At 64.7% G+C, this 57,671-nt stretch carries 51 protein-coding genes (1 of these 51 running past the window's edge); 14 read left to right on the top strand and 37 right to left on the bottom strand.

Going from position 1 to position 57,671, the window contains the following annotated elements:
- The first annotated feature begins 230 nt into the window (after window positions 1-230).
- On the top strand, window positions 231-1,079 hold the full coding sequence (locus Q7U29_RS15550; protein ID WP_304742916.1) for a phytanoyl-CoA dioxygenase family protein: 849 nt from the start codon (window positions 231-233) through the stop codon (window positions 1,077-1,079).
- Between the two features lie 25 nt (window positions 1,080-1,104).
- Here the strand turns inward: Q7U29_RS15550 and Q7U29_RS15555 are convergent, their stop codons facing one another.
- From Q7U29_RS15555 to murJ, 16 genes are all read right to left on the bottom strand, one after another.
- Window positions 1,105-1,851, bottom strand: a complete 747-nt coding sequence (locus Q7U29_RS15555; protein ID WP_304742917.1) for a tRNA (guanine(46)-N(7))-methyltransferase TrmB — start codon at window positions 1,849-1,851, stop codon at window positions 1,105-1,107.
- On the bottom strand, window positions 1,848-2,978 hold the full coding sequence (locus Q7U29_RS15560) for a M20 family metallopeptidase (RefSeq protein WP_304742919.1): 1,131 nt from the start codon (window positions 2,976-2,978) through the stop codon (window positions 1,848-1,850). Before Q7U29_RS15560 ends, Q7U29_RS15555 begins: the two co-directional genes overlap by 4 nt.
- A 121-nt stretch (window positions 2,979-3,099) precedes the next feature.
- Window positions 3,100-3,516 carry a helix-turn-helix domain-containing protein gene (locus Q7U29_RS15565; protein WP_304743072.1) on the bottom strand — a complete coding sequence of 139 codons (417 nt, stop codon included), beginning with the start codon at window positions 3,514-3,516 and terminating at the stop codon, window positions 3,100-3,102.
- A 244-nt stretch (window positions 3,517-3,760) separates the two neighbouring features.
- Window positions 3,761-5,368 (bottom strand): apolipoprotein N-acyltransferase, encoded by a 1,608-nt coding sequence (gene lnt, locus Q7U29_RS15570; RefSeq protein ID WP_304742920.1) that lies wholly within the window; start codon window positions 5,366-5,368, stop codon window positions 3,761-3,763.
- Window positions 5,365-6,483, bottom strand: coding sequence for a hemolysin family protein (locus Q7U29_RS15575; protein ID WP_304742922.1), 1,119 nt, complete (start codon window positions 6,481-6,483; stop codon window positions 5,365-5,367). Before Q7U29_RS15575 ends, lnt begins: the two co-directional genes overlap by 4 nt.
- 1 nt (window position 6,484) lies before the next feature.
- Window positions 6,485-7,012 carry an rRNA maturation RNase YbeY gene (gene ybeY, locus Q7U29_RS15580; protein WP_304742924.1) on the bottom strand — a complete coding sequence of 176 codons (528 nt, stop codon included), beginning with the start codon at window positions 7,010-7,012 and terminating at the stop codon, window positions 6,485-6,487.
- Between the two features lie 65 nt (window positions 7,013-7,077).
- A complete protein-coding gene (locus Q7U29_RS15585) occupies window positions 7,078-8,133 on the bottom strand; it encodes a PhoH family protein (RefSeq protein WP_304742926.1) in 1,056 nt (351 codons plus the stop codon).
- 4 nt (window positions 8,134-8,137) lie between these two features.
- Window positions 8,138-9,550 carry a tRNA (N6-isopentenyl adenosine(37)-C2)-methylthiotransferase MiaB gene (gene miaB, locus Q7U29_RS15590; RefSeq protein ID WP_304742928.1) on the bottom strand — a complete coding sequence of 471 codons (1,413 nt, stop codon included), beginning with the start codon at window positions 9,548-9,550 and terminating at the stop codon, window positions 8,138-8,140.
- Between the two features lie 66 nt (window positions 9,551-9,616).
- Window positions 9,617-10,339, bottom strand: a complete 723-nt coding sequence (locus Q7U29_RS15595; protein WP_304742929.1) for an HAD-IA family hydrolase — start codon at window positions 10,337-10,339, stop codon at window positions 9,617-9,619.
- A 4-nt stretch (window positions 10,340-10,343) separates the two neighbouring features.
- Window positions 10,344-10,793, bottom strand: coding sequence for a Fur family transcriptional regulator (locus Q7U29_RS15600; RefSeq protein ID WP_304742931.1), 450 nt, complete (start codon window positions 10,791-10,793; stop codon window positions 10,344-10,346).
- Window positions 10,794-10,874: 81 nt separating this feature from the next.
- Window positions 10,875-11,372: a ribosomal protein S18-alanine N-acetyltransferase gene (rimI, locus tag Q7U29_RS15605; RefSeq protein ID WP_370691766.1), complete on the bottom strand. Its 498-nt coding sequence runs from the start codon at window positions 11,370-11,372 to the stop codon at window positions 10,875-10,877.
- A complete protein-coding gene (tsaB, locus tag Q7U29_RS15610) occupies window positions 11,369-12,067 on the bottom strand; it encodes a tRNA (adenosine(37)-N6)-threonylcarbamoyltransferase complex dimerization subunit type 1 TsaB (RefSeq protein ID WP_304742933.1) in 699 nt (232 codons plus the stop codon). Before tsaB ends, rimI begins: the two co-directional genes overlap by 4 nt.
- A 159-nt stretch (window positions 12,068-12,226) precedes the next feature.
- A complete protein-coding gene (locus tag Q7U29_RS15615; RefSeq protein WP_304742935.1) occupies window positions 12,227-12,796 on the bottom strand; it encodes a NifU family protein in 570 nt (189 codons plus the stop codon).
- Between the two features lie 265 nt (window positions 12,797-13,061).
- Window positions 13,062-13,556 (bottom strand): universal stress protein, encoded by a 495-nt coding sequence (locus Q7U29_RS15620; RefSeq protein WP_304742937.1) that lies wholly within the window; start codon window positions 13,554-13,556, stop codon window positions 13,062-13,064.
- A gap of 112 nt (window positions 13,557-13,668) precedes the next feature.
- Window positions 13,669-14,721 (bottom strand): tryptophan--tRNA ligase, encoded by a 1,053-nt coding sequence (gene trpS, locus Q7U29_RS15625; protein ID WP_304742939.1) that lies wholly within the window; start codon window positions 14,719-14,721, stop codon window positions 13,669-13,671.
- A gap of 42 nt (window positions 14,722-14,763) precedes the next feature.
- The gene (gene murJ, locus Q7U29_RS15630) at window positions 14,764-16,320 is read right to left on the bottom strand and encodes a murein biosynthesis integral membrane protein MurJ (protein ID WP_304742941.1); all 1,557 of its coding nucleotides are present in this window, start codon (window positions 16,318-16,320) and stop codon (window positions 14,764-14,766) included.
- Between the two features lie 92 nt (window positions 16,321-16,412).
- On the opposite strand from murJ, the gene Q7U29_RS15635 reads away from it, so the two are divergent.
- Window positions 16,413-17,414, top strand: coding sequence for an adenosine kinase (locus Q7U29_RS15635; RefSeq protein ID WP_304742943.1), 1,002 nt, complete (start codon window positions 16,413-16,415; stop codon window positions 17,412-17,414).
- 263 nt (window positions 17,415-17,677) lie between these two features.
- Here Q7U29_RS15635 and Q7U29_RS15640 read toward each other — a convergent pair whose 3' ends face one another.
- Window positions 17,678-19,372 carry an AMP-binding protein gene (locus Q7U29_RS15640; RefSeq protein ID WP_304742945.1) on the bottom strand — a complete coding sequence of 565 codons (1,695 nt, stop codon included), beginning with the start codon at window positions 19,370-19,372 and terminating at the stop codon, window positions 17,678-17,680.
- Window positions 19,373-19,567: 195 nt separating this feature from the next.
- Window positions 19,568-20,767, bottom strand: coding sequence for a serine hydrolase (locus Q7U29_RS15645; protein WP_304742947.1), 1,200 nt, complete (start codon window positions 20,765-20,767; stop codon window positions 19,568-19,570).
- 365 nt (window positions 20,768-21,132) lie between these two features.
- Here Q7U29_RS15645 and Q7U29_RS15650 point away from each other — a divergent pair, with 365 nt between their 5' ends.
- On the top strand, window positions 21,133-21,453 hold the full coding sequence (locus Q7U29_RS15650) for a hypothetical protein (RefSeq protein WP_304742949.1): 321 nt from the start codon (window positions 21,133-21,135) through the stop codon (window positions 21,451-21,453).
- Between the two features lie 86 nt (window positions 21,454-21,539).
- The gene (locus tag Q7U29_RS15655) at window positions 21,540-23,036 is read left to right on the top strand and encodes an NAD-dependent succinate-semialdehyde dehydrogenase (protein WP_304742951.1); all 1,497 of its coding nucleotides are present in this window, start codon (window positions 21,540-21,542) and stop codon (window positions 23,034-23,036) included.
- Window positions 23,037-23,175: 139 nt separating this feature from the next.
- Here Q7U29_RS15655 and Q7U29_RS15660 read toward each other — a convergent pair whose 3' ends face one another.
- The 4 genes from Q7U29_RS15660 to Q7U29_RS15675 form a co-directional block, all read right to left on the bottom strand.
- On the bottom strand, window positions 23,176-25,374 hold the full coding sequence (locus Q7U29_RS15660; RefSeq protein WP_304742953.1) for an SLC26A/SulP transporter family protein: 2,199 nt from the start codon (window positions 25,372-25,374) through the stop codon (window positions 23,176-23,178).
- A gap of 149 nt (window positions 25,375-25,523) precedes the next feature.
- Entirely contained in the window at window positions 25,524-26,327 is an 804-nt protein-coding gene (locus tag Q7U29_RS15665) for a crotonase/enoyl-CoA hydratase family protein (protein WP_304742955.1), read from the bottom strand.
- Window positions 26,328-26,498: 171 nt separating this feature from the next.
- Window positions 26,499-27,413 carry a phosphoribosylaminoimidazolesuccinocarboxamide synthase gene (locus Q7U29_RS15670; RefSeq protein WP_304742957.1) on the bottom strand — a complete coding sequence of 305 codons (915 nt, stop codon included), beginning with the start codon at window positions 27,411-27,413 and terminating at the stop codon, window positions 26,499-26,501.
- A gap of 62 nt (window positions 27,414-27,475) precedes the next feature.
- Complete coding sequence (locus tag Q7U29_RS15675; protein ID WP_304742958.1) at window positions 27,476-28,393, bottom strand: pirin family protein; 918 nt, start codon at window positions 28,391-28,393, stop codon at window positions 27,476-27,478.
- 317 nt (window positions 28,394-28,710) lie between these two features.
- Between Q7U29_RS15675 and Q7U29_RS15680 the strand changes: the two genes are divergently transcribed.
- From Q7U29_RS15680 to Q7U29_RS15695, 4 genes are all read left to right on the top strand, one after another.
- Entirely contained in the window at window positions 28,711-30,459 is a 1,749-nt protein-coding gene (locus tag Q7U29_RS15680; RefSeq protein WP_304742960.1) for an ATP-binding protein, read from the top strand.
- A gap of 23 nt (window positions 30,460-30,482) precedes the next feature.
- Window positions 30,483-31,073 carry a GNAT family N-acetyltransferase gene (locus tag Q7U29_RS15685; RefSeq protein ID WP_304742962.1) on the top strand — a complete coding sequence of 197 codons (591 nt, stop codon included), beginning with the start codon at window positions 30,483-30,485 and terminating at the stop codon, window positions 31,071-31,073.
- 89 nt (window positions 31,074-31,162) lie between these two features.
- A complete protein-coding gene (locus Q7U29_RS15690; RefSeq protein WP_304742964.1) occupies window positions 31,163-32,221 on the top strand; it encodes a helix-turn-helix domain-containing protein in 1,059 nt (352 codons plus the stop codon).
- A gap of 147 nt (window positions 32,222-32,368) precedes the next feature.
- Window positions 32,369-33,802, top strand: a complete 1,434-nt coding sequence (locus Q7U29_RS15695; RefSeq protein ID WP_304742966.1) for a serine hydrolase — start codon at window positions 32,369-32,371, stop codon at window positions 33,800-33,802.
- A gap of 205 nt (window positions 33,803-34,007) precedes the next feature.
- Here Q7U29_RS15695 and Q7U29_RS15700 read toward each other — a convergent pair whose 3' ends face one another.
- From Q7U29_RS15700 to rpsT, 12 genes are all read right to left on the bottom strand, one after another.
- The gene (locus tag Q7U29_RS15700) at window positions 34,008-35,378 is read right to left on the bottom strand and encodes an MmgE/PrpD family protein (RefSeq protein WP_304742968.1); all 1,371 of its coding nucleotides are present in this window, start codon (window positions 35,376-35,378) and stop codon (window positions 34,008-34,010) included.
- An 82-nt stretch (window positions 35,379-35,460) separates the two neighbouring features.
- Window positions 35,461-35,910 (bottom strand): hypothetical protein, encoded by a 450-nt coding sequence (locus tag Q7U29_RS15705; RefSeq protein ID WP_304742970.1) that lies wholly within the window; start codon window positions 35,908-35,910, stop codon window positions 35,461-35,463.
- Between the two features lie 103 nt (window positions 35,911-36,013).
- Entirely contained in the window at window positions 36,014-36,667 is a 654-nt protein-coding gene (locus Q7U29_RS15710) for a 2-hydroxychromene-2-carboxylate isomerase (RefSeq protein ID WP_304742972.1), read from the bottom strand.
- Between the two features lie 91 nt (window positions 36,668-36,758).
- Complete coding sequence (locus Q7U29_RS15715; protein WP_304743076.1) at window positions 36,759-37,232, bottom strand: DUF2867 domain-containing protein; 474 nt, start codon at window positions 37,230-37,232, stop codon at window positions 36,759-36,761.
- Window positions 37,233-37,241: 9 nt separating this feature from the next.
- Window positions 37,242-38,663, bottom strand: a complete 1,422-nt coding sequence (locus tag Q7U29_RS15720; RefSeq protein ID WP_304742974.1) for an MATE family efflux transporter — start codon at window positions 38,661-38,663, stop codon at window positions 37,242-37,244.
- A gap of 60 nt (window positions 38,664-38,723) precedes the next feature.
- Window positions 38,724-40,025, bottom strand: a complete 1,302-nt coding sequence (murA, locus tag Q7U29_RS15725) for a UDP-N-acetylglucosamine 1-carboxyvinyltransferase (RefSeq protein WP_304742975.1) — start codon at window positions 40,023-40,025, stop codon at window positions 38,724-38,726.
- Between the two features lie 11 nt (window positions 40,026-40,036).
- Window positions 40,037-42,478: a DNA topoisomerase (ATP-hydrolyzing) subunit B gene (gene gyrB, locus Q7U29_RS15730; RefSeq protein WP_304742977.1), complete on the bottom strand. Its 2,442-nt coding sequence runs from the start codon at window positions 42,476-42,478 to the stop codon at window positions 40,037-40,039.
- 291 nt (window positions 42,479-42,769) lie between these two features.
- The gene (locus tag Q7U29_RS15735; RefSeq protein WP_304742978.1) at window positions 42,770-44,941 is read right to left on the bottom strand and encodes a hypothetical protein; all 2,172 of its coding nucleotides are present in this window, start codon (window positions 44,939-44,941) and stop codon (window positions 42,770-42,772) included.
- 156 nt (window positions 44,942-45,097) lie between these two features.
- Window positions 45,098-46,237: a DNA replication/repair protein RecF gene (gene recF, locus Q7U29_RS15740; protein WP_304742980.1), complete on the bottom strand. Its 1,140-nt coding sequence runs from the start codon at window positions 46,235-46,237 to the stop codon at window positions 45,098-45,100.
- Between the two features lie 134 nt (window positions 46,238-46,371).
- The gene (gene dnaN / locus Q7U29_RS15745; protein WP_304742982.1) at window positions 46,372-47,490 is read right to left on the bottom strand and encodes a DNA polymerase III subunit beta; all 1,119 of its coding nucleotides are present in this window, start codon (window positions 47,488-47,490) and stop codon (window positions 46,372-46,374) included.
- 271 nt (window positions 47,491-47,761) lie between these two features.
- On the bottom strand, window positions 47,762-49,192 hold the full coding sequence (gene dnaA, locus Q7U29_RS15750; protein WP_304742984.1) for a chromosomal replication initiator protein DnaA: 1,431 nt from the start codon (window positions 49,190-49,192) through the stop codon (window positions 47,762-47,764).
- Between the two features lie 1,208 nt (window positions 49,193-50,400).
- Window positions 50,401-50,667, bottom strand: a complete 267-nt coding sequence (rpsT, locus tag Q7U29_RS15755; protein ID WP_213775729.1) for a 30S ribosomal protein S20 — start codon at window positions 50,665-50,667, stop codon at window positions 50,401-50,403.
- 355 nt (window positions 50,668-51,022) lie between these two features.
- Here rpsT and Q7U29_RS15760 point away from each other — a divergent pair, with 355 nt between their 5' ends.
- The 4 genes from Q7U29_RS15760 to Q7U29_RS15775 all read left to right on the top strand — a co-directional run bounded on the left by Q7U29_RS15760 (window position 51,023) and on the right by Q7U29_RS15775 (window position 54,362).
- The gene (locus Q7U29_RS15760) at window positions 51,023-51,340 is read left to right on the top strand and encodes a hypothetical protein (protein WP_304742986.1); all 318 of its coding nucleotides are present in this window, start codon (window positions 51,023-51,025) and stop codon (window positions 51,338-51,340) included.
- Window positions 51,341-51,501: 161 nt separating this feature from the next.
- Window positions 51,502-52,158, top strand: coding sequence for a peptide-methionine (S)-S-oxide reductase MsrA (msrA, locus tag Q7U29_RS15765; protein WP_304742988.1), 657 nt, complete (start codon window positions 51,502-51,504; stop codon window positions 52,156-52,158).
- Window positions 52,159-52,455: 297 nt separating this feature from the next.
- Entirely contained in the window at window positions 52,456-53,160 is a 705-nt protein-coding gene (locus tag Q7U29_RS15770) for a polysaccharide biosynthesis/export family protein (RefSeq protein WP_304742990.1), read from the top strand.
- A 263-nt stretch (window positions 53,161-53,423) separates the two neighbouring features.
- Window positions 53,424-54,362 carry a tripartite tricarboxylate transporter substrate binding protein gene (locus Q7U29_RS15775; protein ID WP_304742992.1) on the top strand — a complete coding sequence of 313 codons (939 nt, stop codon included), beginning with the start codon at window positions 53,424-53,426 and terminating at the stop codon, window positions 54,360-54,362.
- 95 nt (window positions 54,363-54,457) lie between these two features.
- Here Q7U29_RS15775 and Q7U29_RS15780 read toward each other — a convergent pair whose 3' ends face one another.
- The 3 genes from Q7U29_RS15780 to Q7U29_RS15790 are packed head-to-tail and all read right to left on the bottom strand — an operon-like array spanning window position 54,458 to window position 56,323.
- A complete protein-coding gene (locus tag Q7U29_RS15780; protein WP_304742993.1) occupies window positions 54,458-55,132 on the bottom strand; it encodes a dienelactone hydrolase family protein in 675 nt (224 codons plus the stop codon).
- A 55-nt stretch (window positions 55,133-55,187) separates the two neighbouring features.
- Complete coding sequence (locus Q7U29_RS15785; protein WP_304742995.1) at window positions 55,188-55,538, bottom strand: hypothetical protein; 351 nt, start codon at window positions 55,536-55,538, stop codon at window positions 55,188-55,190.
- Window positions 55,535-56,323: an alpha/beta fold hydrolase gene (locus tag Q7U29_RS15790; RefSeq protein WP_304742997.1), complete on the bottom strand. Its 789-nt coding sequence runs from the start codon at window positions 56,321-56,323 to the stop codon at window positions 55,535-55,537. Before Q7U29_RS15790 ends, Q7U29_RS15785 begins: the two co-directional genes overlap by 4 nt.
- 329 nt (window positions 56,324-56,652) lie before the next feature.
- Between Q7U29_RS15790 and Q7U29_RS15795 the strand changes: the two genes are divergently transcribed.
- Window positions 56,653-57,144 (top strand): (2Fe-2S)-binding protein, encoded by a 492-nt coding sequence (locus Q7U29_RS15795; protein WP_304742999.1) that lies wholly within the window; start codon window positions 56,653-56,655, stop codon window positions 57,142-57,144.
- Window positions 57,141-57,671, top strand: the 5' end (the start) of a protein-coding gene (locus tag Q7U29_RS15800; RefSeq protein ID WP_304743001.1) for a molybdopterin cofactor-binding domain-containing protein. Its footprint extends 1,761 nt past the window's final position; only the first 531 of its 2,292 coding nucleotides appear in the window; the start codon lies at window positions 57,141-57,143; the stop codon falls past the right edge of the window. The genes Q7U29_RS15795 and Q7U29_RS15800 overlap by 4 nt, the downstream gene beginning before the upstream one ends.

Genomic DNA, 57,671 nt, shown 5'->3' on the forward strand with positions numbered 1-57,671 from the left:
CCTTCACCCCTGGCCGGACTTGCGCTTCGCCGTCAAACACCCAAGGTGGGAGCCGTATGCGGGAAAGCCGCCTGTACGGTTCTGTGCGGGGGGCGCTCAGAAATGAGCGTCCCTACCGCGATCGCTTCGCTCGCAATGACGGAATACAACCAACCCCCTCCCCATCGGAAAGAGGCCGCGCTATGCTGCTCTTACAGGCGCGGTCACAGCGTCACCGGGGAGAAACAAGAATGCTGACTGAATCCGAAATCCAATCGCATGCCGACCGGATCCGCGACGACGGATACACCGTGATCGAGCGCGCCGCCGGCCCCGATCTGGTCGAGGCGTTGAAACAGGCGCTGGAGCGAACCGAGCGCGAGCATCATCTCGGTCCCGCCAAGACCTCGTTCGAAGGCTTCAAGACGGTCCGCATCAACAATCTCCTGACCTATGACGACATCTTCTGGGAAGTGCCGCTGCATGAGAACGTGCTGCCGGTGGTCGAGCGCGTGCTGGACAAGGAATGTCTGCTGTCGTCGTTCTGTTCGCTGGTGCTCGGCCCCGGCCAGGAGGCGCAGCCGATCCATGAGGACACGCAGTTGATTCCATTGCCGCGTCCGCACATCCCGATCACGCTCAATGCGATCTGGGCGCTGTCGGATTTTCGAAACGACAACGGTGCGACCCGGATCATTCCGGGCAGCCACAAATATCCGTCATCGCCGGAATACGGCAGGGATTACGATGCCGTCACCGCGACCATGCCGGCCGGCAGCGTGATGCTGTTCGACAGCGCGCTCTGGCATGGCGGCGGCGCCAACTCGAGCGACGCCCGGCGTTTCGCCTTCTCCTGCGCCTATTGCTGGGGCTGGATGCGGCAGCAGGAAAACCTGCAGCTCGGCATTCCCCATGAGACGGCGCGGCGGTTTCCGCGGCGCCTGCAGGAGCTATGCGGCTACAGCGTCTACAAGGGACAGTTCGGACACATCGACAATCACGACCCGATCGAGTTGCTGGGCCGCGAGCGCGGCAAGCGCATGGTGTGGGAAGCCACCGACATCAGGAAAGCGCGGATGGGCGAGGCGGTGAAGGGGTAGCGACACGCCCTACTCCCTCACCCTCTCAGGATGAGGTCCTGCGAAATCTCAGATACGCCGCCCGTCGTCCCTCGCGCTCGGCCTTGCGGCCGTAACGCGTCATGGTGTAGCCGGGCCACGGCAAGCGCCAGTCGTCGGCGCGCTCTGCCAGCCAGGCAAAGTCGGGCGAGTGCTGCAGATGCGCCAGCGTCCAGGCGACGTAGCCGTCGATGTCGCAGACGAAGCGGAATTCGCCGTCGGGCTCGAGTACGCGCGCCATCGCGGCGACGGTGACATCCTGCACGAAGCGCCGCTTCCAGTGCCGCCGCTTCGGCCACGGATCGGGATGGATCAGGTCGATTCGCTCAAGCGACTGCGCCGGCGCCCAGGCTACCAGTTCGGCGGCATCGCCCGCGAACAGCCTGATATTGCCGATGTTGTTGGCCTCGATCTGCGCCAGGATTTTCGCCATGCCGTTGACGTAGGGCTCGCAGCCGATGAAGCCGGTATTGGGAAAGGCGAGCGCTTCGGCGATCAGATGCTCGCCGCCGCCGAACCCGATTTCGAGCCTGACATGGTCAACTGGCGTGTCGAACAGCTCGGCGAGGTTGGCGGGGCTGGGAGCGGTGATGTCGAGCGCGAGGCGCGGCAGCAGCTGCGCGATCAGGTCGGCCTGGTGCGAGCGCAGCTTGTGGCCCTTGCGCCGCCCGAAGAACGAGCCGTGCCGGTGCTCGGCCACGGCGTCGTCGGGCGATGTGGCGCGGTCGTCGGGATCGCGGGTTGCGATGCTCATCGCAGCGTCTGGTACAGCCGATACAACAGCCGTGCCCTCGGCTCGATCGACGAAATGTACATCTGCTCGTAATGGGTATGCGCGCCCTGGCCATCGACGCCGAGGCCGTCGAGCGTCGCGGTATGCGGCGCGGTGAAATTGCCGTCGGAGCCGCCGCCGGTGAAGGTGTCGATCAGATCGAAGCCGATTTCCGCGGCGAGTTCTTTGGCATGTTCGTAAAGGGCTGCACCGGCATTGCCCTTCTCGTAGGGCGGCCGGTTCAATTCGCCCGACACCTTGACGCTGACGCCCTCGGTTCGGGATTTCAGGTTCAGGATTCTGGCGACGAGATCGTCGGCATCCGCAATCGTCGGCACGCGAAGGTCGACTTCGGCATAGGCTTCTTCCGCGATGACGTTCGGCCTGCTGCCACCTCTGACCACGCCGACATTGACGCTGATGCCGCGCTTCAAATCGTTCATGGCTTCCAGGGTCAGGATGACATTGGCGAGTTCGCGGATCGCGCTGCGGCCGTCCTCGGGCCGCGTGCCGGCATGGGCCGGCATGCCCTTGATGGCGATATCGAACCGCGCGACGCCCTTGCGTCCGGTGACGATCTTGCCGCCGTCGCGGGCGGGCTCGGTCACCAGCACATACTTGGCCTTGCGCCCTTCGGCTTCGATCAGCGCGCGCGAAGTCGGGCTGCCGATCTCCTCATCGGAAACATAAAGCTGGGTCACGCCAAGCGGCGGACGTTCGCCGCTGGCGCAGAGCTGCCTGAACGCGTGATAGGCGAGGTAGGCGCCGCCCTTCATGTCGTAGATGCCGGGACCGAAGGCGACGTCGCCCTCCACCCTGAACGGCAGCCGCTCGATGAATCCGATGGGATGGACCGTATCGAGATGGCTCAGCACCAGGATACCCGGCTCATCCTGGCCCCATGACGAACGCACCACGAGATGATCGCCGCAGCCGGAATGTCCTGCGACCCGCTCGATCGCAACAGGCAATTCGCGATAGCCGTCCGCGACCATGGTCGCGAGCTTGTTGACCTGCTCGGGCGCTTCCGTCGGCGTCTCGATCTCGACCCAGCGGCGGATGCCGTCGAGAATGGCTCTGGAATCGAATGGATCGGGGGTGGTCGGCATGTTGAAGCCCAGTTTAGAGCGATTCCACTATCGCCATTCCGGCGCGCGCGCCAGCGCGAACCCGCGATACGCGGCGCCATCGGAGAATGTGCGGCGCGCATCGGGGAATGATGGCGGGCCTTCAGCGCTTGTCGGGCGCTTCCCGCGTCGCGATCTGCTCGACCAGCTCGACGATGCTGCGCCGAAGCTTGACATCGGCGATCCGCGTGAACGCCCGGGTCAATGCCAGGCCTTCCGAGGTCGCGAGGAAATCGGAAACGTAAGCCGGCGAGGTCCCTTCGCTGAAGCCGCCCGTGGCGGCGGTGCCACTGGGGCCTCCCTCGAACAGGAACGAGACCGGCACCTGAAGGATTTCTGAAATTTGCTGAATGCGGCTTGCCCCGACCCGATTGGTGCCCTTTTCGTACTTCTGCACCTGCTGGAATGTCAGGCCCAATGCTTCGCCGAGCTTTTCCTGGCTCATGCCAAGCATGATGCGGCGCATGCGCACTCGACTGCCGACATACCTGTCAACAGGGTTGGGCGCTTTAGTCGACATTTCCAACACTCCTTGGGATTACGCCTGCAGGATGAGGCAGTGAAGTTAGGCCTCAGGCGCCAGCATCGTCAAATCTTGCTCCCAAGCTTCGGCACGAATGCGGAAATATTGAGCAAAGAACTGCCTCGCTCTCGATGAGCGGGCGCAGAATGCGAATGGCTTGGTCGGTCTGTCAACTGGTGGATTTTGCGGGACAGGTTTTTCTGCCGGTAACCGAAACCAAGTATGAATCCGCACGTGTCTATCAGCGCTTGACGACACGACGACGAAGCACGATGAGCAGGCCGGCAGCGACCATGATCGCGGCGGGAATATCGCCAATACGTGTGTAAATCGTCGGCGCAATGGCGGCGGGCAGGCTGGCATCCAGCACGCCTTCGACGCCGAGACCGAGCCGTGCGATAATCCGCCCGACGGGATCAATGACTGCGGAGATTCCGGTGTTGGCTGCACGAACCACGGGCAGTCCCTGCTCGATCGCGCGAACGCGTGCCTGCTGCAGGTGCTGATAGGGCCCGGTTGAATTTCCGAACCAGCCATCATTGGTCAGGTTGATCATCCAGCCCGCACGGTCGCCGCGCGACGCAACGTCACCGGGAAAGATCGCTTCATAACAAATCAGCGGTAGCATGCGCGGCGCGCCGGGCAATTCCATCGGGCGACGGCGCGCGCCCGCGATGAATCCGCCCTGCACCTTGGTGAGTTGCACGAAGCCGAGCTTTTCCATCCAGTCCTGGAAAGGCAGATACTCGCCGAACGGCACCAGATGCACCTTGTCGTAGACCGACAGCACGCTGCCGTCATGATCGATGACATAAATTGAATTATAGGCGCGCGTGACCCGGACGTCGGGCGGCAGATCGGGCGCCCGCACCGAGCCGGTGATCAGGATGGTGCCCTTGGGCAACAGCTCGGCGATCTGCGCCATCGCATCGGCTTCGCGCGTCAGGAAAAACGGAAACGCCGATTCCGGCCAGATCAGGATGCTGGCGTCGCGCACGCCGGTGGATTGCGGCCCGGACGCGCGGTCGGACAGCGCAAGATATTTCTGCATCACGTCCGCCTTGGCGGCGTAGTTGAATTTGACGTCCTGCTGCAGGTTGGGCTGCATGATCCGCAGCTTGACCTTTGCGACCAGCGCGGTCGGCTGCAGCGCCAGGCGCACGCCGCCGAAAATCCCCATCGCGACCAGCAGCGCCAGCGCCATGACCGGCGCGATCCATGGTCTTCGCCCGCGGGTGCTGCCATCGATCAGGGTCGCGGGGCTGGCGAAGATCGCAACGCTCAGAAATGTCAGGCCCCACAAGCCGATCAGCGACGCCGTCTGCCCCAGCGCCAGCGGCTCGGTCAGCGCATAGCCGAACGCATTCCAGGGAAAGCCCGTGAGCACCTGCCCGCGCAGCCATTCGCTTACCGTCAGGCTGGACGCGAGCGCGATCACCCGTGTGCCTTCCCGGGTCCAGATCAGCCGCGCCAGCGCGAAACCGAATGCGGTGAACAGCGCGAGATAAGCCGGCAGGCCCAGCACGGCGAACGGCAACAGCCAGGCGAAGGTGGGGGCATCGACCAGGAACGCGTAGCCGATCCAGTACAGGCCCGGCACGAAATAGCCGAGGCCGAACCACCAGCCCGCCATCGCGGCCGCCGGCACGCCGCGCCAGCGTCCGGCGCCGGCGCCATCGATCAGCCAGACCATCACCGGAAAGGTCAGAAACAGCACCGGCCATGCATTGAACGGCGCCATCGCCAGCGCCGACAGCGCGCCTGCGACCAGCGCAATGGCGGCGCGCTTCCAGCCCCAAGCCAGGAGGATCGCCAGAATAGCGGCGCGGGGTTTGTCTGCTGCGATCACTGCGACCCGGCTCCGTCGCCGGATCGCGGGCTCGCATTGTCGTTGGCCTGCGGCTGGCCAGCCTCCGCCGCGGAGTCGCGGCGGCGGCTCTCGCGCGTCGGTCGCGCCACGGGGCGCTCCTTGCGGGTGGCGATGCGCAGCCGCTTGACGCGCCTGGGATCGGCGTCGAGCACTTCGATCTCGAAATTGCCGGGGCCGGAAATGACTTCGCCGCGTACCGGCAGGCGGCCGACATGGGTCACCAGATAGCCGCCGAGCGTTTCGACTTCCTCGCCGGCCTCGCCGGTGACGAACTCCTCGCCGATCATGGTGCGGACGTCGTCGAGGCTGGCACGCGCGTCGGCGATGAAGGAATTGTCCGCCTGCCGCACGATCGCCGGCGGCTCGTCGCTGTCATGCTCGTCGTCGATCTCGCCGACGATCTGCTCGACGATGTCCTCGATCGAGACCAGACCGTCGGTGCCGCCATATTCGTCCACCACCAGCGCCAGGTGAATGCGCGAGGCCTGCATCTGCGCCAGCAGATCGATCGCCCGCATCGACGGCGGCACGAACAACAATTTGCGGATGATGTTGGCGTCGGCGAGTGGCATCGCGAGGTTGACCGCGCGCAGGTCGAGCCCGGCCGGCAACGGCTTTTTCTTCTTGGCCTTGCTGGTATCGGGCACGCGCGCGCTTGATGTCATGAAGGCCAGGAGGTCGCGGATGTGAACGATGCCTTCGGGATCGTCGAGGGTTTCGTTGTAGACCACCAGGCGCGAATGCGCCGCACTTTCGAACAGGCTCATCAGTTCGCCGAGCGCAATGTCGCGCTTGACCGCGACGATGTCGGCGCGATGCACCATCACGTCCGCGATGCGGCGCTCGTGCAGGCCGAGGATATTGCGCAGCATGGTGCGCTCGATGGCGGAAAACCCGACCTCGTCGGGCGTCGAGGCGTCGAGCACGACCTGCAGATCGTCGCGGACCGATCCCGGCTTCCAGCCGAACAGGGTGCGGATCGCGCGGGTCAGCCAGTTCTCGGCGGCGGGACGCATCACCTCGCCTTCCTGCACCACCGCCGGCAGGTTGCGGATGTCGCGCGGATTGTCGTGGATCGGGTCGGAGTCCGGCATCTCAGTCCATCCGCTCCCGGCCGGCATCGGGATCCCGATCCGCATAGGGGTCGGGAATGCCGAGTTGCGCCAGGATCTGCCGCTCGAGGGCTTCCATGGCTTCGGCCTCGCCGTCTTTTTCGTGGTCGTAGCCGATCAGATGCAGGAAGCCATGGATCGCCAGATGGCTGAGGTGATGATCGAACGGCTTTTGTTCGTCGTCGGCTTCCTTGCGGGTGGTCTCAAAGGCGATGGCGATGTCGCCGAGCATGCGCGGCGCGTCGTCGGGTCCTGCGGGACCGGTCGGCTGCAGGGCCGGAAACGATAGCACGTTGGTCGGCTTGTCGATGCCGCGCCAATTGCCGTTCAGCGTGCGAATGCCGGCATCGTCGGTCAGCATGACTGCAAGCTCGGCGTCGCCGACATCCGCATCGACGCTCTCGGCCGCCGCCGCGATGGCGCGATGTACGACCGCTTCGGCGTCGGGTTCGGCCTGCCAGCAATCGGCGACGACGAGGACCTCGGAGATGGGAAGCGCAAGGGGCGGCATTGGTCCGGAATTTCCGTTGCGGCCGGGGCTCGTCCCCGGCGCGCGCTTGGCGTCAGATATGGGCATCAAGGCCTGCTGGTTACCGGCTTCTGCGGCAATCCTTCATAGGCGGCGACGATCCGCGCCACCAGTTCATGGCGGATCACGTCCTCGGCGGTGAATTTCACTTGGGCAATGCCTTCGACGCCATCGAGCAGTCGTGCGGCTTCCGCAAGTCCCGAAGTCTGGCCGTTCGGCAGATCGACCTGGGAGGGATCGCCGGTGATGATCATGCGGCTGTTCTCACCGAGCCGGGTCAGGAACATCTTCATCTGCATCGACGTGGTGTTCTGCGCCTCGTCCAGGATGATGACGGCGTTGGTCAGGGTACGGCCGCGCATGAAGGCGAGCGGCGCGATCTCGATTTCGCCGGCCTGCAGCGCGCGCTCGACGATCCGCGAATCCATCAAATCGTACAGCGCATCGTAGATCGGCCTCAAATACGGATCGACCTTCTCCCGGAGATCGCCGGGCAGGAAGCCAAGCCGCTCGCCGGCCTCGACCGCGGGGCGCGACAGGATGATACGGTCGACTTCCTTGCGTTCGAACAATTGCGCGGCATGCGCCACCGCGAGCCAGGTCTTGCCGGTGCCCGCCGGGCCGATGCCGAACACCATTTCGTGGCGTTTTAGCGCGCGGATATAGGAGTCTTGCGCGGCGGTGCGCGCCCGCACCGGACGCTTGCGCAGATTGATGGTCTCGAACGCCGTCTTGGCGGTCTTGGCGTCGAATTCGAACAGCGAGCCCTGGGCGATCACGGCGCGAATCGCCCCCTCGACGTCGCCCTGCGCCAGATCGTGGCCCTGCACCGCCTGCGCATACAGCGTCTCCAGAACGCGCCGCGCCGCATCGCAGCCGTCGCGCGAGCCGGCGATGGTGATGTGATTGCCGCGCGAATCGACCACGACGCCGAGCCGGCGCTCGATCAGCGCCAGGTTCTGCCCGTAGGGCCCGACCAAGCCGGAGGCCGCGCGATTGTCGTCGAAATCGATGACGACCTGCGTTTCGGGCGGGATTTGCATGTCGCGGTCAAATTTGCGGCTGGGAGCGAGTGCAGGCGAATCCGATGCGCTTTTTGGCAAGGGTTCAGGCTCCCGTGATCATGTGAGAGGAATCGGTCATTCGGGCAGATGCCGGCGGCGCAGGGACCGCGCCAGAGAGTTCGCCGAGCAGGCTGTAGCGCTCGAGGCTGGCGATGGTCACCGGCAGAATCTGTCCGATGATGTCGGGGGACGCCATCACATGCGCCGGCTGCAGGTAAGCGGTGCGGCCGACGATCTGGCCGGGGTTGCGCGCGGCGCGTTCGAACAGCACGTCGACGGTGCTGCCAATCGCAGCCAGATTGAAGGCCGCTTGCTGGCCGTCGATCAATTCCTGGAGCCGCACCAATCGCTCGTCCATTTCAGCCGCTGACACCGTCTCCCGCATGTCCGCCGCCGGCGTGCCCGGCCGCGGCGAATACTTGAACGAATAAGCGCCAGCGTATCCGATTTGCCGGACCAGCGCGAGGGTCGCGGCAAAATCTTCCTCGCTCTCGCCGGGGAAGCCCACGATAAAATCTGATGAAAAAGCAATATCTTGCCGGACCGCGCGGAATCGGTCGATGACGCGGCGGTAATCGTCGGCGCTGTGCTTGCGGTTCATCGCCGCCAGGATCCGGTCGGAACCCGACTGCACCGGCAGGTGCACGAACGGCATCAGAGCCGGCAAGTCGCGGTGCGCCGCAATCAGCGTGTCGTCGACGTCGCGGGGATGGCTGGTCGAATAGCGCAGGCGCGCGATCCCCGGGATATCGGCGAGGCGATGCAGCAGCGCGCCGAGCGACCAGGTTCGCCCCTCGGGCCCTTCGCCGTGATAGGCATTGACGTTCTGGCCGATCAGGGTGATTTCGCGCACGCCGTTGTCGGCCAGCCGCAGCACGTCGTCGACGATTTTCGCGACCGGGCGCGATACCTCGGCGCCGCGGGTATAGGGCACCACGCAGAACGTACAAAATTTGTCGCAGCCTTCCTGCACCGTGACGAAGGACGAGACGCCGCGCGCGCGGATCGCAGCGGGCTTCGGGGCTGCGAGGAAGCCGAATTTGTCCTCGACCGGAAATTCGGTCTCCACCGCGCGGCCGTGGCTCTTCGCCCGCGCCAACAGCTGCGGCAGATGATGATAGCTTTGCGGGCCGACCACGACATCGACCGCGGGCGCGCGGCGGATGATCTCGGCGCCTTCCGCCTGCGCGACGCAGCCGGCCACCGCGATACTCATCTGGCGGCCGGCTCTGGCGGCCTCGTCCTTGGCGACGCGCAGCCGTCCGAGTTCGGAGTAAACCTTCTCCGACGCCTTTTCGCGGATGTGACACGTGTTCAGAATCACGAGGTCCGCGTCATCCACGCTGGATGTCTCGACAAAGCCTTCGGGCGCCAGCGTGTCCACCATGCGTTGTGCATCGTAGACATTCATCTGACAGCCGTATGACTTGATATGCAGCTTGCGCGGCGGGCTCATGGAACCTGAATGCTGTGCTGAGGTGGCGCCATTGCGGCGCAAGAACCTTCGAGGCTCAATTATAGGCTAAAGCGCTGAAAATCCAGCGACAAAGCCCGGTTTTTGACCGATTCGCGCAATCAAGTCGGGTAATTGCCGCATATCGGCGAAAACAGCGACGGCCCCGGCGGCGCGCAGCCGGTCGCCGTGACCGGGGCGGCAATGGCTGCCGCCGTAAAAGCCGAGCACGGGCATCCCGGCCGCGACCGCGGCGGCGATGCCGGCGAGGCTGTCCTCGATCACCAGGCAGCGCGCCGGCGCCGCCTGCATCTGCGCGGCGGCAAACAGGAACAGATCGGGTGCCGGCTTGCCGTTTCGCACCTGCACGGCGGAAAAAATGTGCGGCGCGAACCGATCCCACAACCCGACGCGATTGAGACTGGCGCTGATCTTCTCTGGCGGCCCGCTCGATGCAACGCAGACGGGCAGCGCAATTGCCGCCAGTGCCTCGTCGACATGCGGTGTGGCTTGGAGCGAAACCGCAAACAACCGGAAAATCTCGGCATAGACCTGGGCGTGGAAGTCATCCGGCAGGCTGCGGCCCATCTCGGCTTCGACTTCGAGACTGGCCTGGCGCATCGAGCGGCCGAGAAAACGATCGAACACCTGATCGGCCGTGATCTTGTAGCCATGGCGCGTCAGGGTTTCGGCATGCGCGGCGCAGGAGATCACTTCGCTGTCGACCAGCACGCCGTCGCAGTCGAAAATGACGAGATCGAAAGGATCTTTGTCTCGACGCGTTTTCTTCACGCAATCAGGATTTGTCGTCGTCCAGCGGGACGCAATACAGTTCCAGCCGATGATCGACCAGCTTGTAGCCGAGCTTGCGGGCGATTTCGGCCTGCAGCTTCTCGATTTCCTCGTTGGTGAACTCGATCACCTTGCCGTCGCGCAGATTGATAAGGTGGTCGTGATGGCTGTCGCGCATCTGCTCGTAGCGGGCGCGGCCCTCGCGGAAATCGTGCCGCTCGATGATGCCGGCGTCCTCGAACAGTTTTACCGTGCGATACACCGTCGAGATCGAGATCTTGTCGTCGACCGCGACGCAGCGGCGATACAGTTCCTCGACGTCGGGATGATCCACCGCTTCCGCCAGCACGCGGGCGATGACGCGGCGTTGTTCGGTCATGCGCATGCCGGTGGCGGCGCAACGCGATTCGATACCGGTGGCCTTGGGCATGGGCGTGGATTTCAATGCAGTCATGTCTAGTCCGCCTTCGGCAACGCACGACCCGCGATAAGATCATGCGCCCCTTGCAAGGGCCTTTCTGCCACTCCGGGCGCGCTACGACAAGTCGCGACGCATCAGAAGTGCGTTCAATTGTTCCCCGTTGGCCTCCCGGTAATACCGTTCGCGGCGTCCGACGACGGTAAAACCGGCCCGTTCATAGAGCCGGCGCGCCGGCTGATTATTTTCCTCGACCTCGAGGAATATGGTGCGCACGCCACGGCCCGCAAGATGGCCGAGATGTGTCAGCAGCAGGTTGTGCGACAGGCCACGGCCGCGCTGATCGGCGGCAACCGCGATCGACAGGATCTCGGCCTCGTCGGCGGCCAGCCGCGACACCGCGAAGCCGATGATCTTTCGACCCTGCCTCAGGCGATGAACCAGCGTATTGCGCTCGCTCAACATGGTCTCGAATTCGGCTTCGCCCCAGCCGCGGTGAAACGATGCGCCGTGCAGTTGCGCCAGCCGGGCGGCGTCGCGCGGGGTCGCGGGCTCGACCACCGCCGCGCCGCCGCGCCGCCATCCGTCGAACCAGGAACGTATTCGACTCATCATGATGAGGACGGCTGCGCGGCTCTCTGCAGCGCGTCCTGTGAAGGCTTGGCGTCGGGAGCGCGCAGGTAATACGGCCGCGCCGGTGCGGCATCCGGACTGACCGCGGCCCCGAGCCACGCCACCCAGGCGATGTCGGGCGCCGGTTGCGGATCGACCTTGAACGGAGCCGCCGCATCGGCCGGCCAGCGCTGGCTGAGAATCAGGGCGGCGTTGCCGACCAGATGCGGCGCGCCGAATCGCGCGGCTTCCAGCGCTTCCTCGACCGGCGCGACGCGCGGCCGGACCAGCGAACTGCCGTCGCCGCTCACCACCTGAAAATACACATGGTCATGCCGCGCATCGATCGCCGAGATCACCGGCTGCGCGGCGTTCTGGGCGACGACGGGCGCGGCATAGGCCGTCAGCGTGGTCAGCCCGACCACCGGTCTGTTGGCGGCAAGGCCGATGCCGCGCGCCGCGGAGAGCCCGACCCGCAGTCCGGTAAAGCTGCCGGGGCCGGTGGTCACCGCGATGCGGTCGAGCGCAACGAAAGCAATGCCGGATGCCTTCGTCACGCGCGCGATCAGCGGCATCAGCGCCTCGGCATGGCCGCGCTTCATCGGCTGCGACTCCTGCGCGATCAGCCTGCCGGCGTCGGTATCCAGCACGCCGGCGGCGCAGGCGTCCAATGCGGTATCGATGGCGAGGATCAGCATGTGGGGATTGGTAGCATATTTGCGACGAAAGGCGCGCGGTTCTCGCCGTCCTGGCCGGGCCTGTCCCGGCCATCCACGTCTTTTCCGTGCCCAAAAACGTTGATGCCCGGGACAAGCCCGGGCATCACGCAAAAAGTACCGAGATTTTCGTCGATGAACCTAGATCGGCCGGACTTCGACCACGTCGGGCACGAAATGCTTCAGCAGGTTCTGGATGCCGTGCTGCAGGGTCGCGGTGGAGGACGGGCAGCCGGCGCAGGCGCCCTTCATGTTGAGATAGACGATACCGTCCTTGAAGCCGCGGAAGGTGATGTCGCCGCCATCATTGGCGACCGCGGGGCGCACCCTGGTTTCGATCAGGTCCTTGATGGTCGCGACCGTCTCGGCGTCGGCCTCGTTGAAGAACTCGTCTTCCTCGTCGGCGGCCTCGTCGCTGGCGGCAATGCCGTCGGCCAAAAGCGGCGCGCCGGACATGTAGTGTTCCATGATGGCGCCGAGGATCGACGGCTTGAGGTGCTGCCAGTCGCTGGCGTCCTTGGTCACGGTGACGAAGTCGGAACCGTAAAACACGCTGGTGACGCCGGGCACTTCGAACAGCCGTGTCGCCAGCGGCGAGCGCGCCGCGGCTTCGCGATTGGCGAATTCCATGGTGCCGCCGTCGAGCACGGTTCGGCCGGGAATGAATTTCAGGGTGGCGGGATTGGGCGTGGCTTCGGTCTGGATGAACATGGCTTTCTCCTGCGACACCGGTTCAAGGCCGGCGCGTGGCTGACCCTTTAGCAGATGGCGACGGCGGATGCACGATCAAGGGCGGGAACCTGCCATGCAGCCCATCCTTCGAGACGCATCGCCGTTGGCGATGCTCCTCCAGCGACAACGGCGATGCCGTTGCGCGGGGATGAGGTTTAACCTGTTGAAACACCACAACCTCATGCTGAGGAGCGAGCGGCGCGAGCGTCTCGAAGCATGGGCAGCAAGCGACTCGCCGTCAGACCTACGACAGCCCGTCGATATCCGCGTCGCTGAGATCGCCGGGCACGATAATGACGGGTATCGGGAACGAGCCGACCGTCTTGGCCATGGTGGTGATGATCGGGCCGGGGCCCTCCGCACCGGGGTTGGCGGCCAGCACCAGCATCGCGATATCGACGTCCTTGTCGATCACGTCGAGGATCTGGCCGGTGGCGTCGCCTTCCCGGATCACGCGTTCGGGCGTGATCGCGGCGATGCCGTTGGCGCGGCCGGCGGCGCGATCGAGCGCGGCGCTGGCGTTCTCCTCGGCCTCGGCGCGCATGATGTCGGCGACCCCGAGCCATTGCTGGTTCTGGTCCTCGATCTCGATGACGCGCAGCATCACCACGCCGCCGCCGACGCGGATCGCCCAGCGGCTGGCATAGTAGACCGCGCGGTCCCATTCCGCGGTGTCGTCAACGATGACAAGGCATTTCGGCTTGTGACCGGTCTCGTAGCTTCGTCGCTGGGTGGTCATGCATGTCCCGATGCTGCGCCAAACCGACGCATGCTGCCACGGCGCGGCCATGCTCCACAAGCGGCAGCGTGAAAGCTGCGCGCTCGGCCAATTGTGGCGAAGGCGTGGAACCCTAGCGTTTGCTGACGAAGCCGACGATGTCCCGGGTCGCCCGCATGGTTTCGGCGGCGATCACCCGGGCGCGCGCGGCGCCGTCGACCAGCACCTGGTCGATGGTGCCGGGGTCCGCCATCAGCCGCTTCATCTCGGTGGCGATCGGCGACAGTTTTGTCACGCACAGCTCGACCAGCGAATTCTTGAAGGCCGAAAATTGTGCGCCGCCGAATTCGCCGAGCAAGTCGGCTTTGGTTCGGCCCGACAGCGCGGCATAGATCCCGACCAGATTGTCGGCCTCGGGACGGGTTTCGAGACCCTTTTCCTCCGACGGCAACGGCTCGGGATCGGTTTTCGCCTTGCGGATTTTCTGCGCAATGGTGTCGGCGTCGTCGGTGAGGTTGATCCGCGAATTGTCCGACGCATCCGACTTCGACATTTTCTTGGTGCCGTCGCGCAACGACATCACCCGCGTCGCGGGGCCGGTGATCAGCGGCTCCGGCTGCGGAAAGAACAAGCCGTCATTGAAGCCATGGCTGCGGATCGACTCGGAAAAGTCATTGTTGAATTTCTGCGCGATGTCGCGCGACAGCTCGAGGTGCTGCTTCTGGTCCTCGCCCACAGGCACATGGGTAGCGCGATACACCAGAATGTCGGCCGCCATCAGCACCGGATAATCGTAGAGTCCGACGGAGGCGGCCTCGCGATCCTTGCCGGCCTTGTCCTTGAACTGGGTCATGCGGTTGAGCCAGCCGATCCGCGCCACGCAATTGAAGATCCACGCCAGTTCCGCGTGTTCGAGCACCTGACTCTGGTTGAACACGATATGTTTTTTCGGATCGATGCCCGAGGCGATGAAGGCCGCGGTTACTTCGCGGGTATTGCGCGCCAGCTCGGCCGGGCCGCCCCATACCTCCACCGGCTGCGTGATGGCGTGCATGTCGACGACGCAATAGAGACAATTATGCGTCTCCTGCAGTTTGACGAAATTGACGATCGCGCCGAGGTAATTGCCGAGATGCAGATTGCCCGTCGGCTGGACGCCCGAAAATACCCGTTCAACCATCGCCATAGTCAGCTTCCCTGTTTCGGGCCGTCCCATGCCACGCGGGGCCTAGCTGCGCAAGCCGGAAGCCCTGGTTTGGCGAATCGCGGTCACCGCTTCGGCCCAGCTGGTAACGCCGAACCAGGCCAGAAGCCCGCCGTAAATCACCATTCCGCCTGCGATCAGCACTCCCAGCAGCGCGGCCTGCACGAGGCCGTGTACGGTCGCCGCTGTGGGCAGGACGAACGCCACCGCCAGCCACAGCAGCCCGCCCATGACGAGCGCCGCCGCCACGATGCGCGGCAGCCGCCGGCGCGCCGCCGCATCGATCGAGAAGCCGAATGTCGCGGCCCCGCGCCGGATCAGGCTGAGCGCGCTGCTCCAGGCCCCGCACGAAATCGCGGCGGCGATCCCGCTGGCGCCGTACATATGACCAAGCACCGCGGCGAGCACGATCGCGACCGCAAATCCGTATCCCGTTGCCTTGAGCGGTGTGCGCGTATCCTCGCGCGCGAAAAAGGCCGGCGACAGCGCCTTGACCAGCACATGGGCAGGCAGGCCGAGCGCCAGCCACATCATCGCCTGCGCGGTCGCCGCGGTATCGGCCGCGCTGAAGGCGCCGTGCTGGAACAGCAGGCGCACGATCGGTTCGCTGAGCGCGATCAATCCCAGCGTCGCCGGCAAAGCCAGCCCAACGCTGAGTTCGAGTCCGCGCGATTCGGCATGCGCGACGGCGCCGGAATCGTTTGCGCGCACGCCGCGCGTCAGCTCGGGCACCAGCACCGCGCCGATGGCGACGCCGACCAGGCCGAGCGGCAATTCGATCAGACGATTGGCAAAATACAGCCACGACACCGCCGAGGGCGATGACGAGGCGATGACGGCGCCGCCTAGGATCAGCAATTGCGGCCCCGCGCCGCCGATCATGCCGGGAACCGCCTTGCCGAGAAAGCCGCGCATCTGCGAATCGAAGCTGATGCGCGGCGGCGTTGCGATTCCGCCGCCATGCGACACCAGGATCAGCAATTGCAGCAGCCCGGCCAGGCCGACGGTGGCGGCGACGGCAAGTGCTGCGAAGCCGGCATCCTGTCGCCACACCAGCAGCGCCGCCATCACAGCGATCAGCGCGATGTTGAACAGCAGCGGCGAGAATGCGGTCAGCGCAAAACGTCCCTGCGCATTCAACAGCGCCATCATCACCGTGACGGGGCCGGCGAAGGCGAGATAAGGCAGCATCAAACGCGCATCGTCGACCGCCAGTTGCAGCGTTGCCGTCGCGGCAAAGCCCGGCGCCAGCGCGGATATCACCAGCGGCATCAACAGGCCGATCAAGGCCGCCGCCGCCACCAGTGCGGCGCTGACGGTGCCGAGCACGCTGCCGGCGAAGGCGGCGGCCGCCGCCGTGCCCCCGGTCTCGCGTACCCGCAGCCAGGCCGGCACCAGCGACGCGTTCAGCGCCCCCTCGGTGAGCAGCCGCCTGATCACATTGACCCCCTGAAACGCCACCAGGAACGCGTCGGCGACGGCGCCTGTGCCGAGCAGCGCCGCCAGCATCGCATCGCGCGCGAAGCCGAGCAGCCGCGAGGCCAGCGTTCCCGAGGAGACGGTGAGAAAGGAGCGGATCATTGGAGGTCCTATAGCAGCCGCCCAGCTTGCTGGCAGGGGGCCGATCTGGTAGGCCGCAACCTTTCGCACAATGCCGTAAACAGGACGGGTAAATGGCTAACGCAAAATACGACGTTCTCGGGATCGGCAATGCGATTTTCGACGTGCTGGTGCAGACCGATGAGGGCTTCCTCGCCCGCCACGGCATGACCAAGGGCGGCATGGCGCTGATCGACGAGGCCCGCGCGCTGTCGATCTACGCCGACATGGGCCCGGCTACCGAAATGTCGGGCGGCTCGGCCGCCAACACCATCGTGGGCGTCGCCAATCTCGGCGCCCGCGCCGCCTATGTCGGCAAGGTCCGCGACGACCAGATCGGCCGGCTCTATACCCACGACATCCGCGCCGCCGGGGTCGCGTTCGAGACCAAGGCCGCGGCCGACGGCCCCGCCACCGGCTGCTCCTACATCCTGGTGACGCCGGACGGCGAGCGCACCATGAACACGTATCTCGGCGCCGCGCAGGAGCTGACATCCGCCGACATCGACGAGGCCCAGGTCGCGGCCTCCGGCATCATCTATCTCGAAGGTTATCTCTGGGATCCCAAGAGCGCCAAGGAAGCGTTCGTGAAGGCCGCCACCATCGCCCATGGCGCCGGGCGCCAGGTGGCGCTGACGTTGTCGGATTCATTCTGCGTCGATCGCTACCGCGACGAATTTCTCGACCTGATGCGCAAGGGCACCGTCGATCTCATTTTCGCTAACGAAGCCGAACTGCATTCGCTGTACCAGACGTCCGACTTCGACACGGCATTGAAACAGCTGCGTGAGGATACCAAACTCGGCGTCGTCACCCGCAGCGAGAAGGGCTGCGTCGTGGCGTCGAAAGACGGTGTCGTCGCGGTGCCGGCCTTCCCCATTGAAAAGATGGTGGACACCACCGGCGCCGGCGACCTGTTCGCCGCCGGCTTCCTGTTCGGCCTGGTGCGCAACGCCGGCCATGAGGCCGCCGGCCGCCTCGGCGCGCTGGCCGCCGCGGAAGTGATCCAGCACATCGGGGCGCGACCGCAGGCCTCGCTGAAGGAACTGGCGCAGCAGAACGGGCTACCGGTGTAAGGGGGCGGACGTAGCTAGATGTAGCACTCCACGCGCGGGGCGACCCACAACCCTTTCTGTGTATGGGGTTGTTTTCGACTTTTTTGGTCAGGCCCCTCGGGCCGGCGCTGCCCCCGAGAACGCGGCCCCCCGCCATCAACATCATTGCGAGGAGCGCTTGCGACGAAGCAATCCATTCTTCCTTGGCGTCGCGCGATGGATTGCCTCGCGGAGCCTGTCATCGGGCGGCGCTTCGCGCCGACCCGTTGGCTCGCAATGACGGACTACGCCGTCTTCGCCGCCTTCAGCCCCAGCTTCGCCTCGACCGCATCGCGCATCAGGAACTTCTGCACCTTGCCGGTCACCGTCATCGGAAACTCCTCGACGAATTCGACGTAGCGCGGGATCTTGTTGTGGGCGATCTGGCCCTGGCAGAAGGCGCGGACCTCGTCGGCGGTCAGGGTTTCGCCTGATCGTACCCGGATCCAGGCGCACAGCTCCTCGCCGTAGCGGGCGTCGGCGACGCCGAAAATCTGCACGTCCTGGATCTTCGGATGGCGGTAGAGGTATTCCTCGATCTCGCGCGGATAGAGGTTGTCGCCGCCGCGGATCACCATGTCCTTGATGCGGCCGACGATGTTGCAATAGCCCTCGGCGTCGATGATGGCGATGTCGCCGGTGTGCATCCAGCCGCTCGCATCGAGCACTTCGGCGGTCTTTTCCGGCTCGTCCCAATAGCCCAGCATGACGCTGTAGCCGCGGGTGCAGAGTTCGCCGCGTTCGCCGCGCGGTACGATGCGGCCTTCGAGGTCGACCACCTTGACCTCGACATGCGGATGGATGCGCCCGACGGTGGAGACCCGTCGCTCCAGCGGATCGTCGGTGGCGCTCTGAAAACTGACCGGGCTGGTTTCGGTCATGCCATAGGCGATGGTGACGTCGCGCATGTTCATCTGCTCGTTGACGCGCCGCATCACCTCGATCGGGCAGGGCGCGCCGGCCATGATGCCGGTGCGCAGCGACGAAAGGTCGAACTTCGCAAAATCGGGATGGTCGAGTTCGGCGATGAACATGGTGGGCACGCCGTACAGCGCCGTGCATTTCTCCCGCTCGACGGTCTGCAGCGTCGCCAGGGGATCAAAACCCTCGCCGGGATAGACCATGGCGGCGCCTGATGTGACCGAGGCCAGATTGCCCATCACCATGCCGAAACAATGATAGAGCGGCACCGGAATGCAGATGCGGTCGGCCTCGGTAAGGCGCATCGCGCGGCCGACGAAATAGCCGTTGTTGAGAATATTGTGGTGAGTCAGCGTGACGCCCTTGGGCGCTCCCGTGGTGCCGCTGGTGAACTGGATGTTGACGGCGTCGTCGAACTGCAGGGTCTTGCCGAGTGCGGCGAGCTCGTCGCGGTGGCGCGCGTTGCCCATGCCGGCGACCGCTCCAAACGGTATGGTGCCTGATGCGGCCGGGCCGCCGATCTGGATCACCGCCCGCAAGTGCGGCAGCCGCGCCGCCTGCAGCTCGCCCGGCGTTGCCGTCGCCAGCTCCGGCAGCAGTGTGTTCAGCATCCCTATGTAGTCGGAGGTCTTGAACGCGGTCGCCGTCACCAGCGCGGCGCAGCCGACTTTTGCCAAGGCGAATTCGAGTTCGCTCAAGCGATAGGCCGGATTGATGGTGACGAGAACGAGGCCGGCCTTGGCGGCGGCAAACTGCGTCAGCGCCCATTCCGGCCGGTTCAGCGACCACACCCCGATGCGCGCGCCGCGTTCCAGCCCGAGCGCGAGAAAGCCCGCCGCCAGCGCATCGACCCGCGCGGCCAGTTCGGCCCATGTCCATCGGACGTCATGGCTCGGCGACACCAGCGCCTCGCGCTTCGCCCAGCGCCGCGCCGCCTGATCCAGCGTGCGCCCGATGGTATCGCCCAGCAACGGCGCATCCGCGATGCCGCAGACGTAGCTATCCGCAATTTCGGTCAAGTCGGTCTCTCCAAAAAAATCCAGTCTATCAGCGTCATTGATGGATAATACAAACAACGCGGTCATCGCCCGGCTTGACCGGGCGATCCAGTATCCAGAGACGGTCGTGTTCAACCGAGGAGCCTCGGCGTACTGGATCCCCCGCATGCGCGGGGGATGACGAGTTGTGGGTGGGCGAGGTCGTGCGCTCTTCTCTCACGCCGCGCGCTGCGCCGCATCGAGCCCGGCATAGACGCCGCGCTCGAGGCCCGCAAAAGCTTCAAGGCATTTGCCGTCTGCGAACGGCAGCACCTGCATCAGGATCACGCCGGCGACGTTACGCGCCGGATCGATCCAGAAATAGGTGTTGGCGAGGCCGGCCCAGGCCAGGCTGCCGGGACTGCGGCCCTCCGGTGTCTTGCCGGTGTTGATCAGGAAGCTGAGCCCCCATTTCTTGTCCATGCCGGGATAGAGGTCGACGTCGTTGGTGTAGGCAGGCGCCACCGAAATCATCTTGCCGACGTTGAGGTCGCCGATGTTGTTCTGGCTCATCAGCGCCACGGTCTCGGGCTTCAGCACCTGGTTGCCGTTGCCCTTGCCCTTGTTGAGGATCATCTGGGTGAACTTGATGTAGTCGCCCGCCGTTCCGTAAAGCCCGCCGCCGCCCATGTGGAACTCCGGATTCTGTTCCAGTTCGAACGGGATCGCGGCCAGCGCGCCGTTCTCGCCGCGGGCGTGCATGCCGACCAGGCGCTTGCGCTGGGCGTCGCCGATCTTGAAGGCGGTATCGCTCATGCCGAGAGGCGCCAGCATGTGATCGCGCAGATAGGCATCGAGCTTCTTGCCGCTGACCGCCTCGATCGCCTTGCCGACGAAATCGATGTTGGTGCCGTATTCCCAGCGCGTGCCGGGGTCGCTCGCCAGCGGCGTCTTCAAGGCCGCGTTCTGGCAGGTGGTGATGGGCGGAATACCCGCTTTCCCGAGATAGGTTGCCATGTCACCGTTCCACATGTCGTAGGCGAAGCCGGCGGTGTGGGTCATGAGCTGGCGCAGCGTGATCGGCCGCGTTGCCGGGCGCAGTTTCGGCTCGCCGCTGGCGTCGAAACCTTCCAGCACCTGCGGTGAAGCGAGATCGGGCAGGATCTTGCTGATGGGGTCGTCGAGCGAGAGCTTGCCCTGCTCGACCAGCTGCATGCCCGCTGCCGTGGTGATGGCCTTGGTCATCGACGCGATCCAGAACACGCTGTCGGCCGTCATGGCGTTATCCTTGGGGTCGTCCTTGGACAGGTCGCGTTTGCCGAACGCGCCCTGGTAGATCACCTCATTGCCGTTGGCCGCCATCGCGACCACGCCGGGAATCTCGCCGGCGTCGCATTTCTGGCGCAGCACCTGATCGATCTGAGCTTGACTCTGCATGGGTCACCTCCCGATTTATTGTTGATTGAAGTGCCCGATCATCCTCCCGCCGCCCGTTTCCCGCAAGCGTGCGCGGCGGACAGGGTCCCGGATCGCGCGCTCGTGATGATGGCGGGTGTGACAGGCAATGGGCGTTGGCCCATAAGCATGCGGGAAGGACCGAGCGGCAACACGAGGTCAGATTTTGCGGTGGACGGGTTGCAATTCCGATGACCGCACCCGATATCCGGGCTATGTTCGAAGCGCGCTGTGCCGCGGAACTATTTTGTCGATAAAGCGTTTGAAACGCAGCGGAATTTGGTGCTGCCGGCCGTCCATTTTGATACAATTGGTAGCGATTTTTTCTTGATGACGAGGGGGCGGAGATGATCTCGACCTGGAGCGAATGGAAGCGGTATCCCCGGGCAGGGCGCGGCGACAATCTGGAAGCGCCGATCACCCCCGGCATCTATGAAGTCCGCGTCGCCGGTACCGGCGCGCTGCACTCGTTCGGCGCGGTCGACAATCTGGCGCAGGCGCTGGCGCTGCTGTCGGTCGGTCCGAAATCATGGTTCGGCCGCCGCGACCCGGAAAAGCTGCCGGATCTCGAATATCGCACCTGCGCAACGCATTCCAAGGCCGCCGCCAAGGCTGCCGCGGAGCGCATGATCGGCCGCCGCGAAACCTATATGAGCGGCGCGGCCTGAATCGTTGCGATGGGCCGTTGATGCATCGCGGTCCGTTTGCGCCTATATTCGGCTCCAAGGCCAAAAGCATCCCAAGGAGCAACGCCATGACCCCGACCGCCGCTGCAGCCCGTACCTCGTCCTCCGCGCTATCCCTGCGCGATCGCCTGAAGGACCCCTCGCTGCTGCGCGAGCAGTGCTACATCGACGGCGCCTGGACCGGCACCCCAGCCAATCCCGTCACCAATCCGGTCAATGGCGTCGAGCTGGCCAAGGTGCCGAAGCTGAGCACCGCGGAAGCCACGCTGGCCGTCGAAGCCGCCGAGCGCGCGTTTCCGGCCTGGGCCAAATTCACCGCCAAGCAGCGCTCCAACATCCTGCGCAAATGGTTCGACCTGATCATCGCCAACCGCGAGGATCTCGCGCTGATCCTCACCTCCGAGCAGGGCAAGCCGCTGGCGGAAGCGCTGGGCGAAGTCGATATCGGCGGCGCCTATGTCGAGTTCTTCGCCGAGGAGGCGCGGCGGGTCTATGGCGAAACCATTCCGACGCAGCGGGCCGACGCGCGGCTGCTCGCCATCAAGCAGCCGATCGGCGTCTGCGGCGCGATCACGCCGTGGAATTTTCCCTGCTCGATGATCACCCGGAAAGTCTCGCCGGCGCTGGCCGCCGGCTGCACCGTGGTGCTGAAGCCCGCCAACGAGACGCCGCTCACCGCGCTGGCGCTGGTGGCGCTGGCGGAAAAGGCCGGCGTGCCCAAGGGCGTGTTCAATATTCTCACCGGCAATTCCTCCGCGATCGGCAAGGTGCTGTGCGAACATCCCGCGGTACGCTTCGTCGGCTTCACCGGTTCGACCGAGGTCGGCAAGATCCTGTACCAGCAGGCCGCGGTCGGCGTGAAAAAACTCGGGCTCGAGCTCGGCGGCAACGCGCCGTTCGTGGTGTTCGACGACGCCGATATCGACGCCGCGGTCGACGGCGCCATGGTCTCGAAATACCGCAACATGGGCCAGACCTGCGTCTGCGCCAACCGCCTCTATGCCCAGGACGGGATCTACGACCAGTTCGTCGAAAAGCTGTCGAAAAAAGTAGCTGCCATGAAGATCGGGGACGGCACCGAGGCGGGTGTGACGCAGGGCCCGCTGATCAACATGGACGCGATCGACAAGGTCGAGAAGCACATTGCCGATGCGGTCAAGGGCGGTGCGAAGATCGTCATCGGCGGCAAGCGCCACGCGCTTGGCGGCAGCTTCTTCGAACCGACCGTGCTGTCCAATGTCGCGCCCGACGCGCTGGTCGCGCATGAAGAAACCTTTGGGCCGCTGGCGCCGGTGTTCCGCTTCAAGGACGAGGCCGACGTGATCGCGATGTGTAACAACTCGCCGTTCGGTCTGGCGTCGTATTTCTATTCGCGCGATCTCGGGCGGGTCTGGCGGGTCGCCGAAGCCCTGGAGTCCGGCATGGTCGGCGTCAACACCGGCCTGATCACGACAGAGGTAGCCCCCTTCGGCGGCGTCAAGGAATCAGGCCTCGGCCGCGAAGGTTCGCATCACGGCATGGAAGAATATGTCGAGATCAAATATGTGATGATGGCGGGGATATAGCCCAACCGGCTCGTCGCCCCGGCGAACGCCGGGGCCCATACGCCGCGGCCTCCCGGTTTGCGCACGGATGCCAGAGACCTTCGCACCATGCGAACATCGGTGGTTATGGGTCCCGGCGCGTAGGCCGGGACGACAAAGCCTACCTCCTGAGCACCGCGATCGTGCGATTGGCGAAGGTCAGTCGCTCGGCCATGACCGAGACGAAATAGGTCAGGAGCTTCTGGCTGAGCGCGGGATCGTCGGTCTTGATGGCCTCGAATTGCCTGGCGTCCAGCACGTAGAGGATGCTGGCGACTTCGGCCTGGATCGTGGCGTTGCGTGGCGCGCGCGAGACGAGGCCCATCTCGCCGATCGTGGTGTATCGGCCGAGGCTTCGCACCCGGGTGGTGCGGCCTTGATCCGCCGGGATCATGATTCCGACGCGTCCATCCAGGATGAAATGCATGGAATCGGCGACATCGCCGGCGCGAACGATGGTCTCGCCGGCGTCGACCTCCATACGCTGGCAGCGACGAATCAACGAAGCCGCATCCTGCTCGGTGCCGAGAATCTGGGTGAACCAGTCGCGCAAGGAGGCTTCTTCCTTCGCGAGGTCCTGATGCTGCGCAATGATCTCGTTCTCGCACCACTCCAGCGCGTGATCCAGTTCCGGCACGATGCTGACCTCGTCCGAAATGAATCCGCTGGAGCGCAGCGCCCTTTCCGCCGCGGGCGACAGGTGCACCAGCACCGGCCTGATACCAAGACCGAGCGCGGCGCGCTTGATCTGTGCAAAACTGTAGATGGCCGACGAATCGATGCCGGTGACGAGCTTGAAGTCGAACACCAGAAACCGGCATTCCGGCTGACGCGCGATCAGCGCCTTGACGTGCTGGTACAGCCGGTTGGCCGAACCGAAGAACAGATAGCTCTGCAGGTTCAGGCCCTGAATTTTGACGCCATGCGCGGCAAGCACGGCCTGATCGTCGCGCGAGCGATCCAGCGAACTGCGGTACTCCGAACCGTCGAAACTGAACTTGATCGAAGCGATGCGCGATGCGCTCAGTGCGAACGTCGCGCAACCGATCACGATGCCGATCAGCACGCCGGGGACGAAACCCCATTGCAGAATGATGACGATGATCGCCAGCAACGACACATATTCGGTCTTCGACAGCCGTCGCCGCGACTGGACGATCCATTTGTGCAGCTGATCCGCGCCCAGATAGATCAGGAGGCCGCCGAGGACGAATTTCGGCATGTAGCCGAGCAGCATCGGGGCCGCCCCCAGCATCAGGACGGAGACCGCGGCAACGATCAGGCCGGAAAGGCGGCCGGTGCCGCCGCCGTTGAAATTGAGCAGGGTTCGGCTGAATGAAATGCAGCCGGTAAAGCCGCCGGCCGCGCCCGACAGGATGTTGGCGATGCCGGTGACGTTCAGCTCCCGCTCCAGATTGGCCTCGCGATGCACCGCGACTTCGATGCCGGTGGTGTTGAACAATGCGCTTGTCGCAGTGACGAAGACGACCGCAATCAAATTGCCGAGCAGATCCGGCAAGGCATACCATGGATAATGGCCAATCTCGGTGGAGCTCCACGGCAGCATGAAGGTCACCTGCGGGGGCGCCTGAAAGGTCCAACCCCACGCCTGCGCCTCTGCCAGCGAGATCCCGGCGAGCCAGAACACCGCGTGAGTGGCGATTACCCCGCCGATCAGGATCAACGGCAATCCAAATGGACTGCGAGAGCGGTGCCAGGTCAGATACAGGATCGCCGCCATGGCACAGGCAGCACCCAGTTCGGACAGCATCAGCACGTTGGCGAACCGGTCGAGTGTAGCGAATCGAAGACGCTGGCCGGTGATGACTTCAACGGCACCCAGAACGATCAGGCAGCCGGTGGCGCCGAGGAAGCCGCCGACCACGGGGTAAGGTACGTAACGGATCGCACGGCCCATCCGCGTCACACCGAAGCCGCAAAGCACGATGCCGGTGGCGATGGCCGAAATTGCCAGCGTGATGAGAACCGGGGCGAGCAGGGCGGGCGACGGGTCGACCGCGATCATCCGTTCGACCAGCGATGAAGCCAATATGGCCGTTATCGCAGCGGTCGACGTATCCACGCCGCCGACCGCGAAGCGCAACGAACTTCCAAGCGCCAGGACGACAGCGAGAATCGCCGATGAAATGAAGGTGGCTGCAACGCCGTAGGACAAATACGGCGACAGCGGCCCGGAGAAGATCAGCAGCGCGTAGGACAGCCCGAAGGTGACGGTCAAAACGCTGGCGGCGCAGCCGCCGAGAACATCATTGAGCGCTGTCCGTGCCCTCGGACCGAAACTTGAGAAAAGATTGACCACGCGCTGATTTGTCCCTGCCGCCGGCCGTCAGTGGTAGACGACCGCGGCGCGGGGCGACAACAACATTTTTATGACAGCGCGAAGTCGCGATGGAAATAGTGCGAGCAATCCATCAGCAGCCGTCCCAGCGCGTGCACGGACGATGGCCGTTAGTCCGCTTTGCTGCCTCCAAACGCGCCATGTCGTCCGACGCCGGAGGCAAAGCGCGCAGCACCCGACAGCGTTTCGCCCGAGGCGATCACCGCGAGTCCGCCGCGCATTTCGTTGGCGATAGCGGCTTCCTCTTCGAGGTCCCATTGCCGCAGCGCCGACAGCCGGTCGGCGCGCAGGCAGGTTTGCGGGAAGGCCGCGATATCCCTGGCCAGCGCAATCGCCTGCGCGCGGGTTTCGCCCTTCGGTACCAGCCGGTTGGCAAGGCCCATACGCAGCGCCTCGGGCCCGCCGACCGGGCGTCCGGTCAGAATGAGATCGATCGCCTGTGAATGACCGATCAGCCGCGGCAAACGGATGGTGCCGAGATCGATCAGCGGCACGCCAAAGCGGCGGCAGAAGATGCCGAAAGTGGCGTCCTCGGCGACCACGCGCAGGTCGGCCCACAGCGCCAGCTCCATGCCGCCGGCCACCGCGAAACCTTCCACCGCCGCGATCACCGGCTTGGTCAGCCGCAGCCGGCTCGGGCCCATCGGGGCGATCGAATCGTGGCCGCCGATCTCGCGCTTCTTGTTGGGATCGCCCGATGCCACCGCCTTGAGGTCGGCGCCGGCGCAGAAATGACTGCCGGTGCCGGTGAACACCGCGACCGATGCCTCGGCGTCAGCGTCGAAGGCGAGGAAGGCATCGAACAGCCTTCGCGCAGTGGCGCCATCGACGGCGTTACGGCAATGCGGGCGATTGATGGAGACGATGGTCACCGGTCCATCGCGTTCGACGAGGACTGTGTCGGTGTCGGTCATGTGGCGCTCCCAGTCGCGTTAGCGTTGTCACGGAGTTTCGCATCGGAGCCGGCGGTTGAACAATCACTCCGGCCTATCAACATCATTGCGAGCAAAGCGAAGCAATCCACCTTCTCCGAGCTGCAGCAAAGCTGGATTGCTTCGTCGCAAGAGCTCCTCGCAATGACGGGCTCAGACGGCGAGCTCGCTCCCTGTCACGCGGCGATAGGCTTCGAGATAGCGCTTGCTGGTGGCGTCCACCACGCTGGCCGGCAGCGGCGGGGGCGGGGCGTCGCCGTTCCAGCGCCCGGCGCGGCGCTCGACATCGAGGTAATCGCGCAGCGGCTGCTTGTCGAAGCTCGGCTGCGGCTGGCCGGGGTGATAGGCATCCGCCGCCCAGAACCGCGAACTGTCGGGGGTCATCACCTCGTCGATCAGGATGATGCGTCCGTCCTGGTCGCGGCCAAATTCGAACTTGGTGTCGGCAATGATGATGCCCTGTTCGCGGGCGATCTTTTCGCCGAGCGTATAGACGGCGCGGCTCATGCTCTCCAGTTCGTACGCGACTTCGTCGCCCAGAACCTCGCGCATGCGCGCGATCGTGATGTTCTCGTCGTGACCGGTTTCGGCCTTGGTAGCCGGACTGAAGATCGCGGGCTCCAGTTTGGCGCTCTCCAGCAGGCCGGAGGGGAGCTTCTCGCCAGCCAGCGTGCCCTGTGCGGCGTATTCCTTCCAGGCCGAGCCGGAGATGTAGCCGCGGACCACGCATTCGATCGGGAATACCGTGGTGCGCTTGCACAGCATCGCGCGTCCGGAGAGCGAGGCGCGATGGCCCTGCAGCGCCGGCACTTGCTGGATGATTTCATCGGCATCGGCGCTGATCATGTGGTGATGCACCACGCCCTCGAGCAGCCCGAACCACCAGGCGCTGATTTGCGTGAGCACCGCGCCCTTCATCGGGATGGTCTCGGCCATCACCACGTCGAACGCGCTGATGCGGTCGGTGGTCAGGAGCAGCACGCGGTCGTCGCCGACGGCGTAGATATCGCGAACCTTGCCGCGGCCGATCCGGGGAAGGGGCAGGTCGCTGGCGAGCATGGTGGTCATCGGGGCACTTTCAAAGGGGAACGATCGCGCTTGCGCGCGAGAGACGCACGAAGAGGGATAGCTCACTCCGGCAGCGGAATGAACTCATGCTCGTCGGGAACATGGACAAAACGGCCGGTTTTCCAGTCCTGCTTGGCCTGCTCGATCCGCTCTTTGCTGGAAGAGACGAAATTCCACCAGAGATGACGCGGTCCTTCCAGCGCGTCGCCGCCGAGAAACATCATCCGCGTCGGTGTTATCGTGTCGACCGTGATGCGGTCGCCCGGCCGGAAGATCAGCAGCCGTGGCCCCTGGTAGCGGTCGCCCGCGATTTCGATTTCGCCGTCGACCACGTAGATCGCGCGTTCCTCATGGTCGGGGTCGAGCGGCACGCGGATGCCGGCCTGTGCCGTTACCTCGGTGTAGAACCAGGGCGACACCATCGTCACCGGCGAGGTCACGCCGAAGGCGCTGCCTGCGATCACGCGGGCGGTGAAGCCGCCATCCTGAACCGTCGGCAGGCTGGCGGCGGCGTAATGCTGAAACGACGGGGCGATTTCTTCCGAGGCGGCCGGTAATGCGATCCAGCTCTGCAGGCCGAGCATCTTCTGGCCGCTCGCCCGCTGCACGTCCGGCGTCCGCTCGGAATGCGCGATGCCGCGCCCGGCGGTCATCAGGTTCATCGCGCCGGGCTGGATTTCCCTTATATTGCCCTCGCTGTCGCGGTGCATGATGCTGCCGTCGAACAGATAGGTGACCGTGGCGAGCCCGATATGCGGATGCGGGCGAACGTCCATGCCCTTGCCGGACATGAACTGCACCGGCCCGAAATGGTCGAAGAAGATGAAGGGGCCGACCATCTGCCGCTTGCCATGCGGCAGCGCGCGGCGCACCGCGAATCCGTCGCCGAGGTCGCGGGTGCGCGGCACGATGACCAGCTCAAGCGCGTCGCAGGAGAGGGGGTCGCCGAGAACGGGATCGTCGGAGGGATGCCAGCTCATGAAGTCTCCAGCGGTTTGAGCCATTATCTTGCGCCGGCGCCGCAGTGACAAGCCGGCATCCCCGTGGACCGGCCTCTCCGCCATCGCTGGAGGGCGAAACGGGTGGCCGGTCGGTGTAAATCCAACGCTTTTGCAAGGCATGTTTCAGCCGGCCGCGCAACCTGTAGTCGAAATTGACCATTTCCAAACTCGCATGGCAGATAAGCGTGTCGCGACGCCGTGACAGATCGTATCCTGTGAATGTATGAATATAAGTCGTTTTCCGGCCGGACCATGCTGATTCTGGCCATCCGCGACAACGCAGCCGAACTGTCCCCATGACCGACGTCGCCGCACAAGTCCAGAAGCTGCTGCGCCAGCAGGCGGCGATCGCCCGATTCGGCAGCTTCGCGCTTCGCGAGCGGGATCTGGACAAAATCCTCGCCGAAGCGGTCCGGGTCTGCGCCGAAGGCCTCGGCGCTCCCTTCTGCAAGGTCTGCCGCTACCGCTCCGAGGAGGACGATCTGCTGATCGTCGCCGGCCATGGCTGGCAGGATGGCGTGGTTGGCAACGTGGTGTCGCGCGCCGACATGAGCTCGCCGCAAGGCCGCGCCTTCACCACCGGCCTGCCATCGATCATCGACAACCTGCAGCAGGTCAGCGGTTTCAATCCGCCGCCGTTTTACGCCGCGCACGGCATCGTCTCGATCATCGACGTCATCATCAAGGGCATCGACGATCAGCCCTACGGCATTCTCGAGGTCGACAACGACAAGCAGCAGGAATACGACCAGCACGACGTCATTTTTCTGACGGCGTTTGCCAACGTGCTGGCCGAAGCGGTCTCGACCGCTGCCCGTGGCTTGGCCCTGCAGTTTACCGTCGATCAGATGAAGGCCCTGGTCGAGGAAAAGGACCGGCTGCTCTACGAGAAGAACGTCTCCGATCTGCAGCTCATGCAGGCCCAGAAGATGGAAGCGGTCGGTCAATTGACCGGTGGCGTCGCGCACGACCTCAACAATATTCTCACCGTCATTACCGGAACCATCGAGATCCTCGCCGAAGCCGTCGCGGACCGCCCCGAGCTTCTGGCAATCGCGAAAATGATCGACGACGCCGCGGCGCGCGGTGCCGATCTGACCCAGCGCCTGCTCGCAGTCGCCCGCAAGCAGCCGCTGCAGCCGCGTGAGGTCGACGTCAATTCACTGGTGACCCAGACAGCCAATCTGCTGCGGCCGACGCTCGGCGAGCAGATCGAGATCCACATGACGCTCGCCGGGGACACGTCGCGCGCGCTGATAGACCCCAGCCAGCTTACCAATGCGGTTCTCAATCTCGCGCTCAACGCCCGCGACGCGATGCCGGACGGCGGCAAACTCACCATCGAGACCTGCAACGTCATCCTCGACGAGGAATACGCCAGCAAGACCAGCGATGTCACTGCGGGAAATTACGTGCTGGTCGCAGTGACCGATTCCGGGCACGGCATTCCTGCCGCCATCCTGAATAATGTGTTCGAGCCATTCTTCACCACCAAGGATGTCGACAAAGGATCCGGCCTCGGCCTCAGCATGGTCTATGGATTCGTCAAGCAGTCCAATGGACACATCAAGATCTACAGCGAGGAGGGCCACGGCACGACGGTGAGAATCTACCTGCCTCAAGCGACGGGCGTCGCTCCGGCTGCCGGGTTGGCGAGCGAGCCAAACATTGAAGGCGGCCATGAGACGATATTGGTCGTTGAGGACGACAGTCTGGTGCGAACCTTCGTGATCGGCCAAATCCAGAGCCTCGGCTACGCCACGCTGGCGGCGGTCGATGCCAGGGAAGCCATGGCCGTGATCAATGGCCCGGAGAAAGTCGATCTGCTGTTCACCGACATGATCATGCCGGGATCGATGAACGGCCGCCAGCTGGCGGATGCAGCAGTGCAGCGAAGGGCCTCGCTGAAGGTGTTGTTCACGTCGGGCTATTCGAACGAGGCCATCATTCACCACGGCCATCTCGACGCCGGGGTGCTGCTGCTCGCCAAGCCCTATCGCAAGTCGGATCTTGCCCAGATGATTCGCGCCGCGCTTGCTGCCTGACATCAGGTAGCGGATACTGTTCCATGAAAATGGAAGCGGTGATGATTGCTCCCCTCAGGCCCGGCGTTTCACTTGCGCAACCGAACGGTCCCGTGGTCGAGACCGCGCGTCTGAGGCTGCGGCAATGGCGCAGCGCCGATATCGCGCCATACACCGCGATGCTGGCCGATCCCCCTACCGCGCGGTTCATCACCGTCGACGGCAATCCCGTGATCGACGAGATGACCGGCTGGCGACACAGCGTCGTCATGGCCGGTCACTGGTCGCTGCACGGCGCCGGCATGTTCGCGGTCGAGGAAAAGGAAAGCGGAAAATTCATCGGACGGGTCGGGCCGTGGTTTCCGCCGGCGTGGCCGGAGTTTGAAATCGGCTGGGGCATTGCCAGGGAAGCCCAGGGCAAGGGTTACGCCGTCGAGGCGGCGCGCGCGTCGATCGACTGGGCCTTTGCCACGTTCGCCATCGAGCGGGTGATCCATTGCATCGACCGCGAGAACGCCGCGTCGCAAGCCGTGGCGCGGCGGCTCGGCGCCGAAAAGCACCGCGAGATCGAACTGTTCGGCCACCTCGCGGATGTCTGGGTGACGTCGCGCGACCGATGGCAACGCCCGCGATGAAAAGGCTGGGCCAGATGCTGCGAATTGAAACCGGCGATGGCCGGCGTTAGGTTCGGCCCTGTCATCGCCATCAGGGAAATCGTGATCTCATGCTGTCGCCAATCGATCTAGCGCTGGTCGCGGGGACGACGACGCTGCTGGTATTGCTGGCGGCGCTGCTGTTGCGCGATTTCAGGACCGTTGCCGCCGGCCGGCTGGCCGCGGGTTTTGCGCTGGGCTCCGCGGCCCATGCCCTGACGGCAACGATCGGCTTCGCCGTGCCGGTGACACCGTGGCACGCGGCCCTGATCGCGGTCTCCACCGCCAACGCCGTGGTGTTCTGGCTGTTCGCGCGGGCCCTGTTCGACGACGCGTTTCAATTGCGGCGCTGGCATGCCGTGCCATGGGCCGCCGTTGCGAGCTTAAGTCTCGTCAATTGCCTCGTGCTGGCACCCGCGCACATACTGGATCCGCGAATTTTCGCCATCGTCATGACCGCGATTTCGCTGGCTTTCGTGGCGCTCGCGGTCGGCCAGACCATTGCCTCGTGGTCGAGCGACCTGGTCGAGGACCGTCGGCGCCTGCGGGTGTTCGTCGTGGTCGCGACCGCGATCTATGCCGCCGTCAATGCGGGATTGCAGCTCCTGGTGTCCGGCAACGGCGCGCCCGGTGCTATCGCCACCGCGCACAATGCGATTCTCGCGGTTGTCGTGATTGCCCTTGCCTGTTCGCTGATGCGCATCAGGGGCGAGACGTTATTGCCTGCGGCCGAGACGTCAGGCGCCGTGGCCGAGCCTGCCAGCGAGCCCGATGTCGCCGATCGGAAGCTGCTCGATGCGCTGACGCGGCTGATGGCCGACGAGCGGATCTATCGCCATGAGGGCATCACCATCGGGACGCTGGCGACCAGGCTCGCCGTGCCCGAATACAGATTGCGGCGGCTGATCAATCAGCAGCTCGGCTACCGCAATTTCAACGTCTTCCTCAACAACCACCGGATCGAGGAGGCGAAAGCCGCATTGGCGGACCCGTCGCAGGCCGAGGTGCCCGTTATCACCATTGCGATGGATGCCGGTTTTCAGTCGCTCGGGCCGTTCAATCGGGCCTTCAAGGCCACCACAGGCGTCACACCGACCGAATATCGCAGGCTCAACGAGATCAGCGCCTGATCGGCAGGCTGTTGTAATTCCTCCGGTTTTTCGGAATCGGCGAGGCCCTTCCAGTTTCGGCCAGCGCGATTTCAAATCCGGCGAGCCGTCGCCGCCTGGTTAGGGCTGATGGCCGGCACGCGCTCATGCGTCATGCCGGAGGCCGAAGTGACCAATCGACGTCTTATCCTCACCCTCGCCGCGACCGCCGCCCTCAGTGCTCTGGCGCTGACGGCCGTGTGGGCCCGCGACATTCCCAGGGTCGCGACTGGTTTCGTCGCCAATGTGCTCTGCTCGGAGACCTTCGTTACCGGTGCCGATCCCGCCAGGATATTCGCCGAGACGACGGCCGCGATGCCCGGCACCGGCCTGATCGGCTGGGCGCTGGATTACAGAATCGACCGGGCGCGCAGGGATGTCACGGTGATGCTATTCGGTCTCGGCCGCAGCCACGCCGTCTATCGCGAAGGTCTTGGCTGCCATCTCGATCATGGCGGCGCGGTCGCGGATATCCCATTGCCTGCGACGGAAGCCAAACCGCCGCAACCAAGCCTGCCGGAGATCGCGGGACCTTCCGTGGTCGCGCCGCAGAGTCCGCAGCTTGCCGCAGCGCTCGACCGTGCCTTCGCCGAGCCCGAGCAGCCGCCATTCCGCCGTACCAAGGCGATTGTGGTGGTGAGGGATGGTCAGGTCGTCGCCGAACGCTATGCGAACGGTTACGGCGTCGAGACGCCGATCCTCGGCTTCTCCGCGACCAAATCGGTGATGTCGGCGCTGACGGGCATTCTCGTGCGCAAGGGCAAGCTCACGCTCGATCGGCCGGCACCGGTCGTCGCGTGGCAAGGCCCCGGCGATCCCAGGCAAGCGATCGCGGTCGATCATCTCCTGCGGCATACCGCGGGCCTGGCGCTCGGCAGTTCGCTGTCGGCTTCGCTCGCATCGGTGCTGGAGCCGGTCAATCGAATGAAGTTCATGGAGCCCGACATGGCGGCCTATGCCGAGAGTGTCGCACTCGAGACGCCGCCCGGCACCGCCTGGAACTACAATGACGGCAACACCGTCATTCTCTCGCACCTGATCCGCGACGCGGCGGGAGGTCGTGCCTCCGACGTGCTGCGGCTGGCGCGGCAGGAATTGTTCGATCCGCTCGGCATGCGCCATGTGACGCTCGAATTCGACGCCGCGGGCACGCCGGAAGGATCGAGCCAGATACTGATGCCCGCGCGCGACTGGGCGCGGTTTGGCCTGCTCTACCTCAACGACGGTGTCGCCGGTGCAAAGCGAATCCTGCCCGAGGGCTGGGTGAAGTACTCGGCCTCACCGACGCCCAACGCCTGGGTCGGTATGGGCGCCGGCTTCTGGACCAATCAGGGCGACAGCTTTGGCGCCAGCTACCGTATCGAGCGCGGCTGGCCCCGGGATGCCTTCTTCGCCAAGGGAACGATCGGACAATATGTCATCATCGTTCCATCCGAGCGATTGGTGATCGTCCGGCTCGGCCGCTCTCCGAACTGGCCGCCGGAGGCCGATGGCGTGTTCGACCTGGTCAGGGATGTGGTCGCGGCGACCGGCAACAAGGCTCACGCTTCCGCGGGAAACTAAGACTTTGATCGAGCGAAGTTCAGTACCTCGGCGACGGCGGTGCACTCCCTCTCCCGCTTGCGGGGGAGGGCCGGGGGGGGGGTGTCTCCGCACACGCCGGCGCCAGCTGATAGAGTTTCCCCCACCCGCCGCGCTCTTGCGAGCGCGTCGACCTCCCCCGCAAGCGGGAGAGGTAAGATAGGTGCTCGCTGCACAAAATCCGCTGCTACTGTCGCCCGAGCTGCGTGGCCTTCGCGACCCGGTCGAATTTTTCCAGCGACAGGATGGCGTCGGCGAACTGGTCGGCGCGGCCGTTCAGCACCGGGCGGGCGAGGGTCAAAAACTTCTGCTGCATCGCCTGCGCGTCCGGAAACGAATTCGGCTCGCCGGAGGGATCGGCATAAAGCCGCTCGTGCACGCCATCCTCGGTGGTGATCGAGACGCGGGCGCCGAACGGGTGGGTGCGTCCGATTTCCAGACGATCGTCCTGCACCACCTCGAACTTGTCCGCCAGCGCATCGACCGCGGCGTCGCCGAGCCGTTCATAATCGTCCCACCCGAAGCGGCCCTGGTCGAGCGCCACCGCACCGGTGAAGAACATCGAGAACTGGCCGCCGACGATCGAGGTCGGATGCCGCTTGGTGGCGGCGTCGCCGGTCAGTGTGATACCGTTGCGATGCAGGCCGATCTCGACCTTGCTGATCTGGTCCGGCGTCAGATTGTGCTCGCGGCGCATCGCGATCAGCGCATCGAGGGCGGCGTGGGTGTAGCGGCAGCTCGGATAGGGTTTGACGCCGATCTTCATGGTCTCGTAGATCTGGCCGAGGCCGGCAACCGCCTTGTCGGGATGGGCGTTGTCGCTGTAGCCGACCAGCAGGCCGTGCTTGCCCTCGACCGATTCGGACGAGCCGATGAAATCATTGCGCGCCAGCGTGGCTGCGATCACGCCGTTCATCGCGGCGGCGCCGACCTGGTAGCGCTTGTTCCAGGCGCCATTGACGAGGAACTGGAGCGAGCCCGCGGCCTGGCTGCCGGAGACGCCGAACGCCGCGATGATCTGTTCTTGCGATAACCCAAACAGCTTGGCGGCGGCCGCGGCGGCGCCATACGTGCCGGCGGTCGCGGTGGGGTGAAAGCCACGCGCGTAATGTGAGGTGGGATCGAGCGCATTGCCGAGCCGGCAGCACACCTCGTAGCCGGCCACGATCGCGGTGAGCACGTCGCGACCCGACGCGCCGACCATCTCGCCGATCGCGAACGCGGCCGGAACCACCGGCGCGCTCGGGTGCAGCGAGGAATCCGCATGGGTGTCGTCGAAATCGAGGGAATGGCCGAGCGCGCCGTTGAGCAGCGCCGCCACCGCCGGCGTCCAGGTCTTGGCATCGCCGAACACGGTGGACTCGCCCTTGCCATCGAGCGCCAGCGTTTCGAGCATCTTGAGCAATGACGTCGTGGATTCGGCGTCGCGCCGCGCGCGGATGGCGCTGCCGAGAAAATCCAGCGTCAGCACCTTGGCGCGCGCCAGCACCTCATCCGGGATATCGTCGAATTTCAGGTTGGCGACGTAGGCGGCGAGGGTTGCAGTTTCATTGGCCATGTTATTTTGGTCCTTGGACCCGGACCGGCAAACTATTCGCATGATACCGACTGTTCAAGCCGGGATGATCCGGGAGCCGCCGCTATTGTCGGGCCTTCAGCGCTTCGAGGGCATGAAGGCGCAGACGCCCGGAATCGCGCTCGCCGCGCGAAGCCTCCTCGAGAATGCTGCTCGACAGCAGTTTCAACGCATCCGAGGGGATCCGGAACGGCAGTTCGTCGAGACAGCGATCGAGCGCCGTCGACATGGCCGCGATGGTCTCAGGCGTAAACGCATGGCCGCCCTGCGCCTCAGGGTGGACGGCCGCCGCGAACGCCGTTCCAGTTTTATCGCGTTGGCCAAGGCGGGTGGCTTCCGCGAGCACGCGGATGTGGATCAAGGCGGCCTCGACCCGTTCGTGCTCTTCGATGTCGCCGGAACGCGCCAGCGCGACAATCCGCGCGGCGAGCCGCGCGCGATTTTCAGCGGTATCGGCTTCATCCCCCTCGATCGCAAGAAACCGTTCCCAGACCGCATCGAAAGCGCGCGCCAAAGCCGCTTTGGTGTCGTCGCTGTCGGGAGGGATGTCGATGGATGTCACCAGCGGTAACCGCCGGGGAGACGCTTGGTTCCGGCCGTCGCGATCACCCTCGATATCAGCCGCGGCGGGTCAGGCCCTTGCTTTCCATCCGCCAGATCAGCATGTCGATGCGGTCCTGGCCGAAGAACGGCTCGTTCTCGAACACGAAGGTCGGCACTCCCCAGTGGCCGGAAGCCGCGTGGGCCTGTTCGTTGCCCGAAATTACCCGCTCATAGCGGTCTGGATCGGCGGCAACCGCCGCGTCCATCGCGGCCAGGTCGAAGCCGGCGGAGGCGGCGGCGTTGGCGAGATGGTCGCCCTCATTCCATCCGGCGACCGTGCCGTCCCACAGCACCCGGCTGATCGCTTCGGTGAATTCCAGCGAGCGGCCTTCCAGCTGGGCCGCGGCGCCGAGGCGGGTCAGGCGGTGGATGTAGGGCTGGTTCTCGGCGACATCGAGCGTCGTCATGTCCTGCACGATCGGGTCGGGACGGGGAAACCGGAACGGGATGTTTTCGAATTTGGCGACGCGGCTGGAATCCAGCACGACGTAGCGGGCAAATTGCGGATTGGCGCGCTTGAAGAATCCGGGCACCCGCACCGCCAGCGGATAAACCGGGCGCAGGTTCAGCGTCACGTCGTAGTCGTCGATCATCTTGCGCGTTTTAGGCAGCGCCAGATAGCTGTAGGGACTGCGGAACGAAAAGAACAGGTCGACGGATAATGTCATGGAGCCTCGTCACGCCATTGATGGACGGGAACAAAGCACGGGCGCAGCCGGGCGTCCATGCAGGCCGGAAGATACGAGCGATGCGCCGCTTTTAGGCCGCGACCTGTGCCAGCATGGTGCGGACCACGAGCCGGTGAAACGGCAGGATGATGGCAAGGTACGTCCGCCCGAGCCAGTTGTGGGTCTTGACCAGCGTGGTCGCGGTGACCTGCTGGCCGAGGCCATGGGTTGCGACATCGACCACGACGCGGAAATCCAGATGGCTGTCGTTGAAGCCGGCGACGAGGCGGTCCGGCGTCTGGCTGATGACCGGGAATATCCCGATCATGTCCCGCGGCGTGGCGGCGCCGGCGCCTGATGTTTTCAGGCCGAATGGCGTGACCAGGATGTTGCGCACCGTCACAAGTGCGTCGATCCATCGCGGCGCGCGCCCGATCATCCGCTCCGCGGCCTGCCGCGCATCGAGCGTGTGGCCATCGACATCGAGGCCGAAAGCGTCCGCGAATTGCGCGCCGGCCAGCAGCGCGTCGGCATCGACGGTCGGCTTCACCTCGCGGATTTTCATGGTCACCTCCTATCCCACTTGGTCCAGCCGGTTTGCCAGCCGCCGGAAGCGCAGCACCAGTAGCACGGCATAGACCGCGGTGCCGCAGGACAGCCCGATCCAGACCCCGATCGCGCCCCATCCGGTCCAGAAGGCGAGGCCGTAGGCGGCCGGAAATCCGATCAGCCAGTAGCTGATCGCGGCAAACAACAGCGGTATCCGCGTGTCGTTCATGCCGCGCAACGCGCCGGCGGCGACCGTCTGGATGCCGTCGGCGACAAAGAACGTGGCGCCGACCATCAGCAGCGTGGCGGTGAGTTCGATGACGAGACCTCCGCTCTCGACCGCCTCGCCGAAGAAGAACCGCGCGATCGCAAACCGGGCGATGATCACGGCCAGCGTCAGCGCGGACACCAGCGCCATGCCGAGCAGCGTGGCGACGAAGCCCGCCCGCCTGACGGCCGCGGCATCGTTGCGGCCGACGGCGTGCCCGACCCGCACGGTGGCCGCTATGCCGATGCCGAATGGCACCATGAACAGGATGGCGGTGACCTGCAGTGCAATCTGATGCGCCGCCAGCGCGGTGGTGCTGATCAGGCCCATCAACAGGGCTGCCGCGGAAAACAGGCCGTATTCCAGCAGGAACGAGATCGAGATCGGCGCGCCGATCACGATCAGCTGCCGCATCAGCATCCAGTCGATGCGCCAGATCCGGCCCAGCACGTGATATTTCCGGAACGGCCGGCGGTGATGCGCAAACCACAGCGCCGCCAGAAACATTCCGAAATTGATCATCGTGGTGGCGAGGCCGGCGCCGAACAGCTCCAGCCGCGGCAATCCCCATTCGCCGTGGATAAGCAGATAGACCAGCACGGCATTGGCCGGGATCGCCACCAGCGTGATCCACAACCCCGGCTCCGGGCGGTTGACCGCGCCCATGAAGCCGCGGATGGCGAGAAACCACAGCGCCGGTGCAATGCCCCACGCGAGACCGAGCAGATATTCCTGCGCCAGCCGCGCGGTGGCGGGAGCCTGACCCAGCGTCAGCAGGATCTGCTCGCCGTACAGCGGAGGCAGGATCATCGGCAGCGAAATCAGCAGCGCGGCCCACAGCCCGACGCGCAGCGCGCGCCGCACCATCCGGGGATTGCGCGCGCCAAATGCCTGCGCCGCCAGCGGCGCCACCGCGGACACCAGCCCCATGCCGAAGGTGAAGGTGATGAAGAACACCGAACTCGCCAGCGCCGCGGCGGCGACGGCCCCGTCGCCGAGCCGTCCGACCAGCGCCAGATCGGTCGTCATCATCGCGATCTGCCCGAGCTGCGTCAGCGCGATCGGCACCGCGAGTTTCAGCGTCTCGGTCAGCTCGATGACGAGGTGATGGCCGGGCGCGGCCGCGCCGGCCGGCGCCTGCTCGATTTCATCAAGGGATGTCTTGTCAAGGGAAGTCATGGGGACTGACTAGCACGGCCGCCGGGACGAAATGGTGGCGACAGGGTCGCAGTCCCTTGCCTACGCCTCGCTCGCACGCCCCGGTACGCGGGTGATTTTCGCCCCCAGCGCATTGAGGCGCTCGTCGATGCGTTCATAGCCGCGCTCGATCTGGTCGGCGTTGTTGATGGTGCTGACGCCCTCCGCGCACACCGCGGCCAGCAGCATCGCCATGCCGGCGCGGATGTCGGGCGAGGTCATCAGTGCGCCGCGCAGCCGGCTCGGTCCCGCCACGATGGCGCGGTGCGGATCGCACAGCACGATGCGCCCGCCCATCGCGATCAGCTTGTCGACGAAGAACATCCGCGACTCGAACATCTTCTCGAACATCAGGATCACGCCGTCGCACTGGGTCGCGGTCACGATGGCGATCGACATCAGATCGGCCGGGAACGCCGGCCACGGCTGGTCCTCGAGTTTGGGCACATGGCCGCCGAAATCGTCATGGATCTTGAGGGTTTGGTTGGCCGGCACGATCAGGTCGTCGCCTTCGACCTGGCACACGATGCCCAGCCGCTCGAACCCCATCCGGATCGAGCGCAGATGTTCGACGCCGGCCCGCGCGATGCGCAGCGGCGAACGCGTCACCGCGGCAAGCCCGATCAGCGAGCCCACCTCGATATGATCGGGCTGGATCGTATAGCTGGCCGAGCCCAGCGTCGAAGGTCCGTGCACGATGATGGTGTTGGTGCCGATGCCCTCGATGCGGGCGCCGAGCGCGACCAGGAAATGCGCGAGATCCTGCACATGCGGCTCGGAGGCGGCATTGCGTAAATAAGTGGTGCCATGCGCCGCCACCGCGGCCGTCAGCGCGTTTTCCGTGGCGGTCACGCTGGGTTCATCGAGGAAGACGTCGGCGCCCCGGAGCTTGCCGGCGCGGAATTCCAGCCGGTCGGTGGCGGTGACGGTGGCGCCGAGCTGTTCGAAGGCCAGAAAATGCGTATCGAGACGGCGGCGGCCGATGACATCGCCGCCCGGCGGCGGCAGCATCACCTCGCCGCAGCGGGCCAGCAGCGGTCCCGCCAGCAGGATCGAGGCGCGGATCCGCGCGCACAGCACCGGATCGAGATCGGCGGCACGAATGTCTTTGGCGTGAATGGCCAGCGTATTGCGCGCTTTCCACTCGGCCGACGCGCCGACCGAGCGGATCAGCTCGACCAGCGTTTCGGTGTCGCGGATCCGCGGCACGTTTTCGAGCATGACGGGATGCTCGGTGAGCAGCGCCGCCGCGATGATCGGCAGCGCGGCGTTCTTGTTGCCCGCCGGCTCGATGGTGCCGGCCAGCCGGTGACCGCCCTCAACGATGTATTGGAGGGGGGACACCGGATCGTTGCTCACACGTCGACGTTGGCGCTGAGGGAATTGTCCTGGATGAATTCGCGTCGCGGCTCGACCACGTCGCCCATCAGCTTGGTGAAGATGTCGTCAGCCTCGTCGACTTCCTTGATTTTCACCTGCAACAGCGAGCGCTCGTTGGTGTCGAGGGTGGTTTCCCAGAGCTGGCTCGGGTTCATTTCGCCGAGGCCTTTGTAGCGCTGCAGCGCCACGCCCTTGCGGCCGGCGTCGGTCACCGCCTCGAACAGGCTGACCGGCCCGTGGATCGCGGTCTCCTGGTCCTTGCGGCGCAGCAGGCCGGGCTTCGGATAGGCCTCCTGCAGCCTGGCCGCATAATCGTCGAGCTTGCGCGCATCGGCCGAGCCGAGCAGCGCGTCATCGATCATGGCGACGTCCTTGACGCCGCGCACGGTGCGCTCGAAGTGGAAACCCTGGCCTTCGGTGAAGTGCCCGGTCCAGCCGCGCTCGACCTCATCGGCCAGCGCGTCGAGCCGGCGCGCGATGTAGTCCGCGGCGGCGTTGGCGGTGGCGAGGTCGCCGGTGATTTTCGGGCTCATCACGCCGGCGATCGCCGCCTGCTCGATTACCTTGCGGTTATAGCGGCTGTGCAGATTGTGCAGCGTGCCGCGGATGGCGCGGGCATCCTCCACCAGCGCCAGCAGATCGCGGCCGGCGCGGGTTTCGCCCGACGCCAGCTTGAACACGCAGTCGTCGAGGCCGGTGGCGATCAGATAGTCTTCCAGCGCGCGTTCGTCCTTCAGATACTGCTCGGACTTGCCGCGCGTCACCTTGTAGAGCGGCGGCTGCGCGATATAGAGGAACCCGCCCTCGATCAGCGACGGCATCTGGCGGAAGAAGAAGGTCAGCAGCAAGGTGCGGATATGCGCGCCGTCGACGTCGGCGTCGGTCATCAGGATGATCTTGTGATAGCGCAGCTTCGACAGGTCGAAATCTTCGCGGCCGATGCCGGTGCCGAGTGCGGTGATCAGCGTGCCGATCTGCTCGGAGCCCAGCATCTTGTCGAAGCGCGCGCGCTCGACGTTGAGGATTTTTCCACGCAACGGCAGCACCGCCTGAAATTCGCGGTTGCGGCCCTGCTTGGCGGAGCCGCCGGCGGACTCGCCCTCGACGATGAACAGTTCTGATTTGGCGGGGTCCTTCTCCTGGCAGTCGGCGAGCTTGCCGGGCAATGAGGCGATATCGAGCGCGCCCTTGCGCCGCGTCAGCTCGCGCGCTTTTCGCGCGGCCTCGCGCGCCGCGGCGGCTTCCACCACCTTGCCGACGATGACCTTGGCTTCGGAGGGATGTTCCTCGAACCACGCCGCCAGCGCCTCGTTGAGAACGTTTTCGACCACGGGGCGCACTTCCGAGGACACCAGCTTGTCCTTGGTCTGCGAGGAGAATTTCGGATCGGGCACCTTGACCGAGAGCACCGCGGTCAGGCCCTCGCGGCAGTCGTCGCCGGTCAGCGCGATCTTTTCGCGCTTGGCGATGGCGTCGGCATAGCCATTGACCTGGCGCGTCAGCGCGCCGCGGAAGCCGGCCAGATGGGTACCGCCGTCGCGCTGCGGAATGTTGTTGGTGAAGCACAGCACGTTCTCATGATAGCTGTCGTTCCACCACAGCGCCGCCTCGACGCCGATGCCGTTGAGCTCGGCATTGATCATGATCGGCGCGGGCACCATCGGCTTCTTGTTGCGGTCGAGATATTTCACGAACTCGTTGACGCCGCCGTCGTAGCGCATCTCCTCGCGCTTCTCGACCGCGTGGCGCATGTCGGACAGCACGATATTGACACCGGAATTCAGGAAGGCGAGTTCGCGCAGGCGATGTTCCAGCGTCGCGAAGTCGTATTCGACGTTGGTGAAGGTCTCCTTGGAGGCGAGGAAGGTCACCTCGGTGCCGCGCTTGCCATTGGCATCGCCGACCACCACGAGCGGCGCCACCACGTCGCCATGGGCGAATTCGACGAAGTGCTCCTTGCCGTCGCGCCAGACCCGCAGCTGCAGCTTCTCCGACAGCGCATTGACGACGGAGACGCCGACGCCGTGCAGGCCGCCGGAAACCTTGTAGGAATTCTGATCGAATTTTCCGCCGGCATGCAGCTGGGTCATGATGACCTCGGCGGCGGAAATGCCTTCGCCCTTGTGAATGTCGACCGGAATGCCGCGGCCGTCGTCGCGCACGGTGACCGAGCCGTCGGCGTTGAGAACGACTTCCACCGCGCTGGCGTGGCCGGCGAGCGCTTCGTCGATGGCGTTGTCGACGACTTCGTAGACCATGTGGTGCAGGCCGGAGCCGTCATCGGTGTCGCCGATATACATGCCCGGCCGCTTGCGCACGGCGTCGAGGCCCTTCAACACCCGGATCGATTCCGCACCGTATTCGATAGGAATGGAATGCTCAGTGTCGGCGATGGTTTGCCGGGCAGGTTCTGTCATGTGAGGCCTTCGAGGATGTCCCGAATCAGCGGCGCAAAAGGGGCGCTGATCAGTCTATTTGTGCCATGAAAGAGGCATTGCGCATAGCGCAAAGTCTCTATCAGCAAGCTGTTGAATAAATGGGATTTTTTGAAGTTTTTTCAAGGCGGCGGCAAGCCGATTCGGAGGCTTCGCAAAAGCGCGATTCGGCAGCCGATTTCCGGTCCTGAGAGGCCGTATTCCTCGCGCCGCGTCGATGGCAAAATGCCGAGCCGGCGGCGGCCTCGGGCGAGCCGTGCCGCCGCGCTCCCGTCAGTAGATCTGCAGCGACAACACCTCTCCGCTGGGCGCGATCATCACGCCCCAGGCGTCGTCGGCGGCCACTTCGATCGTATCGCTCTTCGCCGGATGGCCCGCGACCTTGACCGAATAGGGGTATTTGCCCGCCGGCAGGTCGAGCATCGGACGCTCAGGCGATTGCGGCCCACCGGCGCCGGCGGCGATCCGGATGGTCTGTTTGTTGATGCTGAGCGACACCTCACTGCCGCCCATATTGCCGAACACCAGCCTCGCCTGGCCCGGCTTCGGAATGACGTTCGCCTTCGCGGCCACGGCCGGATAGCGCTGGACGAGGTTGATCGAGGTCTCGCCCTTGCTGCGGCCGAGCTTCAGCACCGCCGGCCCGTCGGACGAGGCAAACGCGAGTTTGACCTGATCCGGCTTTATCACCGCACCATCTACGGCTTCCTTCCAGCCGCGCTTGCCGAGCTCGCTGCGATAGAAAGCGAGCACCGCGCCGAGATCGGCGGGGACACTGGCGTCGAGATCCCTGCGGAACGGGGCGTCGCTTCCGGGCACCTTCCCGGTGCCCATCATGCGCATGGTGCGCTGCTTCGGCACAGGCAACTCGGAATCGGCTTCGGCCTCGAGATCCCCGGCCGCCACCCTGGTGGCCGATGCGCTGGGCGCCTGGCCTGCCGCGGTGTCGGGTTTGGCTGCCGCCATGACGAGGCCCGATCCGTCGACGCTGACGTTGACCTTGGGGCCCATCTGCATGGCGGTGAACGAAAGTGCCTTGCCGGCCCTCGAAAATCGCATCACGACCATGTTGGGCCTGTTGATGACCGAGGGCTGCTCCTGCCAGCCCTGCGACTTGAGCGATCCGCGGTAGAACGCCGCCAGCGCCGCGACACTTGAAGTGGAGCTGAATTCCAGCTTGCCATCGGCGCCGTCGAACTTCACGTTCTCCGCGCCATCAGGCACCGGCACCGGCTTGGTCGCATCGGCGCGCGCGCGCAACGGCGCATCCGACAGGCTGGCCGCCTGAGCGATCCGCCGCGCTTCGTCGGCGACCATCAGTTGCTGTGCGGTGGCCAGCGCATCTCCAAGGAATTTGTCGCCGGCTTCCTTTTTGGCCCTGGCCCGTGCCGCGAGGGCGGCTTCCTTCACCTGGGTGACGAGGTTGACGAAGGTGAGGTCGTATTTGTGCGCCAGCGTGAGCTGGGCGGTCTGATCGGCGGAGGAAAAATTGAGGGTGACGTCGCGGTCGGTGATGACGGCGCCGTTGGCCTCTTCCTGCCAGCTCCGCGCCGCCAACTCACGGCGAAAGAAGCCCAGCACCACCGGCAAGCCGGCGGCGACGTTGCCGCTGACCCGGCGACGGACCGAATCCGAACTGCCGGTGCTGCCGAGGCCCGACGTGGTATCCGGCATGGGCAGGCCTATCGCGTCCCGGGCAACGTCGAGGCTTGACGGCTGCGCGAACGCCGCGATCCTGATCTCGACGCCGGTCTTGCCGTCGCCGCGGCGCTGCAAGTCCAGCACGATCGGCTGTTGCTTCGGGCCGCCGTCGCGGACATCCCTGCTGTAATAGGCGCGCGCGCCGTTCGCTATCGCCTCATCAGGTTTGGCGTTTGGCCAGCGCGCCGCGATATCAGCCAATGACAGCGCCGACCATCCCGCTTCCAGCAGCCCCCTGCGGTAGAATTCGGCGCTCGCTTCGATTGTGGCCGCGGTGATGCAGTTCAGATAAGGCCGCCTTGTATCGTACACGATATCGGTTGCGTCCTCGGGAAACGGCACGACGGCGTACAGCCTGTCGGCGGTGTAGTGCACGACCGATTGATCCGGCCGGCCGGGAGCCTGCGTGAACGACACGTACAAGCCATGCCGCCCCTTCTTGAACGAGGTCGGGCGGCTGGATTGGCTCGACGGGTGCACATATTCCTGCCAGCCATTGGCGGCCAGCAATTTGCGCGTCGCGGCGGTCGTGATCGGAACCACGGTCGGGACGGTGTAGTTCAAACGATAGGATTCGGTGCGCGCCGCCTCTTCGATGGCGCCTTCCAGGCGCGGCAGGGTGCGGACATCGACCATGCCGTCGTCGGCCCGCGCGGCCATCGGCGCGGCGGCGATCAGGGCGAAGATCAAGGGCAGCAGGCGTTGGCCAGCGGGAATCAGCATCCCGCGCATCGTTTCAAACATGTGATCTCCGATATGGGCCAGAACCTGGTTTCAGGTGACCTGATTTACGATGGCCTGATTTCGGTCGCGCAGCAGCGAGGGCGGCGGCGTCATGGCGCAACGGCTGATACCTAGTCGCGCCGGCGAACTCCAAGGTTCAACCGATCGCCCGCCCCGTCAGGCGCGGCGGGTGATCTGGCCGGAATCGACCTCGAAAACTTCGCCCGACGCACCGATTTCGGCGAATGCCGCGGGGTCGGCCCCGGTCATCCAGACCTGCGAACCGAGCTTGGCGAGTTCCTCGAACAGCGATCTGCGCCTGTTGGGATCGAGATGCGCCACGACTTCGTCGAGCAGCAACAGCGGCGTGATGCCGGTCATCTCCGCGACCAGGCTGGCATGCGCCAGTACGAGGCCAATCAGCAGCGCCTTCTGTTCGCCGGTGGAGGCGTCGCGCGCCGGCATGTTTTTCGGCGCGTAGATCACCTGCAGATCGGTCAAATGCGGCCCGTCGAGGGTACGGCCGGCGGCGGCGTCGCGGGCGCGGCCGGCGCGCAGGATCTCGCGGTAGCGATCTTCCACCGCGGTGGCGGGTTCATTGACCAGCGCGTTTTCCATCCAGCCGTCGAGCATGATCCTTGCGGAAGGAAACGCCGAGGCGTCGCCGCGTTCGCGCAGCATTGCGGCCAGCCGCGTCACGGTCTGGCCGCGCATCGCCGCCACCGCGACGGCGAGCTCGGCTGTCTCACGTTCGATGGCGTCACACCAATGGTCGTCGTAATTGCGCACTTCCAGCAGCCGGTTGCGCGAGCGCAAGGAGCGGTCGAGCGCCGACACCCGGCTGGAATGCTCGGAGTCGATCGCCAGCACCAGCCGGTCGAAAAACCGGCGCCGCTCGGATGCTGCGCCGAGAAACAGCCCGTCCATCGTCGGCGTCAGCCACACCATGCGCAAATGATCGCCGAAGGCGGCGGCGGAACCGACCGGCTCGCGGTCGATCCGGCAGCGCCGGCTGGTCGCCGCACCTTCACTGCCGGGCGGGTCGATGCCGGTGCCGAGCGTGGCGAGACCGAGCGCGCCCTCGACCTCGGCGGACACCGCCCAGGAACCGTCGCCCTGGATATCGGCGACGTCGTCGAGCGTGGCGCGGCGCAAGCCCCGTCCGGGCGTGAGAAACGAGATTGCCTCGATGCAGTTGGTCTTGCCGGCGCCGTTCGGTCCCACCAGCACCACCACGTCGCCACGGGTCTGCAAACTCGCGCTGCGATAATTGCGGAAGTGCGTCAGCGTCAGGCGATGGATGCGGGAGGCGGTCATGCTGTTCTCTCGTCATGCCCGGCTTCATGCCGGGCATCCACGTCTTTGCGGTGTTCAAGACGTGGATGGCCGGGACAAGCCCGGCCATGACGCAATTTGGGCAGCAAGCCCGGCAATGACAAGTTAGTAAATTCCTACACCCGCATCGGCATCAGCACATACAGCGCGCCCTTGGAATCCTTGTCCTGCACCAGGGTCGGTGAACCCGGATCGGCCAATCTCAGGACCGCGACTTCGCCCTCGATCTGGGCGGCGATATCCAGCAGATAGCGCGAGTTGAATCCGATATCGAGCGCGTCGGAGGCGTATTCGACCTCGAGTTCTTCGGTCGCACTTCCGGAATCCGGGTTGGTCACCGACAGTATGAGCTTGCCGGCGGACAGCGCCAGTTTTACCGCGCGGCCGCGTTCGCTGGAGATGGTCGAGACGCGGTCGACCGCGGCCTCGAAATCCTTCTTGTCGACGATCAGTTCCTTGTCGTTGTTTTGCGGGATGACGCGGCCGTAATCCGGAAACGTACCGTCGATCAGTTTCGAGGTCAGCACCACATGGCCGATGGTGAAGCGGATCTTGCCCTGCGACAGTTCGATGCCGACTTCGCCCTCATTGTCGTCGATCAGCCGCAGCACTTCGCCGACGGTCTTGCGCGGCACGATCACGCCGGGCATGCCGTCCGCGCCCTTGGGCAGGGGCAGATCGACCTGCGCCAGCCTGTGGCCGTCGGTCGCGACCGCGCGCAGGGTCGCCGCCTTGGCGCTGCCGGCGGCGTGCAGATAGATGCCGTTGAGGTAGTAGCGGGTCTCCTCGGTCGAGATCGCAAATTGGGTGCGGTCGATCAGCCGCTTCAGGTCGGAGGCGGCCAGCGCGAACGAATGCGTCATGTCGCCGGCGGCGAGATCCGGAAAATCGTTTTCGGGCAGCGTCTGCAGCGTGAAGCGGGAGCGGCCGGCGCGGATCGCCAGCACCGAGCGGTCGCCGTCGCCTTCCAGCACGATCTGCGATCCGTCGGGCAGCTTGCGCACGATGTCGTAGAACATGTGCGCCGGCACGGTGGTCGAGCCGCCGGTCGCGGTTTCCGCCGCCAGCGTCTCCGTCACCTCGAGGTCGAGGTCGGTGGCTTTCAGCGACAGCCGGGCGCCTTCGGCGCGGACCAGCACGTTGCCGAGGATCGGAATGGTGTTGCGGCGCTCGACCACGCGATGGACGTGGCCCAGCGATTTCAGGAGTTGCGCGCGTTCGACGGTGACCTTCATTGCAATACCCGCCTGATCCCTAAGATGGAAAAGCCGGGCGGCCCAAAAGGCGCGCCGCGGCATTTGAAACCCGAAAAGCCTGATCGAAGCTGGATTTGATCAAACCCGCGGGGGGACCGCAAGGTGGCTCGGATGGCCCTTCAGCGCAAGCGGAACGGGCGGTCGTTCCCCACGTTTTGCCGGAAATTAGCACGTCGCCCCGCCCAACGCCGGCCCCGGCTTGGGCCGGGGCGGCAAAATGAAACTGTCCCGTGACGGAACGGTGAAAATTTCACTCCTGCAGTTGGCGCTTGAGCGATTCGACCTCTTCGGAGAGCGACACGTCCTTGGAGACCAGGGCCTCGATCTTGCGCACGGCGTGCAGAACCGTGGTGTGGTCGCGTCCGCCGAAGCGGCGGCCGATTTCGGGCAAGCTCCGTAGCGTCAGGGTTTTGGCCAGGTACATCGCGACCTGGCGCGGGCGCACCACATTGGCGGTACGCCGCGACGACAATAGGTCGGAGCGACTGACATTGTACTGGCGGGCCACCACGCGCTGGATGTCCTCGATCTTGATGCGTTTGGGTTCCTGCGGGCGAATCAGGTCGCGCACCTCGCGCTCGGCCATTTCAAGCGTCACCGGCTGGGCGTTGAGCTTGCTGTGCGCCAACAGGCGGTTGATGGCGCCTTCGAGGTCGCGGCCGTTATGGGTGATGGTGCGCGCCAGATAATCCAGCACAGGCGCCGGCACGTCGAAGGTGGCGTGATGCGCGCGGGCTGCCGCGACGCGCGACTTGAGGATTCCGAGCCGCAGTTCCTCGCCGAGCGATCCCATCTCGACCACCAGGCCGCCGGCAAGGCGCGAACGCACGCGGTCGTCGAGGCTCTCGAGGTCGGACGGCGGACGATCCGCGGCGATCACGACCTGGCGCCCGGCGTCGATCAGCGCGTTCAGGGTGTGACAGAATTCGGCCTGGGTCGATTTGCCCTGCAGGAACTGGAGATCGTCGATGACAAGCACGTCGATGCCGCGGAGCGCTTCCTTGAAGGCCAGAGCCGTCTGCGTCTTCAGCGCGGCCACGAAGCCGTACATGAACTTCTCCGCGGTGAGATAGAGCACCTTGCGTTCGCTGCCGGAATTACCGGCCCAGGTCACCGCCTGCAGCAGATGGGTTTTGCCGAGGCCGACACCGGCATGGATATAGAGCGGGTTGAACATCACGCTGTCGCCGCGCCGTCCCTCCGCCACCTGGCGGGCGGCGGCATGGGCCAGCGTATTGGAGCGGCCGATGACGAAGCTTCCGAAGGTCAGGCGCGGATCGAGCGGCGAGCCGCCGAGCGCGTCATGGCTGGCGGACACCGGCGCGATCGCGGTGGCGCGCAGTTCCGGCGCCGGCCGTCCGTCCGTACGCTCGGGGCGGCGGGAATCGAGCGGGGCGGCGGCTTCCTTGGCCGGCGCCGCACAGCGCATCGCGGTGCGCACGGTAAGGTCGATGCGATGCACTTCGGGCATCTCGGCCTGCCAGCAGGTGAGAACGCGCTCGGCATAATGCGCCTGGATCCAGCTCTTGAGAAACCGCGTCGGCACCGAAAGCCGGACGCTTTCGTCCTGCACGCCTTCCAGGTCCATCCGCGCAAACCAGCTCGTATAGACGTCTTCCCCCACGCTCGAGCGCAGCCGACCCTTCACGCGTGACCAGCGATCCTGTTCGATATTTGTCATTTTCTGACGACTTTTCTGATGGAGTAAAGTTCCCGGCGATGCCGCCGTGCGCGTGTTCCGCAGGTCGTGACCTCGAGCGAGACTTGGTCTCCAGCCATAGACCGGCCGTTCGGCAAGATGCCGTTGGGCTGGATCGTCGGCTGGAAGCGAAGCGTTCGCGAGGTCAGCGCGTACTCAACGGTCTTTCCGGAGCTCGCGCGGGGGGGCGCATGCAGGCGGCGACTAAGGCGTCCAATACGTCATCGGTTGAAACTGGCACATGGTCGATTACCGCGATGATTCCGTAAAGCATACAGCCTCCCCCTCTCGCCACGATTGCTCGCGGCGAGGTGTCATTCCACGCATGTTTCAAATTCAGCCGGCAGTGCCTGAAGCTTGGAAACGTTCAGACCCCATGCCGATTCGTTCAGCCCGTCTTTTTTAACCCGTTCGGGTGCTTCGCCTTGCGCTTCCCGGGTTGGCCCGTTTCGTATTTCTCTTGTTCGACGAGCGGGACACGAATGCCCCACCTCGAGAAATTTCGACACAGAACCACATTCCTCATATTGCTATGAGGCTTACCCCGACAATCGCTTGGAAAGCGTCGCCAACGCGCACACCGCCGCCGATTTGCACGTCCGCCCCGTTTCTTAAACCGCGCTGGTCTGAAGAGCCGTGGGCGCCGCGAACGCCCTAAGAGATACATCATGCCCTGTTTCCCGCAACGAAAATGATTCAGCGCGAGCACCGGCAAAAACCACTTCCCACTCGCGAAACCCACCGGTGCGTTTCGTATCGAGCGGCAAGGTTTTGAATCTGCGCGTAGATTCGAAACCCGGAAGCGCTGTGACATTTCTGACAATCACTCAAAATAAATTCATAATTTGTTTACGAATGGGCGAGGTGGAAATCCATTTTCCAACAAGCGGACGCCACTATGCCGATAAGTGACTACGCAAGCGCCATTTTTTTTGATCGTCGGAAGAGGGTAACCCTGAAGCGTTTTGCGACGCGCTCGCTTGCTATTTGCAAAGCGTGGCCGAGCATTGACCGGCATCAATGCAGCTCGTTCGCCGGCGAAGTACATAAGCCCGGCTTCCTGAATAGGCCCAGTAAAATTACGGGCGCGCCAGCTTGTCGCCTGGGGCCGACTGCAGTGCGGTGCAAATACAAAAAGAAAAAGCCCGGCGTGGCCGGGCTTTCTTGACGACTATCTTTTTCGATCGGCTTTATTTCGCGAGCTTGGCGATCTGATGTGCGAGCCGCGAAACCTTTCGGCTCGCATTATTCTTGTGAATGATGTTGCGCTGCGCTGCCTGCATCAGTTCCGGTTCCGCGCGCGTCATCGCCTTCAGCGCCGCTTCGCGGTCGCCGCTCTTGATCGCTTCTTCGACGGTGCGAACCGCGCCGCGCATCTGGGTGCGGCGCGACTTGTTGATGATGGTGCGGCGGGCAATCTTGCGTGTCGCCTTTTTGGCGGAAGTTGTATTGGCCATGTTCTCAAATATCCTTCGGCGGTGACCGGTCGCTGAGTGGTCGGGCTTGAGCGCGCCGGCCGTTCAACCGCCTGATCGAAGCTGGTGTTTTCCGGATGCTCCCGAGATGCCATTGCAGGCCAGGCGAATATGCTGACATGACGGCGTCGTTCAAAGAACAGCGGCGGCGGGATTGCGCCCGCCGCCATTGCCGGTCTTATAGAGGGCGCGCCCTGCAGCGTCAACGCCTTCCGGGGCGCCTGGGGCCGGCCGGCCGGTTTCGAAAGGTCGGATAAGCTGCTGAAGTGGTTGAATTTCTTGAAGGGGCCCGTTAATCCCTGACCGCGTTCGGGGCGCAACAGACATAAGGTGACGCATGATCCGCGGTTTCTTCCGACTTGTGGGCCTCTTGCTGCTGGCCTGCGGATTCATCTTCATGGTCTATGACGGCGCCCGCTGGGTTGCCGATCAGACCCTGCAATTTACCCGGTTTGGCCAGTTCTGGAACGATATCCACCAGTCCAGCCAGCAGGCCTTCCGGGCCTGGCTGGAGGGCACCGCGCCCTGGCTCTGGAGCAGCGTCGTCCGGGTGATCCTGGACCAGCCGGTTTTTGCCGTGCTGGGCGTGCTGGGAATTCTGCTCATGCTGCTGTTCCGGCCACGCAAGCCGCTGATCGGCTATTCCCGGAATTGAACGGGCCATTCCCCAGCCCGCGCTTGTGTTCGACGCGTACGGCGTAACAGGACTGCCGTTCCCTGCGTAAAGACATATAATAGATAATAGAGCCACGCATTCGAATGGCGTGCGGATCCGGGGTTGCCCGGAACGCGCCTTCGACATCGAGAGGTGATCCCATGTTCTTCATGCGCAAAACCACCGCGTTGCCTGATGCAGCCGAGGCGCTGCCCGGCCGTTCGACACCGATCCCCACTGCCAAGACTCATTTCGTCAATGGCCGTCAATTGCAGCCGCCGTATCCTGCGGGCCTCGAACAGGCGGTGTTCGGGCTCGGCTGCTTCTGGGGCGCGGAGCGCAAATTCTGGGAGCTCGGCGACGGCATCTACACGACAGCCGTGGGTTACGCCGGCGGTCATACCCCGAACCCGACCTATGAGGAGGCTTGCTCGGGCCGCACCGGCCACACCGAGGCGGTGCTGGTGGTGTTCGATCCGAAGAAGATCTCCTATGAGCAGCTGCTGAAGACGTTCTGGGAAAGCCACAACCCGACGCAGGGCATGCGGCAGGGCAACGACGTCGGCACCCAGTATCGTTCCGCGATCTACACGTTCGACGAGCAGCAGCGCAAAGCCGTCGACGCGTCGAAATCGGCCTACCAGAAAGCGCTGTCGGCCAAGGGCCTCGGCGCCATCACCACCGAGATCGCGCAGGCGGGCGAATTCTATTTCGCCGAAGACTACCATCAGCAATATCTCGCCAAGAATCCGGCCGGCTATTGCGGGCTTGGCGGCACCGGTGTGTCCTGCCCAATCGGCGCCGGCGTCAGCGCGTGAAGGCTTGCTCGATCTTACCCTCCCCTGGAGGGGGAGGGTCGGCTCACATGGAGCGCAGCGAAATGTGAGCCGGGGTGGGATGACAGTCTTTCAACTCGGCCACTGCTCGATACGAGAGACTATCACCCCACCCCGCCGCTCCTTTCAGTCGCGTCGACCCTCCCCCTTCAGGGGAGGGTAAGCCCCCCGCGCCAACGGTTTGTTAACCATAACCGGTGCAAGACTTAGGCTGTCTCGCTATGAGGGATGGCTCCGGTGCGGGTTGCGCGCGTGTTTCGAATACCGATCACTGCCATCATGACCGCGCTCGCTCTGTCGGGCTGCATGCATACGCCGGGTCCCGTCGCGATCGCCCAGCCGCAAGCCGATCTCGATTCGATGGCGTACGGCCAACCGTACAATCCCCCTCCGGTCGTTGTCGCCGATTCCGGCAGCGGCGCCATCGCAGCGCTTCGCTCCAGCTTTGCCGGACCCGGCCGGGCCTATGGCCCGCCTGCCGTCGTCTACGCCGCCGCGCCGATGCCGGTGCCTGTGGCCTATGACACCGCCTATCATCTCGACGCCGGCGACAAATTGCGGGTCGTGGTCTACGGCCAGGAAGGTCTCACCAATACCTATGCCATCGATGCCGGCGGCTCCATCACCATGCCGCTGATCGGCTCGGTGCCGGCGCGCGGCAAGACGCCCGCGCGCCTCGCCGCCGACATCACCGCCAAGCTGCGCAACGGCTTTATCCGCGAGCCGTCGGTGGCGGTGGAGATCGAGGCTTACAGGCCGTTCTTCATCCTCGGCGAGGTCGCGGCCCCCGGCCAATATCCCTACGTGCCCAACATGTCGGTCGAAAGCGCGGTGGCGATTGCCGGCGGCTTTTCGCCGCGCGCCCGCCGCGACCGCGTCACGCTCACCCATACCGACGCATCGGGATCGATGCGGACCGTGGTGCCGCTCGGCACCGCCATCAGCCCCGGCGATACCGTGCTGGTCGGAGAACGCTGGTTCTAGTCGATAGCATTCCCTCCTCCTTGAACAAGTCAAAGGCCGATGCCGTTCGATCATTCCGTGCGGCGGCATTGTCATGCCCGGCTGTGGTGGATCAGCGCGTTCGGCGTGATGTGCCCGACAGGAGGCTTGCTTCGATCCAGCCGAGAGCATATGCCCGATAAACTCAATCCATCGAAATCTACCAAGGGGAAAAGATGAGCATCCGGTCGCCAATCAAGGTCCTGCGCACCGCAATTTCAGCTGCAACGATCGCAGGCGTCGCCATGACGGCCGTATGTGCGTCGGCAGATCAGGCGGCGGCGCAGTCCTATCCGGAACGGCGAATAACCTTCGTCGTGCCCTATCCCGCAGGCGGAGCAACCGACGTATCGGCCCGCCTGTTGGCCAACAAACTGTCGGAAGCGTGGAAGCAAACCGTCGTCGTCGAAAACAAGTCGGGCGGCGGCGGTGTGGTCGGCAATGATTTCGTCGCCAAGGCGCAGCCCGATGGCTACACCGTGCTGATCGCCATCACCCAGATCATCCAGGCGCCCAGCCTTATTTCAAAACTGCCCTACGACGTCTTCAAGGATCTCGCGCCGGTGACCCAGGTCGGATTGTCGACGATCGTGCTGACCGTCCCCGACGCGCAGCCGATCAAGTCGGTCAAGGAACTGATCGACCACGCCAAGGCAAACCCCGGCAAGGTACCCTACGGCTCGTTCGGCAACGCGACGACGTCGCATCTCTACGGCGAATTGCTCAAGAAGAACGCGGGCATCGACATGACCCATGTTCCCTATCGTGGCGCGGCGCCGCTGGTGAATGATCTGCTCAACAACACCGTGACCGCAGCCTTCGTCGATCTGACCACGGCCAACCCTCAAATCCAGGGCGGCAAGATCAGGGCGCTGGCGGTCGGCGGCGAAAAGCGCAGGACCCAGTTGCCGAACGTGCCGACCATGGCTGAACTTGGTTTCCCCGGCTTTGAGGCCGAGGGCTGGATCGGCGTCTTCGTGCCCGCCGCCACGCCCAAGGACATCGTCGCGAAACTTTCCGCGGAACTGTCGCGCATCATCGCTTCTCCCGAGGGGGTCGCGGGGCTCGAGACGGTCAGTCTCATGCCGGTCGGCGGTTCGGCGGCAACGTTCGAAGCCACGCTGCGCCGCGACTACGCTCGCTGGGCGGATGTCGTGAAAGCCACGGGCGTCAAGGGCGAGTAAGGCTGACGTTGTCATTCCGGGGCGATGCGAAGCATCGAACCCGGAATCTCGAGATTCCGGGTTCGCGCTATCGCGCGCCCCGGAATGACGACTGCCTACTTCTTCAAATGCTTGGCGAAAAACGCCATGCTGCGCGGCCAGGCGATATCGGCGCTGGCCTTGTCGTAGCTGGCCCGCTCGTCGCAGTGGAAGCCGTGCTGCGCCCCCGGATAGACATGGATTTCGACATCAGGCCGTTTTGTCCGGATGGTCTCGACGTCGGCAAGCGAAATCCCCGCGTCCTTCTCGCCGAAATGCAGTTGCGTCGGCGCCTGCGGCTTGTCGTCGGCGAAACGGACGATGGCGCCGCCGTAATAGCCGATCGCCGCCTTCAGGCCCGACAGTTTCGTGGCAGCGGCATAGGCAATGCTGCCGCCGAGGCAGAAGCCGATGATGCCGACCGGGCCAACCTTCTTGACGGCATCGATCGCGGCCTGGGTGTCGCGCAGCATCGCTTCCCAGTCGGGACTGGCGATGAACTTGCGCGCCGTCGCCACCTCGTCCGGCGAATAGCCGCACTGGAAATCGGGCTGAGTGCGATCGAAGATCGCCGGCGCAATCGCGACATAACCCTCGTCGGCCAGACGGTCGCAGACCGATCGGATGTGGTGATTGACGCCGAAGATTTCCTGGATCACCACCACGGCCGCCTTCGGCGCGCCTGATGGCTCGGCGCGGTAGCCGCCGAGTTGAAAATTATCCGAAGCCGTCAGTTTTATCGGTTGTCCCACGGTCATCCCTTGGTTGCGAGTGGATCTTCTCGAGAAAGGAAACGACGCGCCGCCGCTATTGCCACATCCAGTTATTGCCCCAATCGCCTTTCCAGCCGGCCAGGCGGCCGCCGCGGAATTGCAGATAGAGCCGGTGGCGGTGCGGAAATAATCCGCTGCCGCCGATGTCGCGGAATGCCAGGAAGATTTCGTTGCCCGGGCGACCCTTGATGTAATTGAGCGGCACGCCGAGCGCGCGCGCGGCATCCGCGGCCTCCATGCCGAAGGCCAGCGGTACATTGTTCGACAAGGTCGCGAGGAACGGCGGCGGGTAGGGACCGCCTGATGGCGGCAGGCCTTGCGCATGGACGGGAGCGGTGGTTCCACTCAGCGAGGCAAAGAAGGCTGCTGCGAAGAGTACCTTCATGACGCCGCCTTTTGCGTTGCCTTGGCGTCGAGGCTGTCGAGGAAGGGCAGCACCGCGTCGATGAAGGCCTGCGGCTGATCGATGTTGACGGCGTGGCCTGCACCGGGGATCACCACCTTCGCAGCTCCCGGAATCTTTGCCGCCATATAGTCGGAGGCGGCGAGGAACGGCGCGTCATCGGCGCCGACCACGACCAGCGACGGTACCGTGATATCAGGCAGCGATTCGATCACGCGGGCGTCGCGCTGGGTCAGCATGCCCCGCGCGGCGCGCGCCAGTCCCGAGGCATCGCGATGGCTCACATCGGAGCGTTCGCGGCTGGCCGACTTCAGCACAGCAAGGCCCTCGCGCTCGAAACGGTCGCCGGTCTCGCGCGCGCGCTTGTTCCAGGCCTCGCGGGCCTCGTCCTTTTTGAACCCCGGGCCGGTATCGATGATCAGCAGCGCGCGCACCCGTTCCGGATGCGCGCGATAGAACGCCAGCGACATGTAGCCGCCCAGCGAAAGCCCGCCGACGATGGCTTTGGCGGCGCCGACCTCGTCGAGCAGCGCGACCATGTCGGCCACCGTAGCCGCCTCGCTGTAGGCGGCGGGATCGTCGGGATAGTCCGAGCGGCCGTGGCCGCGCATGTCCCACAAGACCAGTTGGTGATCTCTGGACAACGCCTCGACCTGGCCCTGCCACATCTCGCCGGTCGATGAATAACCGTGCGTCAGCAGCAGCGGTGGCCCGGAGCCGTGGACCTCGTAGTAGATTTCGACCCCGTCACGGTTGAGCTTTGGCATCGCGATTTCCCGAATTTTTCTCGTTGCCCCCATTCTAGCGCCATCTGTTCGCCGAGGGGAAATGCCCAATTTCCTCGCCGCCCGCGATCCCTCCGTCTGGCGTGGGCATCGAACCCTTCGACGCGTTTGTGGCGATGCGTTGCCGCAACGCACAAAGGTTGCATCAGCAAAATTTTCCCTTCGACCAATCCCAAACTGGATTGTCTCCAGATTGGATCGCGATCATTCTGCCCGCCAAGGTCGGCATCGGCCCGGTGGGTGTCAGACCATGAGCCAACGATATGAATGGCCGCCGTAAGCGGCGTCATGCACCGGCAGGGGAAGAGACCATGCCTAATCTCAACATCAACGGACGGAATATGTCCGTCGAGGCGCCGGCGGATACGCCGCTGCTCTGGGCCATCCGCGAACAGCTGCAGATGACCGGCACGAAATTCGGCTGCGGCGCCGGCCTGTGCGGCGCCTGCACCGTGCACGTCAACGGCGAGGCGGTGCGATCCTGCCAGACGTTGCTCAGCGACGTCGCCGGCAAGAAGATCACCACCATTGAGGGCCTCAGCGCTAGGGGCGACCATCCGCTGCAAAAGGCATGGATCGCCGAGCAGGTTCCGCAATGCGGCTACTGCCAGTCCGGCCAGATCATGCAGGCGGCCTCGCTGCTCGCCAAAAACCCCAACCCGAGCAAGGATGAAGTGGTGGCGCACATGGACGGCAATCTCTGCCGCTGCATGACCTATTCGCGCATCCAGAAGGCGATCATGCGCGCGGCCAGCGAAATGCGCACCGCCTCCAACGCCGGAACCGAGCGGAGGGCAACATGAATACGCACGTGAAGGTCACCTCGACCGCATCCGCCGATCTCAGCAGGCGCTCCTTCCTGGTCGGATCGGCCGCTGCCGGTCTCGCGCTCGGCTATTCGGCGGTGCCCGGACTGCTCGGCGGCGATCAGGCGCTCGCCGCACCCGCCAATTTCGATCCCAGCGTCTGGTATTCGATCGCGCCGGACGGGCTGGTCACGGTCACCTGCGGCAAGGCCGACATGGGCCAGCACATTGCCTCGACCATGGCGCAAATGGTGGCCGAAGAACTCGGCTCGAACTGGAAGGACATGCGGGTCCAGCTCGCGTCCAACGATCCGAAGTTCAACGACCCCGTGCTCGGCGCCCAGATCACCGGCGGCAGCTGGAGCACGATGATGAACTTCGATGCGATGAGCCGCGCGGGAGCCGCGGGGCGCATGGCGTTGACGGATGCCGCAGCCAAGGCGATGGGCGTGCCAGCGGGCGAGCTGATCGTCCGGAACTCGATGATCTCGCATCCGAAATCGAAGAAGTCGATGACGTTCGCC

Source organism: Bradyrhizobium sp. (assembly GCF_030654605.1).
In the GTDB taxonomy this organism is placed as follows: Bacteria; Pseudomonadota; Alphaproteobacteria; order Rhizobiales; family Xanthobacteraceae; genus Bradyrhizobium.

Bases quoted from the DNA above. Each gene is read 5' to 3' on its own strand.
- Q7U29_RS15715 (WP_304743076.1), bottom strand. From the start codon at position 37,232: ATGAAAATCCGCGAGGTGAAGCCGACCGTCGATGCCGACGCGCTGCTG.
- trpS (WP_304742939.1), bottom strand. From the start codon at position 14,721: ATGGCGATGGTTGAACGGGTATTTTCGGGCGTCCAGCCGACGGGCAAT.
- Q7U29_RS15560 (WP_304742919.1), bottom strand. From the start codon at position 2,978: ATGCCGACCACCCCCGATCCATTCGATTCCAGAGCCATTCTCGACGGC.
- Q7U29_RS15550 (WP_304742916.1), top strand. From the start codon at position 231: ATGCTGACTGAATCCGAAATCCAATCGCATGCCGACCGGATCCGCGAC.
- Q7U29_RS15790 (WP_304742997.1), bottom strand. From the start codon at position 56,323: ATGCCAAAGCTCAACCGTGACGGGGTCGAAATCTACTACGAGGTCCAC.
- Q7U29_RS15665 (WP_304742955.1), bottom strand. From the start codon at position 26,327: ATGACCGACACCGACACAGTCCTCGTCGAACGCGATGGACCGGTGACC.
- rpsT (WP_213775729.1), bottom strand. From the start codon at position 50,667: ATGGCCAATACAACTTCCGCCAAAAAGGCGACACGCAAGATTGCCCGC.
- Q7U29_RS15770 (WP_304742990.1), top strand. From the start codon at position 52,456: ATGACCGCGCTCGCTCTGTCGGGCTGCATGCATACGCCGGGTCCCGTC.
- msrA (WP_304742988.1), top strand. From the start codon at position 51,502: ATGTTCTTCATGCGCAAAACCACCGCGTTGCCTGATGCAGCCGAGGCG.
- Q7U29_RS15620 (WP_304742937.1), bottom strand. From the start codon at position 13,556: ATGACCACCCAGCGACGAAGCTACGAGACCGGTCACAAGCCGAAATGC.
- Q7U29_RS15670 (WP_304742957.1), bottom strand. From the start codon at position 27,413: ATGACCACCATGCTCGCCAGCGACCTGCCCCTTCCCCGGATCGGCCGC.
- Q7U29_RS15645 (WP_304742947.1), bottom strand. From the start codon at position 20,767: ATGCAGAGTCAAGCTCAGATCGATCAGGTGCTGCGCCAGAAATGCGAC.
- Q7U29_RS15680 (WP_304742960.1), top strand. From the start codon at position 28,711: ATGACCGACGTCGCCGCACAAGTCCAGAAGCTGCTGCGCCAGCAGGCG.
- Q7U29_RS15575 (WP_304742922.1), bottom strand. From the start codon at position 6,483: ATGCCGGACTCCGACCCGATCCACGACAATCCGCGCGACATCCGCAAC.
- Q7U29_RS15735 (WP_304742978.1), bottom strand. From the start codon at position 44,941: ATGTTTGAAACGATGCGCGGGATGCTGATTCCCGCTGGCCAACGCCTG.
- Q7U29_RS15700 (WP_304742968.1), bottom strand. From the start codon at position 35,378: ATGGCCAATGAAACTGCAACCCTCGCCGCCTACGTCGCCAACCTGAAA.
- Q7U29_RS15720 (WP_304742974.1), bottom strand. From the start codon at position 38,663: ATGACTTCCCTTGACAAGACATCCCTTGATGAAATCGAGCAGGCGCCG.
- Q7U29_RS15565 (WP_304743072.1), bottom strand. From the start codon at position 3,516: ATGTCGACTAAAGCGCCCAACCCTGTTGACAGGTATGTCGGCAGTCGA.
- Q7U29_RS15795 (WP_304742999.1), top strand. From the start codon at position 56,653: ATGCCTAATCTCAACATCAACGGACGGAATATGTCCGTCGAGGCGCCG.
- Q7U29_RS15690 (WP_304742964.1), top strand. From the start codon at position 31,163: ATGCTGTCGCCAATCGATCTAGCGCTGGTCGCGGGGACGACGACGCTG.
- tsaB (WP_304742933.1), bottom strand. From the start codon at position 12,067: ATGCTGATCCTCGCCATCGATACCGCATTGGACGCCTGCGCCGCCGGC.
- Q7U29_RS15710 (WP_304742972.1), bottom strand. From the start codon at position 36,667: ATGACATTATCCGTCGACCTGTTCTTTTCGTTCCGCAGTCCCTACAGC.
- Q7U29_RS15635 (WP_304742943.1), top strand. From the start codon at position 16,413: ATGGCTAACGCAAAATACGACGTTCTCGGGATCGGCAATGCGATTTTC.
- Q7U29_RS15600 (WP_304742931.1), bottom strand. From the start codon at position 10,793: ATGACTGCATTGAAATCCACGCCCATGCCCAAGGCCACCGGTATCGAA.
- Q7U29_RS15555 (WP_304742917.1), bottom strand. From the start codon at position 1,851: ATGAGCATCGCAACCCGCGATCCCGACGACCGCGCCACATCGCCCGAC.
- miaB (WP_304742928.1), bottom strand. From the start codon at position 9,550: ATGAGCCCGCCGCGCAAGCTGCATATCAAGTCATACGGCTGTCAGATG.
- ybeY (WP_304742924.1), bottom strand. From the start codon at position 7,012: ATGCCGCCCCTTGCGCTTCCCATCTCCGAGGTCCTCGTCGTCGCCGAT.
- Q7U29_RS15760 (WP_304742986.1), top strand. From the start codon at position 51,023: ATGATCCGCGGTTTCTTCCGACTTGTGGGCCTCTTGCTGCTGGCCTGC.
- Q7U29_RS15675 (WP_304742958.1), bottom strand. From the start codon at position 28,393: ATGAGCTGGCATCCCTCCGACGATCCCGTTCTCGGCGACCCCCTCTCC.
- Q7U29_RS15785 (WP_304742995.1), bottom strand. From the start codon at position 55,538: ATGAAGGTACTCTTCGCAGCAGCCTTCTTTGCCTCGCTGAGTGGAACC.
- Q7U29_RS15615 (WP_304742935.1), bottom strand. From the start codon at position 12,796: ATGTTCATCCAGACCGAAGCCACGCCCAATCCCGCCACCCTGAAATTC.
- dnaN (WP_304742982.1), bottom strand. From the start codon at position 47,490: ATGAAGGTCACCGTCGAACGCGCGCAACTCCTGAAATCGCTGGGCCAC.
- Q7U29_RS15685 (WP_304742962.1), top strand. From the start codon at position 30,483: ATGAAAATGGAAGCGGTGATGATTGCTCCCCTCAGGCCCGGCGTTTCA.
- dnaA (WP_304742984.1), bottom strand. From the start codon at position 49,192: ATGACAAATATCGAACAGGATCGCTGGTCACGCGTGAAGGGTCGGCTG.
- Q7U29_RS15650 (WP_304742949.1), top strand. From the start codon at position 21,133: ATGATCTCGACCTGGAGCGAATGGAAGCGGTATCCCCGGGCAGGGCGC.
- rimI (WP_370691766.1), bottom strand. From the start codon at position 11,372: ATGATGAGTCGAATACGTTCCTGGTTCGACGGATGGCGGCGCGGCGGC.
- gyrB (WP_304742977.1), bottom strand. From the start codon at position 42,478: ATGACAGAACCTGCCCGGCAAACCATCGCCGACACTGAGCATTCCATT.
- recF (WP_304742980.1), bottom strand. From the start codon at position 46,237: ATGACCGCCTCCCGCATCCATCGCCTGACGCTGACGCACTTCCGCAAT.
- murJ (WP_304742941.1), bottom strand. From the start codon at position 16,320: ATGATCCGCTCCTTTCTCACCGTCTCCTCGGGAACGCTGGCCTCGCGG.
- Q7U29_RS15655 (WP_304742951.1), top strand. From the start codon at position 21,540: ATGACCCCGACCGCCGCTGCAGCCCGTACCTCGTCCTCCGCGCTATCC.
- Q7U29_RS15775 (WP_304742992.1), top strand. From the start codon at position 53,424: ATGACGGCCGTATGTGCGTCGGCAGATCAGGCGGCGGCGCAGTCCTAT.